We start from the raw sequence: 57671 nt of genomic DNA on the forward strand, positions 1-57671 counted from the left end.
ACAATCTGGACATCGAAAATGTTGATCACCGTGAAATCACAGCGATCCGTTTAATTGCGAAGATCCCTACTTTAGCGGCTTGGAGCTACAAGTACACAATCGGTCAACCGTTTGTTTACCCACGTAACGACTTGAACTACGCTGAAAACTTCCTTCACATGATGTTCGCGACTCCTGCTGATCGTGATTATAAAGTTGATCCGATTCTTGCAAAAGCAATGGATCGTATCTTCACGCTTCATGCTGACCATGAACAAAATGCCTCTACGTCTACAGTACGTTTAGCTGGTTCTACTGGTGCTAACCCGTATGCATGTATTGCTGCTGGTATCTCGGCACTTTGGGGCCCTGCTCATGGCGGCGCGAACGAAGCTGTTCTTAAGATGCTTGATGAAATCGGCTCTGTAGAAAACGTTGCTGGCTTCATGGAAAAAGTGAAGACTAAAGAAGTTAAACTGATGGGCTTCGGTCACCGAGTTTACAAAAACTTCGATCCACGCGCGAAAGTCATGAAAGAAACTTGTGACGAAGTTCTTGGTGCGCTTGGCATCAACGATCCACAACTTGCTTTGGCTATGGAACTTGAACGTATTGCGCTTTCTGACGAATACTTCATCAAACGTAACCTATACCCGAACGTAGACTTCTACTCAGGTATCATCCTTAAAGCGATTGGTATCCCGACAGAAATGTTTACTGTGATCTTCGCGCTTGCACGTACTGTTGGCTGGATCAGCCACTGGTTAGAAATGCACAGCGGTCCTTACAAGATCGGTCGTCCTCGTCAGCTTTATACTGGTGAAGTTCAACGCGATATCGCTCGTTAATTCGAACGGCGTTGCAAGACAGAAAACCACCCTTTGGGGTGGTTTTTTTAGTGCTGACAAAATCCTACATATAGCCTCTTTAATCCCTTTTAAAATGCATGAACCTCGACCATATTCATAGATTGAAAACTTGAACAGGATCTGTGCTTGATGTTGTTGTATGCCCTACCGTTTATTTTAAGATTCATCCGTTTTGAACAGTTTAAGTGCCGTAACTTAACGGCCGGTGAAATCAGAATCTGTCAGCAGGTATTTGGCAATCTGATTGACTATTCGGCAGTCAGAATCATGAATCACCCTTATTTACCCTGGCAATCCAGCCATGTGATTATGGCGCCCAGTGGTTATATCCATGCACGAAATTTAAATTATCGGGAAGACTATTCATGTGAAAGCTTGGCCTATCAGGCACTGTTTATTCATGAGATGACCCATATTTATCAATACCAACAGCAGATTAATGTGGTTTTAAAGGGCGCATTTCTACAAAGTGCTTATTTTTTAAGCTTAGGGAAATATAATCCTTACAAATATCAATTTAATCCCAACAAATCATTTTCACAGTATAATATTGAACAACAAGGTGATATTGCCCGAGATATTTTTCTTAAAAAAATACCCAATATTATTTTAGATAGTCAAACAATCAATTGATATATAATAATTTTTATTCAAAATATCATCTTGATTTGGCATTTTGAAAATCAAGACCATGAATAAATGATTTAAATCCTGAGATTTATTCATGTGCAGAAAATCTACATATTCTTTATTTTTGGATAATAACTTTTCATTTCAACATTCATTCTCGCAAAACAGCTCTAGCTTCTGGATTAAATTTCGATAAAATAACCCAAGTATGATATTTTAGCTCGCAGATCAAGATTTAACGATCATGTGATAAAGACGTTTTTTCTTTTGCCATTTGGCATTTTTTTTAAGTATCAAAATGCACTCAGCTGGATAATTAGAATTATAAAAATCAGTGATTTAGTGTATTAACCTATAGGAATAGGATTTAATTGGAATGAAAAGTTTTAAAATTGCGCTTGCTCAGTTCTCTCCACATGTGGGCAATTTGGATGCAAATACTCAAAAAATGATTGATCAGGCCAATCAGGCTAAAAAAGATAAGGCTGATCTGATTATCTTCCCTGAGCTTGCAATCTTGGGCTACCCTGCAGAAGATCTATTAATTCGTCCAAGTCTGGCCAAACGCACCAAAGCTGCTTTTGAAAAACTGACTGAAGTCAAAGATATTGTGATGGTCTTCGGTTTTGTAAATCAAACTGAAGATGGCCAGCGTTATAACTCAGCAGCCGTCATGAAAGATGGTGAGGTGCTGGGTATTTATAACAAACAGGTGTTGCCAAACTATGGTGTATTTGATGAAAAGCGTTATTTCGGTGAAGGTCATCAACATCTGGTATTTGAATATCTCGGACACAAATTTGGTGTGCTGATTTGTGAAGACGCATGGTCTTTAGCTACTGTACAGCAGCTGGCAAAACTCAATATCGAAACTGCTCTGGTACTGAATGCCTCTCCATATGAAGTGGGTAAACCACAACACCGTATTGAGACCATGGCAGCTCTGGTGAAACAGCTGAATATCAATCTGGTCTATTGTAACCAGGTCGGTGGTCAGGATGATCTGATCTTTGACGGTACCAGCTTTGTGTTAAATAAATCTGGCGAAGTCGCGCTACAGGCCCCAAGTTTCCAGGAAAGCCTTTCTATCGCAGAATATGATGCTGAACAGCTTCAATTTAGCAAAGGTACAATTACACCTGCGCTGGACACCATGGCTGAGATCTATCAGAGCCTGGTGATGGCAACCCGTGATTATGTACAGCGTTCTGGCTTCCCCGGCGTGATTCTGGGCCTATCGGGTGGGATCGATTCTGCCCTGACCCTTGCGATTGCTGCAGATGCCATTGGTGCAGACAAAGTTCAGGCGGTCATGATGCCTTATACCTATACCGCGCAAATCAGCGTAGAAGATGCGGCTGAACAAGCAAAAAATATGGGTGTAACTTTTGGTATTGCCGAAATCAATCCGGTAGTAAACGGCTTTATGCAGGTACTCTTCCCGTTCTTTGGAAGCGCCCCGGCAGATGCGACTGAGGAAAACCTGCAAGCACGTTCGCGTGGCACCTTATTAATGGCGCTTTCCAACAAGTTCGGCAATCTGGTGCTTGCGACCGGAAATAAATCTGAACTGGCTGTGGGTTATTGCACGCTGTATGGTGATATGGTCGGTGGCTATGCCGTCTTGAAAGATGTGTACAAAACCATTGTGTTTGAACTGGCGAAATATCGTAACAGTATTTCAGAAACACCCGTGATTCCAGAACGTGTTATTACTCGTCCACCATCAGCAGAACTGCGTCCAGATCAGGTCGATCAAGACTCTTTACCTTCGTATGACATTCTGGATGCCATCCTGTATTCATACATCGAAGAAGACATGAGTCAAGACGATATTATTGACAAAGGTTTTGATGCCGAGGTGGTGAAAAAAGTCATCCGTCTGGTCGACATGAATGAATACAAGCGCCGCCAAGGTGCAATTGGACCACGAATCAGTTCACGTTCTTATGGGCGCGAACGTCGTTATCCAATCGTCAATGGCTGGAAAGCTGGTAACTAAGCCCTTTTCTTAGTCATTTAAATCGAATCGCCTGAGTGAATACTGGGGCGATTTTTTTATATCAACGCTAAAAGTAGAAAATTAATCAACGATCACAGAAAAATTATTTTGGAGATATCTGAAAATTTACTGGATGCTTCAAATAATTTTTATCATGCGCCATACTTTTTAAAAGACAAAAAAAGAGACCAAGCTGAGAGCTTGGTCTTTTAAAATGGTGGCTATGACGAGACTTGAACTTGTGACCCCCGCATTATGAGTGCGGTGCTCTAACCAACTGAGCTACATAGCCGTAAACTGTGTGCGCATTATCGTAATTTCAGGTGCTATCGTCAAGCATTTTAAAACACAAATGTTCAGTCTTTATGCAAATGAAGAATAAACTCTTAAACTTTAAACAATATTAGATTTTTTATTTGGTATTTCACATATTCTTATGAAGAACTTTAATGCTTGGAGCTTTCACCGATGTACAAAATTAACATACTGATTCTTTTGCTCAGCACTTTAGCAATCACCGCCTGCCAAGTGATTTCTCCTATTTTTGTCAACTACAATGGAGTACGTCGCGATGTGGCACAGTGGATTAATCATCAACAATTCATGAGCATGCAACAGAAACGCACCTTGGCGCAATTAAGTCGGGCTCAACAGCAAATCAAGCGTTATCCGGAATATGATCAGACTCAACGACTGGCCATTGCCAAAGAAAATCAGATTGCATTCTATTGTGCACGTTTGCATGTGAACGAACATAAAATCCAGCAACTGCAACAACAAATTTTCGCACCTGAGACGCATTCGATTTTAAATCAATATGAACAACTGGCACCACAAATCAAATTGGACCCGGCATCCATTCAATGTGATTGACAATCAGCTTGAATATTTCTATAAATCCATATAATTCAATTATTTAAAATCAATAAACCATGAAACTTAAAACTCAGAAACCTGCGTTTAACTGTTTAATCTATTAGACATTATACCTATGTATTTACTTGGTTTTATTTTTATACAATACAGGCTATGATCAAAGTATAAACAACTATTCGTACTCGGTTTAACGCGTCATCATTTTTATAACACTTAATTCCCAACAGGAGAATTCTAATGCCTTTTGAACATATTTTAGTTCCTATTGACGGTTCGGAAACATCTTATGCTGCCGTTGATAAAGCAGTCGAAGTTGCCAAAGCATTTAACAGTAAAGTGACAGTGGTACAGGTACTGACACTCGACCCTTATATTGCTGCGGAATATATCTCTGCAGCGCAAACCAACGACCTGATTGAACGTGCCCGCACCTCGATCTTAAAAACTCTGGATGAAGCTAAAGCAAAATTCTCTGGTGCAGGTGTTGAAGTAGATACCCAGCTACTTGAAGGCCAGGTGATTTATAGCGAGATTGTCAAAGCAGCGAAAGATTTAAATTCTGACCTGATCATAATTGGTTCACATGGCCGTACTGGCTTCAAGAAACTGTTCCTGGGCAGCGTAGCTCAAAGCATTCTAGGTCAGGCCGATATTCCAGTGATGGTTATTCGCAAGTAATCCGTGCATCAAACTTAAAATCCCCACTTTCTAAAAGCGGGGATTTTTTATATCTAGACCCAACCATCCCACTGATAGCGTTTTAAATCCACACGATCACCGTCAAGTACAATCCCTTCCTGTATCAGCTTTTGTTGCTGAATATTCTGGCCAGATGAATCAAGCTTGTTCAGACTGATTTTAGCTTGTGCATTGATCACCCGATACCAGGGAATGTCGGTATTTTCTTCCAGATGGCTTAAAACCCGACCCACTAAACGTGCATGTTGAGGTAAACCGGCCAGTCTGGCAATCTGCCCATAGGTTGCAACTTTTGCATAAGGGATCTGACTGACCACAGTCAAAATCATCTCTGCCATTTCCTGACTGGCTGAACTTGTCTTGCTGCATTTCATCTGTTCAATAGTACCTTTAAATAAAAGATCACGCCCTGATCCCCCTATTAACAGCTATAGGAAAATAATCACGCCTGATTAAATGCTGATTCAAGCGATCTCATTTCACTATTAAACATAATCCAGTAGCGCTTTATCTTCTGGATTTTATCTTTAGAAATTATCTGGATTTTCCAGCCGTTTTACCTCTTGAACTTTGTCTGGATGATGTACGGTAGCAACACCATCGATATCTTTCTGATCAATCAGAATCTCTGGCTGAAAAATAGTGATGGTTTCATTTCCTTTGACATCTTCTCCGACAATATATTGAAAACCCTTACGGTTCAGCTTGTGGCACATACGCTGGTACCAGCCTTTAAAGCCCTGTGTGTCTTCCTCGGGATTATAGTAAAAAGCATTCATCACCGCAGGTAAGCCCAGACCACACACCAGACCCGACAAGAGCACCACAATAAAGGTATAGCCCACCAAGATACTGCTATAAGCCTCTAGCTGAGGAATATTGGCCACCGCCAGAATAAGCGCCAGGGAAATCCCGCCACGCACACCGCCCCAGGACAAAATCGTTAAACTGCCGTTATAGCTTTTTCGGCGTATTTTGGGGAACATGGCAAATGCCAAGTGATTGGCAGCAAAGCGGGCTAAATGTAAAATAATAAATGCCACAATCCCGCCCAAGACCAGACTGGTACTCAGGTCAAGAATAAACAACTCCAAACCAATCAGAGTAAACAGGAAGGAGTTAATAATCCCTTCAACCGTATGCCAGAAATGGTTCACATCACCAATATCGGCATCGGCCAGAATTTCTTTCCATTTATTACCGACAATTAAGCCACCAATGACACAGGCAATCGGCGCTGAAGCATGGGCCAATAAAGCAATAAGATAAGAGCCACATGCCAATAAAGCAGTGGTCAGAATCAGTGACTCCATTTCATGCTTGCCACGCAAAATTCTTAATATTGCAAAGCCAAATCCCAGACCAATCAGTACGGCCACCACAATCTCATACAATAAAGTTTGCATGACAGCCAGTACCGTAAAGTTTTCGCCTTGCAGAACATTGAGCAAGGTCATAAATAAGGCGATACACATGGCATCATTAAATAACGATTCGCCTTCCAGCTTGACAATCAGATGATGCGGTGCGCGAACTGAACTCAATACGCCTTTAATGCCGATCGGATCAGTCGCACCTAAAGCCGCACCAAGTAATAACAACACCAGTAAATCCACATGATTACCAATCAGGAACTGATAGCCATATAAAACTGCACCAAAGAACACCGCGCAAAAGACCAGCGCTAAACTTGCCAAAATACCAATCGGTCGCCAATGATTACGTAAATCTGAAACCTTAAACTTCAGTGCAGATGAGGTCAGAATAAAGCAGATCACCCCATTGATCAGAAAGTCATAAAAATCGATGTTACGAACAGCCTGCTCGATATTGTCAATATTAATACTAAAGAATGGATTACCTTGTAATAAACTGGCGCCCCATTGCAAAATAAAAACAAAGATGGCCGAAACAATCGGAACACCGATCGCTTGCGGAAAACCTAAAACACGCTTATTAAACATAGTGGTGGCAATGGAAAGTGCAAAGACCACCGTGAGTAGCTGAAGAAAAAAGAAATTTCCCATTCGGTTTCCTAAAGTCGGGCGAGATGGAGCAATATGCGCCGAGCGGCATGGTCAAAATAGAGATTTGAATAGCAGAGCATTAATAAAAAGGCATTCTAGCAAAACAAGTTTAATCCTCTTTTTATCGAATTGAGTTAAGTTTCTTTTCAGTATTTCCGAATGATGATTTAACATACAGATCAGCACTCGGCTTTTGCTTTCCCATCTTTCTATTTTGAATTTTTCTCCCATGCACCAAACTGTCAAAACCATTTTTCGTCTTTGTTTTGCGAGCGTGATTTTTCTGATCACCTTATCCTTATGTTTTACCTGCTTCGCTAAAATTCAGGAGATTCTGCAGGCAGAACAGCATTATCAGCAGGCAACCCGTATTCCCTTGAAAAGTACAACTGGCGAACAGTATGTTTTGGTATCTAATAACCAGCGACCGGACAATGCCATTTTTATTCTGATTGCAGGAAATGGTTATGTGGCCAAAATCAATTGTGAGCATTACAGTGCTTTATGTAGTGATGAGGACAATCAATCACATACCCGTCAAATCCAGAGCGTCCACCTAATTAAAGCGGGAAATCTGTTTTATATTGAAAAAATTCAATTTAGAGATAGCCGGACTGGCAAAGTCACGGCTCTCGAATATACCAACCATGATATGCAGCAGTTCTATCAAAATGACATCAACAATCTCAAATATACGGTCTTTGCCATTGCCTTGTTTGCTTTGGCCGCCTTATTTGTCAGTATCAAGATATTAAGAAATTTCCGGCGTTTTCTGCATAAATAAAAAAGGATTGCCTGCTCCACAGCTGCCCCACAATTGAATTAAGTAGATTTTGGAGATGCGAGTGTGACAAGGAGGTCACACCTTAGCCATCACGACAAGCATGTTGTGTATGGCGAACAAAAGACTTTTGCCTGCTTTTGACCTGTCAAAAGCAGGATTTCATGACGTCATAGATTCAAACTATAACCAAAGTTAAAATGATGAGAAGCAGTGGCACCTGCTCCTTTTTTATCTGGAAACAAGCTAAATATTTTGGTTAAAGGTATCGCAATTCGAAACCTGACCCGATTTCAAGCCGGTATTAAACCACTGTACGCGCTGCGCACTGCTGCCATGGGTAAAGCTGTCCGGTACCACCTGCCCGCGAGCACGTTTCTGTAAATAGTCATCACCAATTTTATGTGCGGCATCCATAGCTTCCTGCACATCTCCCTGTTCCAGAAACTGGGTGCGCTGATGATTATGGTAGGCCCAGACTCCAGCCAGACAGTCTGCCTGCAATTCTTGGCGCACTGAAAGCTGGTTACTCTGTACCTCGCTTGCCTGCTGACGTGCCTGCTGTACTTGAGAGGAAATCCCCAAAATCGTCTGGATATGATGACCTACTTCATGGGCCACCACATAAGCCTGCGCAAAATCTCCGGCCTGATCATTACGGGAGAGTTCGGTGGCATTCTGTTCTCCACCAATCCCCATCTGAGTACGCATATCTTTAAAGAATGCGGTATCGATATAAACTTTCTGGTCTGCCGGACAGTAGAAAGGCCCCATCGCCGCCTGAGCCGTACCACAACCCGAATTCACAATCCCATTGAACAAAACCAGTTTTGGGGGAACATACTGCTGATTTAACTGCTGCTGAAACACCTGAGTCCAGGTATCTTCAGTATCTGCTAGTACGGTGCCGACAAAATCAATCGACTCCTGCTGTTCCGGCGTAGGATTTTCCAGACCCCGTGTTTCCGCCGCACCCGATACGCCTTGGGTGACCTGTTTGGTGGTTTGATAAGCTTGCTGTGGATCGACGCCGAAGAATTTCCAGGCCACAAAAGCCACAATCAACCCGACAATACTGATTCCGCCAGCTTTGGCACCACCACCGCGACGGTCTTCTACATTACTACTGACACGACGACCTTTCCAACGCATAGTTTTTTCCTTTTCTTCATCTGCTCAATTTGCAGATATTTTTGCATCTTAAGCTTTTGATGATTTGGGCCAGATTTTTTTAATCAGGCTGATGACCAGCATCACCAGCAGACCCGCTAAAATTCCCACGGCGAAATTAATCAAGGTCGGTGTCAGGGCACCTACAATATTTCCGATACTGGGAATATCCTGTACATAGCTAACACTATCTTCAGTAAAGTGGTGAATAACAGGAATAGCATGATTAATAATTCCCCCACCGACCAGGAACATCGCAGCAGTTCCAACAACTGATAAAATTTTCATCAGAATCGGGGCAAATGCCAACAAGCCGCGTCCTATTTGTTGCTTAAAATCGGACTGCTGCTCGGTCAGATGCAGACCGATATCATCCAGTTTGACAATCAGGGCAACAAAACCATAGACCCCGATGGTCATCACGATCGCGATCAGGCTTAAAACGGTAACTTTGGTCAGCATAGAGGCTGCTGCCACCGTCCCCAAGGTAATCACGATAATTTCAGCCGAAAGGATAAAGTCGGTGCGAATCGCGCCTTTGACTTTTTCATTTTCAAACTGGTGCAAATCTGTTTCAGTCTGGATCAGTTGCTCACGGGCCTGTTCAGCATCCTTGGCCTTCGGTGTATACAAGGTGTGTACGATTTTTTCCACACCTTCATAACACAGAAACAAACCACCCAGCACCAATAAGGGGTTAATCAACCAGCCGGCAATAAAGCTGATTAACAAGGCCAGCGGCACTAAAATCAGCTTATTGACAAAAGAACCTTTGGCCACTTTCCAGACTACCGGCAATTCACGATCTGCCCGTACGCCTGACACTTGCTGTGCATTTAAAGCCAGATCATCACCGAGTACACCAGCTGTTTTTTTGGCTGCCATTTTACTCATCACAGCCACATCATCCAAGACCGTCGCAATATCATCTAATAATAGTAATAAACTGCTCGCCATACTTATTATCCTTATCATATTTCAGTTTATTTTAATCAAAATTCTTAAAAATATTGTATTCACTTGTTTAATTAATAAGATTTTTTTAATACAGCTTTTTTTCTGGCTGACAATCAAAAACAGAATACCGTACAATGTTGCCATTCGTTAAAATACAGCTGTAGTACTGACTACCCTTTGGAATAAATAATGAGTAATCAAGATAATCGTCCAGTGATCTTGACGGGCGACCGTCCTACCGGACAACTTCACCTCGGCCACTTTGTCGGTTCATTACGCTCTCGTGTAGGCCTGCAAGATTCTCACCATCAACACTTGTTACTTGCTGATGCTCAAGCACTCACCGATAATGCCGATAATTTTGAAAAAGTACGTCGTAACATTATTGAAGTGGCAACGGATTATCTGGCTGTCGGTATTGATCCAACTAAAACTACAATTTGTGTTCAGTCATGTTTACCTGCCTTAAACGAACTGACGATGCTTTACCTCAATTTCGTGACTGTTTCACGTCTTGAGCGTAATCCGACCATTAAATCTGAAATCCAGATGCGTGGTTTTGAGCGCGATATTCCAGCAGGTTTCTTGTGTTACCCGGTGGCTCAGGCTGCCGACATTACAGCATTCAAGGCCACTGTTGTTCCTGTGGGTGAAGATCAGATTCCAATGATCGAACAGACCAATGAAATCGTGCGTCGTCTGAACCGTCAAATCGGTCATGACCTGTTACCAGAATGTAAAGCGCTACTGTCTAATGTCGGCCGCCTCCCTGGTTTTGATGGCAAAGCGAAAATGTCAAAATCTTTGGGCAATACCATTGTGCTGGATGCGACAGATAAAGATATTAAAAAAGCCGTCAATGCCATGTATACCGATCCGAATCATCTTCGTGTGGAAGACCCAGGTCAGGTTGAAGGCAATGTAGTATTCACTTATCTGGACGCCTTTGATCCAAACAAAGAAGAACTGGAAGAGCTTAAGGCATACTACCGTCGTGGTGGTTTAGGCGATGGTACAGTGAAAAAACGTCTGGAAGGCATTCTCAAAGAATTGATTGGTCCAATCCGTGAGCGCCGTATGGAGCTTGCTAAAGACCCTGACTATATTATGGATATTTTAAAGACCGGAACAGATAAATGTCGTGATATTACCCAGGCGACTTTAGATGAGGTGAAAACCGGTTTAGGTGTATTCCGTTTCTAAACATAAAATGACCACCTAAAGCTCTTCATATGAAGGGCTTTTTTATTGCGAGGTGTTTATGCACGATAAAGCAGCAAACTCGCCCATAGAATCTCCATAGTTTTAACCTTAATTAACATCTATTAACATGAATACTGCTGAGTCAAGCCTTACCGGGTCGTATTATAGCTACATACAGTAAGGAATCAAATTTAACTCTCTCCACAGTTAAGCTTGATGTAGTTTGAAAAAACATTCCTTTTTCTACGCAATGATCACCCCAATCATTGCGTTTTTTTTGTCTTTAATTTTTTAGTATAGCGATTTAAAGCATAAAAAAACCCGCCTAAGCGGGTTTTCTAAAATTCAGCACTTATGCATTTTTATGACGCATATGCGGGAACAAGATCACATCACGGATACTTGCTGCATTAGCAAAGATCATCACCAGACGGTCAATACCAATACCTTCACCGGCTGTTGGCGGTAGGCCATATTCCAGTGCTTCTACAAAGTCTGCATCATAATGCATCGCTTCATCATCACCCGCATCTTTTTCCGCAACCTGTGCCTGGAAACGTTCCGCCTGGTCGATTGGATCATTTAATTCCGAGAAGCCATTTGCCAGTTCACGACCACCAATAAAGAATTCAAAACGGTCGGTGATGTGCGGATTATCATCATTACGACGTGCCAATGGAGAAGTTTCCGCTGGATATTCCGTAATGAATGTTGGTTGACGCAGTTTGGTTTCAACTGTTTCTTCAAACACAATCGTTTGCAGTTTACCCAGACCAAAACCTGGCTTCACTTGCTCTTTCAATTCTTCTTGAAGGAATTTTGCCAGGAACTCACGGTCATTGACATTTTCCGGAGTAAATTGCGGGTTATTTTCCAGAATTGCATCAAACATTGAAATTTTCTTGAATGGCCCTTTGAAGCTATACACTTCATCACCATAAGGTACATCGGTCGAACCCAAGATATCCAGCGCCAGTTTTTCCAGCATCTGCTCGGTCAATTCCATCAGATCTTTATAATCTGCATAGGCTTGATAGAATTCAATCATGGTGAATTCTGGGTTGTGACGCGTAGATACCCCTTCGTTACGGAAGTTACGGTTAATTTCGAACACACGTTCAAAACCACCCACCACCAAACGTTTTAAATAAAGCTCTGGCGCAATACGCAAGAACAATGGCATGTCCAGTGCATTATGATGCGTTTCAAACGGACGCGCAGAAGCACCGCCTGGGATCACATGCATCATTGGCGTTTCAACTTCCATATAGCGTTTTTCAGTCAGGAAGGCACGAATACCTGCAACCACTTTGGCACGAATTTCAAACGTTTTACGGGTTTCTTCGTTCACGATCAGATCAAGATAACGTTTACGATACTTTACTTCAGTATCATTCAGACCGTGGAACTTGTCTGGCAGCGGACGCAATGATTTGGTTAATAATTCAAAATGTTCGATGTGTACATACAGATCGCCTTTGCCTGAACGACCGATATAACCTTCGATTGCAATAATGTCGCCAAGGTCTAGACCTTTGATGGTCGCAAGTACATCTGCAGCGAGTTCTTTACGGGCGACATAAAGCTGGATACGACCTGTCATGTCCTGGATCACAATAAATGAACCACGGTTTAACATCACACGACCGGCAACTTTGACGTAGACCTTTTCGCCTGCTTCAATTTCTTCTTTAGATTTATCAGCGAACTGGTCTTGTAAATCTTGGGCATAATGCTCACGCTTAAAGGTATTTGGCCATGGGCTTTTACCAGTTTCTTGTGCCTGAGCTTCGATTTGCTTTAACTTGGCATGACGCTGTGCAATTAAATCGTTTTCGGAAATGATTTGTTCAGAAGTCGATTGAGCGTTAGTTTGCGTCATCTCTGCCTCGAATAAGATTAGTTAAAAAATAGAAGTTGCATAGAATAGCAGAAATCCTACCCAAATCGTAGCTTAAACACTCTCAGGAAGCGGCTTTTCTTTGGAAAAATCCACTATCTCGGCATTTTCCCAACCTTATCCCCTCAATCTAATCCACTCTACCAATACAATTCAGCTCGATTTGGAGCCGATTATGCGATTACTTAGATGAAAGTCCTAGTGTGTGACGAGGTAGAGCCAATCACTGCACAAAAAAATGCTGGCTTAGACCAATAGCTAACTGCCTTGGATGTCCACACGTTCTACAATGATGCTCAGATTGAAGATGATGTGCCAATCAATAAATACCAATATGGCATGCCCCATAAAAATGAGTAAGATTATGTCTAAGATTTTGTTTTTACATGGCTTAGATTCCTCCAGAGAATCCACCAAGTTTCATGCAATTAATGTCGTGCATAAATATTGTATTGATGTCGATTATCGTAATCTGAGCTATAATTCGGTCGCCAGTTTTTATCATGAGATGATTGAAACCATCAAACCGGATATTCTGGTGGGTCATAATCTTGGCGGCTATTGGGCACTGAAAATGTCGCAGGCTTATCACCTTCCCTGTGTGGTGGCGAATCCCATTTTGCAACCCAATTTCAGAGATGATTATCCGGCAATTTGTCATGGCGATTTACAGCATGATATTCCGCAGTTTGCCTATCTAGAACTGGGCGATGAAATTCTGGATATGCATGCGGTTCAGGCACAGCTTGAAGACTATATGCAAATTCAGGCAGTTGATGGCGGCCATCATCGACTAGAACATCCTGAACAGATTAATACGCTGATTCAGGAAATTGAACATCATTTTATCAGACAATAAAAAAGCCCCGATATTGAGGTAATGCTGATCAGTTAAGGAGTTTAGAAATAGACTCTTTAACTTTTTAGTCATTCACGGCGGAGTCTTAACTTTATAAATCAAATACTTGAAAATAATTTGTTACTTTGGTTTCGCCCAAAGTAACCAAAGGCATTTGTCGTCCGCAAAACTCGTCAGCCACCATCGACTAGTAAATTTGTCGCAGAAACAATCATTTTTAAATCTAGTCCTGCCTCAAACAGTTGCGGATGACTTTTCTACTTGTCAAATATGATCATGAATTTAAAAAAGAAAATGCCAGTCAATTTCTTAACTGACCGGCATTACCGATATTGAGGAGCTTTTTTTTAAATCTACAATTTAGGCAACCGCAGCTTCAGGCTGAGATTTATCATCCAGTACTGACCAGATATCCAGACCTAATTCAGCATGCAAATCAGGAAGATCAAGAAAGATACTTGCACCTAGTACTTCATGCTGACATTTGAGTGCCAATTCATTTACCGCTTTTAAAGTTCCGCCTGTTGCCAGAACATCATCAACAATGATGACTTTCTGAGACTGAACTTCCGCAGACATTTCTAAACGATCCAGACCATATTCCAGGCTATAACCGACACCCACGACTGGAGGCGGCAATTTTCCTGCTTTACGCACCAATAACAAACCTTTTCCAGTACGTTGTGCCAACAGGCTCGCCAACACAAAACCACGTGCTTCCACTGCGATAAAGCTTTCTACTTCTGCCAGTTTGTCAGCAGGAATGCTGGCAATCAGGGCATCAGTCAATGGACCAATATTGCTCATGAAAAGTGGGGTCAAATCATAAAAGCAAATTCCTGGTTTTGGAAAATCTTGGACCGTACGAATGTGAGACCACAAAGAAGTAGATAAATTGCTCATGGGAGATCTTAAAAAAAGAAAAGGAATATGCGAATTTTAAACCTATTTCCAGCCAATGAACAAGCCGAGCTGTATAATAAAAACTCAATATTTAAGCACAAGTTATTGATTTTATTAAATTCATTTATTATAAAAATATTTAATCCAGACTTTACTGATTCTAAATTATATAAAAACCTCAGTTTTTACTGCACGACTTTGGTCTATAACGCCTCATTTAAGCTAAATTTTGCCACAGCAGCCGCTTCATCACTCCACAGCATTTGCCAGCAAAGCCGATTTGACTCATTTTCAGAGAAATACTGAATCCCAAAGTCATTCTGCTGCTAATTTCGCTGATTAAGCTTTTATTCACTTTACTTTCTGAATAGAACTGCGTAAAAATTTAGCCAAATATGTTCACTGTTAAAAAGTCATATTCTTTTAGAGTCTTGCCATTTTATGGATTTTAAGCTGACGGTTACACTTGCTCAGTTTTGGAGAGTTACATGAAAAAGTATCAATGCATCGTTTGTGGATGGATTTATGACGAGGCGGAAGGTTGGCCTCAAGACGGCATCGTGGCGGGAACCAAATGGGAAGATATCCCGGATGACTGGACCTGTCCAGATTGTGGCGTGTCTAAAGTCGATTTCGAAATGATCGAAGTCTGAGCACGCCCAGTTAAAGACCATGTCGATATGGTCTTTTTTTATGTCCTTTTTATCCTCATATAAAACAGCATGGAGAGCCCTACAGCATGGAAACGACTATGCATCCTATCGTTATTATTGGTTCAGGTATAGCAGGTTATGCTGTAGCACGTGAATTTCGCAAACTTAATCCAGAGCATGAACTGCTGATGATTTGCGCGGATGATGCGATAAATTATGCCAAACCTACCCTTTCCAATGCTTTGGTTGGCAAAAAAGCGCCTGAACAGATTGCATTGGGCGATGCTGCAAAAATGTCGGCACAACTGAATATGCGGATTGAACAGCAGACTTGGGTCAAAGCCATTCATCCGGAAGATCATCAGCTGGTACTTGAGAAAGATGGTCAGGAAAGCACACAGAATTATTCCAAACTGGTCTTGGCGGTCGGTGCCAACCCGGTACGTTTAGCCATTTCCGGTGATGCCAGTGATGACATTCATGTGGTGAATAATTTAAGTGACTATAAGACGTTCCGCAGCAATCTGGCGGCACGTGAAGATAAACGCGTGGTGATTTTAGGCGCAGGCCTGATTGGTTGCGAATTTGCCAATGACCTGCAAAATACCGAGCATCAGGTCACAGTGATCGATCTGGCACCTCAACCGCTGGGCCGTTTATTACCTGAACATGTTGCAACGGCCTTCCAGAAAAACCTTGAAGAAACCGGCATTCATTTCGTCTTGGGCACCACGGTCGAGAAGGTCTCTCGTGCTGAAAATGGTGACTATTTGGTCATGCTGGCCAATGGTCAGTCTCTCGTTGCTGATGTGGTTTTGTCTGCGGTAGGTCTACAGCCGAATATTTCTTTGGCCAAACAGGCAGATGTTCATACCAGTCGTGGAATTTTAACCACGGCGCAACTGGAAACCAATCATGCCGATATTTATGCCGTAGGTGACTGTGCTGAAGTGAATGGTACCTTATTGCCTTATGTCATGCCCATCATGCAACAGGCGCGCGCGCTGGCAAAAACCCTGAATGGCGAACATACGGCTGTACATTATCCGGCTATGCCAGTGGCAGTGAAAACGCCTGCTGCACCTTTAACTGTCCTGCCTGCACCAGTCGATGTTGAGGTCACCTGGGAAACTGAAGAGCTGGAAGATGGCATGCTGGCCAAAGCCATCGACGGTAGCGGCACTTTACGTGGCTTTGTACTCTTGGGTGCAACTGCGGGCAAACAACGTCTGTCTTTGACCAAGCAGGTTCCTGACTTGATTCCTGCTGTGGTTTAGAGGTTTAATACTCAGGATATTTTTTAAACAAAATATCCTTTAATTAGGACAGCAATTATGCACAGCGCATTACAGTTTAATCTTTCTCCATATAGTTCTTTCATGCGTGAAACCAGAGTTGATCTGGGTAATGGTGTGGAATTACATGTCGAGGTGGGCGGAAATCCGGAACATCCTACGCTGCTCCTGATTATGGGACTGGGTGCGCAGGTGCTGTACTGGCCTGACTTTTTTTGTAAATCGCTGATTGATCAAGGTTTCCATCTGGTACGTTTTGATAATCGCGATATTGGCCTGTCTTCAAAAATCCATAACAAGGGTCCACGCCTGAACACCCTGAAAATGATGAGCCGTTTTGTGCTCGGTCTGGGCAATCAGGGTGCACCTTATGACCTGTATGATATGGCTGAAGATGTCAGTCTGCTGATTGAAAAAATGGGGCTGGATCAGGTTGATGTATTGGGTGCATCCATGGGTGGCATGATTGCCCAGATTCTGGCGGCACGCTATCCGGACAAAGTCAAAAAACTGGGTTTACTGTTTACCAGCAACAATCAGCCGCTGTTGCCACCGCCCTTTCCCAAGCAACTCTTTAGTTTGATTGACAAACCGGCTTCAACAGATGAAGATGGTATTGTAGATCATAGTCTAAAACTGTTTAACATCATCGGTTCGCCAGGTTATGTCAATCATCTGGAAGCGGTGCAGACCGCACGTAAATTATATAAACGAAGTTACTATCCTGCCGGTGTACTTCAACAGTTTTTAGCAATATTATGTACAGGTTCATTGCTGCAACTGAACAAGCAAATCAAGCAAGAGACCCTGGTGGTTCATGGTGCTCGTGATCGATTGCTGCCTCCTAGTCATGGCAAGGCCGTTGCAAAAGCGATTCCAGGGGCTAAATTTGAATTAATTGATGGAATGGGGCATGATATCCCACCGCATTTTATTCCATATCTTAGCGAATTATTTGCTGATCATTTTAAATCATAAACATTAGGACACTATGGCTGCACTACCCTCCTTAAGACAGCTGTCATACCTCGTAACACTGTCAGAGACGCTACATTTTACAGAAGCTGCTCGCCGCTCATTTGTCACCCAGTCAACTTTGTCTGGCGGCATTATGGAGCTGGAGCGTTTACTCGGTGGCGTACTTGTTGAACGCGACCGCCAGAATGTTCGTTTAACGCCTCTTGGTGAACAAGTGGTTGCACGCGCACGTGTTCTACTGGCTGATGCTCAGGACTTGATGCGCTTAAGTCGTGAGATGAGTGAACCCTTAACCGGTGATTTACATCTTGGCGTGATTCCTACGATTGCTCCCTTCCTGCTGTCACAGCTGCTAGAAGAAGTGCATAAACAATTACCAAAAATCCAGTTGCATCTGCATGAAGCACAAAGCGAGAAAATTGTAGAAAAACTGGAACATGGCAACCTGGATATGGTGGCCTTGGCGCTACCTTTCGATACACGTGGCCTGAAAGTGGCCGAGATTGCCAAAGAGAATCTGTATCTGGTTTATCAAAAATCAGACCAACACGCTGCACAAGCGAATTCTCTGGAAGATCTTGATCTGTCTCGCCTGATGTTACTTGAGGAAGGTCATTGCTTACGTGATCATGCCCTGAGTGCCTGCCCGATTGGTGAGCGTAAAAATGATCATCGTTTAAAAGCCAGCTCTTTGCCGACTTTAATCGAAATGGTCTCTGCAAATCTTGGTTTTACTTTATTGCCAGAAATTGCGATTTATACCAATATGATCAAAGCCAACCCTGAGATTCTGGTCAAGCCAATCAACTCTGCGCCAAGTCGCACCCTGGCATTGGTGACGCGTAAAAGTACGCCGCTACAAAGCGAGTTTGATGTGTTATTACAGATTTTCCAAAAAATCACTCAGCACAATGCTGCTTGAGCTAAAATTTTAGATGATTAAAAGGAGCACACCCGTTGCTCCTTTTTTTATATCTCAAAGTGGATATAACCAACCATCATAGACCTGCTAAAGTCTCAAGCTGACTGTTAATGTCATCGGTTTTAATCTGTAATAAATGCTATTTAAGACGAAGATGAGGTGATTATCGTTAAATCCCTATTTTTTGGGATATTCATTTTATTTTGCTTCATCCACAGTATAGCCTTCTCTTAGAATCAACAGGATTGAGCTTATTGGCTGCCCTCTTGCCTGCACCGGTTTTAGTCATCGCTTCATTTACTGACCTGAACCTGTCCAAAACTCAGACTGTACTGCAACAACTGGGCTATCAACCAGATATGCTGCTGTATGCAGACAATTTCCAATCTGCACAAGAGATGATTGCCGAACATCTGCCTAACTTGATTCTTTATCACCTGACAGAAGCCTCACAGATTCATTTCATCGGCCAGATGAAACGGCATACCCCAAGTACACCTGTAGTTGCCGTACTCAAGAGTGAATCCACAGCACTCATTTATTCAGCAATCTTATCTGGTGCAAATAGCTATATCCAACCTCAGGCTTCATTCATCCAGTTTGCTGAAAGCCTGAAAATTGTCTTGCGCGGCGGTGCCTATATCCATGCTGAACTGGCAGAACATATCCTGTACCAGCTCACTGGGAAACCCTGTCTCAAGGTAACCGAATTGCAGCTCTTACGCTTACTCAGCCAGCAAAAACCCCCAGTAGACATACAGCACCAGCTCCAGCTGACTGATTATCAAATGTATGCCCAGGTCAAACAGATCTATCGCAAAATGCTGATATCCTCTGATTAAAACCCTTGAATGCTATTTTCTGGATAGAAAAGAGGCTGAATTTTCAGCCTCTTGAGAGCATTTATTTAAACAAGTCCAATAAAATGCGTTGAGCATTATGTGGCTTTTCACCTTCTTGCAGCTGTGCCCGCAGCCAGGTTCCATCCCCTTGTAATAACCAGGATTGCTGATTATCTTTCAGATAGTTAAGTAGCCCCTGTTGATAGATGCGTTTTTTCAACGCTTCATCTTCTACTGGGAAGCAGGCTTCGACCCGGTTAAACAGGTTGCGATCCATCCAGTCTGCACTTGAACAGTAAACCCGTGCATTACCATTATTGCTGAAATAATACACGCGGGTATGTTCTAGGAAACGCCCGACAATCGAACGTACCCGAATATTTTCAGACAAACCTGGCAATCCCGGACGCAAACTACAAATCGAGCGGATAATCAGGTCAATCTGTACCCCGGCCTGAGAAGCTTCATAGAGTTTATTGATCAACTGCATCTCGGTCAGCGCATTAACTTTGACAATAATCTGCGCCGGCTTGCCTGCTTTGGCATTCACGATTTCATTATCAATATAATTAATGAGTTGGGTATGTAAGGTAAATGGCGCATGTAACAGCTTTTTCAGCTTGGCCATTTTCCCCATACCGGTCAGCTCCTGAAAGATACGGTGCACATCTTCACACAGGTCTTTATCCGTGGTGAGCAAACCATAATCAGTATAGATTCGCGCATTACCGGCATGATAGTTGCCGGTTCCCAGATGTACATAGCGCACCAGTTTATTATTTTCCCGGCGTACCACCAGAATCATTTTGGCATGGGTTTTATAGCCAACGATGCCATAGACCACCACCGCACCGGCTTCTTGCAGGACATTGGCCACTTCGATATTGGATTCTTCATCGAAACGTGCACGCAATTCAATCACGGCCGTGACTTCCTTGCCATTGCGGGCAGCTTCCGCCAGCACCTGCACGATTTCAGAATCCGGGCCACTGCGGTACAAGGTCTGTTTGATCGCCAGCACTTGTGGATCACGTGCAGCTTCACGCAACAATGAAATGACCGGTGCAAAAGACTCAAACGGATGATGCAGCAAGATATCCTGTTTTTGCATGGCACTAAAAATATTTTCAGATTTTTTTAGTACTTTGGGAATGATCGGGGTATGTGAATCATAGCGTAAATGCGGGCGCTTGAAATTAGACAATAAGCGCGCCAGATTAACTGGGCCTGCGACTTTATAAAGCTGCTCTTCTTCCAGATCAAATTCATTCAGCAGATATTCATAAATATGCTGCGGACAGTTTTCTGTCACTTCCAGACGTACAGCACGGCCAAAACGGCGTGAACTGAGTTCGCCTTTAAGCGCCTTAGCCAAATCTTCAACATCTTCATTCAGGGCCAGATCGGCATTCCGCGTGACACGGAACTGATAGCAACCGGTCGCTGTCATGCCTGGGAACAGATCCGAAACATGTTCATGAATAATCGCGGACAGCATCACATGATGCTCTTTGCCATCGGTTAATTCATCTGGCAGACGTACCACGCGTGGTAACGAACGCGGCGCTGGCACCACAGCCAGATCAATCTGACGGCCAAAGGCATCTTTACCTTCGAGAGTCACAATAAAGTTCAGTGATTTATTCACCAGACGTGGAAACGGATGTGCAGGGTCTAGGCTAATTGGCGTCAGGACGGGCGCAACCTGTTCCTGAAAATATTTTTTCACCCAGGCCGATTGTGCCGGAGTCAGTTCACCACGGCGCAAGAAACAGATATCTTCCTCACGCAGTTTTGGCAAAATTTCTTCATTTAAAATACGGTACTGGCGTTCAATCGCAGCATGTGCAGTTTTGGAAATCTGTTCCAGCACCTGCTTTGGGGTCAGGCCATCCGGACTGCGACTTTCATTGTCCAAATCTAACTGTTCCATCATTCCTGCGACCCGAATCTCAAAAAATTCGTCCAGATTACGCGAGAAAATTAACAGGAAATTCATGCGTTCAAGCAAGGGATGTAAAGGATCGACAGCCTGTTCCAGGACGCGTAAATGGAAGTCTAAAATAGACAGTTCACGATTTATATAACGATCATTATATGTATATTCGGGCTGTGCTGAAGTAGTGCTGGCTGCCGTATTCATATCAAACCTATGCGGATTTAAAATTGTGCTTATCAGTTCAAGTATGCTTCAAATTGATGACAATTTCATAAAAAAAAGCCCAAAAACTGGGCTTTTTCTTTAAATAATTATTTAAGGCAATTCTGCATAACGCATATAACGCTGAATCATGCGCTTGCGTGCATTTAAGGCAGAGGAGTTGCGATGATCCTGAAAATATTTTGGATTGGTCAGAATGGCCGCCAGAAAGATCGCTTGATCCTGAGTCAGGCTTTGCGCAGTTTTGCCAAAATAATGTTTGGCTGCGGCTTCTACGCCATAGATATTGTCACCAAATTCAATCGAGTTTAAATAGACTTCCAGAATCCGCTGTTTCGACCACATGCGTTCCATCATCCAGGTGGCCACCGCTTCCTGGCCTTTACGTACAAATGAACGCTTATTAACCAGAAATAGGTTTTTCGCCAATTGCTGGGAAATGGTAGACCCCCCAGCCACCACCCGGCCCTGATCCCGGTTTTTATTCAGCGCAGTTTGAATGCCGTCCCAGTCAAAACCATGGTGATGAATGAATTTTCCATCTTCTGCAGTGACAATGGCACGTTTCAGATTCAGGCTGATCTCATCATAGGGACGCCATTGATGTTGAATGGCTTTGGAAGGTTCCGTCCAGTAATCAATCCGCATCATCATGGTGGTATTGACCGGATTGGTTCGCCACCAGGCCAGACTGGCAAAGATCCACAATTGAATCAGTAAAATCACACTGACGATGACTAATATCGTGCGGATCAGAAAGGCTTTCATGTCAGTGCGTTACTCCTGAAAATTTGATTTTTCGTGTTAAGCTTATTCGAAATATACAATCACAGCAAAAAAAATAGCATGTCTAAATACGCTCCCCCTGTCGTACACCGCAAACTTGAAATGCAGCTCTGGTGGATCACGGCCATTTTAATCGCGATTAATGTCGGATTATTTGGCTGGCAGGCCATCAATGGTATGGATATCAGCCAGCCGAGTACCCGAGATGCGATTCTCTGGGGTGCCGATTATGCACCTTTAACCTATTTAGCGGAACCCATGCGTTTGTTTAGCAGCATGTTTTTCCATTTTGGCCTGATTCACCTGATGTTGAATATGTGGGCCTTGTATATTTTTGGTAGTGTTGCCGAACAACTGTTTGGCCGGATGTATTTTATTGGCTTATACCTGTGTGCCGGCTTAATGGGCAGTTTGCTCAGTGGCTATATGAACATTCAGGACAGCTATGATCTGATTGCAGGGGGTGTGGCCAACCCAAGTTTATTGCCGGCGGTCAGTGCCGGTGCATCCGGTGCGGTGATGGGACTCGGCGCTTCACTGACGGTATTGGCCCTGTTGCCGATGCTGCCCCAGCAACGTTTTATTCTAGATAAAAAGACCTTGGTGATGGTGATGGGTCTGAACCTGGCCATGGGCTTTATGATCAGCGGAATCAACAATGCCGCACATATTGGTGGCATGTTGATGGGCGCTTTTTTAACCTTGCTGTGGTATGCCGGACAAAAAATGCAGCGTAGCCGCCTGATCAACCTGATCGCTTTAGTGATTGGTTTTGGCCTCTGTGTGCTGCTTTATCAACATAACTTGGCCTTGATCGAAGCAATTCGCCCACTGTGGCAAGAGATTCTCGACCTGATGCGACAACAATTGCAGCTTTAAATCATTGCCGCTTTAAATACCAGCGAATTTAAAAAGCCATGGAGATGAATCTTACTGATTCATCTCGCGCAAGCTTTGTAAGGGCGGAATGTCCGACAGATAGCTCAGACGATAACGGCCAATCAGCGCACATAACACAGTCATGAAAATCGGCAGGATAATCCAGATTTCCCAGTGTGGCTGAATCATTAAATCCATACGATAACTGGCGATTGCGCTAATCACTTCGGCAAACAGACAGGAAACCACTCCGGCAAACAGTCCGATAAAACCAATTTCCAGACTCATCATGGTTTTCAGTTTTTGTTTGGAGCTGCCAAATGACCGTAGCAAGGCCACTTCACGTTTGCGTTCATCCATGAGCAGGTTCAGACAAGCCATCAGTACCAGAAAACCGGAGATACTAACCAGCACGGCCAGAATCGTCACGATCTGCACCAGTACATTCACAATACGCTTGATCTCTTCCAGAATCAGGCTGACATCAATAAATACCGTATTGGAAAATTGCTGGATCACAGACACCAGTTTGTCCTTATCTTGTTCCGGCACATAGAAACTGCCCAGATAACTTCCGGCATTGGCATCCATGCTATTCGGGGCAAAAATAAAGAAGAAATTCGGACTAAAACTTTCCCACTCGACCGTTCTTAAATTGATGACCTTCGCTTCCAGCACACCTTCAGGCAGACTGAAACTGAGCTTGTCGCCAATCTTGATACCTAATTCTTCAGCAGTATTGGCTTCGACCGATACCGTGCCGACCTGTTGCAAAACTGCGTCACCACGAATAATCACATTATCCTGTGGATAGCTGTCGGACTGGGTCAGGTTCAGCTCGCGTTTTAAAGTATTATTGCTTTTGACTAATTCTGGAGCAAAAGGCTGATCATTTTTGGCCACCAGACGCCCACGAACGTTCGGATAAAGCGGTGTACTTTTCCAGCCATTCTGCTCAATTTGAGCTTTTAGGTCTGGCATGTCAAACGGCGGCAAACCATACACAAACTGATTTGGTGTACCTTGCGGCAACTGTTGCTGCCAACGCTCTAATAGGTCTGTGCGCAATACGGCTAATACTGTAATCAGACTGAGACCCAAGGCCAAAGCGGTAATCTGTAAGGCTGTTTGAGATGGTGTTCGTACATAGGCTGACAGATTCAATTTCTGATTGCGCAGCAGTTTTAAGATCAACCATACCGTCAGATACAACACTGCACATAACACAATAATCGCGCCAATCACCCAGGCAGTCAGGAGCAGATTTTCGGTTAGAATCACGCTAAAAATAATCAGGCTCAGCGTTCCGGTCAGCAGCATCCACAGCATGGATTGCACTGATTTTTCCTGCTGGCGAATTACCCGAATTGGTGGCGTGTTCAACAGTTGCAATAGACTTGGCATGACAAAGCCCAACAGCACCACCGCACTGGTCAGCATCGCGACTGGTAATGGCCCGAGCAGCATCGCCATAGCAGAGAATTCAATTTCTAAGTTGGGAATCAGCTGCAACATCAACTGTAACAGGCCATAACCCAGACTGATCCCGACCACAGTGCCAATCAACATGGCAATTAACAGCACCATCCCGAGTAAAGCCAGATAAGCCGACAGAATCTGCTGCTTGGTGGCACCGATACAACGCATCAAGGCAATATGATCTTGATTCTGCTGCACATAACGCTGTGCAGTTAAGGCAATGGCAATCCCACATAATAGAATGGTCAGAATATTGGCCAGTTGCAGGAAAGTGTCCAGATTGGCAATTGGCTTCATCAAGCGGGTATTGCCTTCACTGGCATTGCGTAACCGGAGACTGCTTTGCTCCTCAAATTCCTGTCCCTGCACTTCTGCTGGCGTTTCAGCCGAGCCGTTTTCGGACTTGAGCTGCTGCTTAAATAAAGCTTCATATTGTTGGGTATCGTCTGGACGGCCAGCCATGAGCAAGCGATATTCTATCCGGCTACCCACCTGAATCGCATTGGTGCGTGCCACATCCGCCTGAGAAATAATCACCGTTGGCGAAAAGCCAGAAAATCCGAGCTCCTGATTGGAATCCTGTTCAATCTTGGCTGTGACTTTAAACGCCGCATCGGCAATATTCAGCTGATCGCCCAGTTTGACTTTGAGCAGGTCCATAGCCCGTGGACTGAGCCAGATTTCACCCGATTGAATCTTCGTTTTTGCAGGTTGCACCTGCAGCTCGCCACGCAAGGGAAAAGCCTGATCGATGGCTTTAACATTGACCATGACAAACTGTTCATCGGTATAGGCCATGGTGCTAAAGAAAGTGACTTCTGACTGCTGTAAATCCAGCTGTTTGGCCTGATCACGCCATTCTTTTGGTAGAGGCTCATTGTCCGAAAGTACCAGATCACCGGCCAGCATTTCTGCGGCCTGCAAGGCCACTGCATTCTGAATCTGTTCATTGCTAAACTTGAGCGCTGTTGTTGCACTAATCGCCAAAGTTAAGGCAATAATTAACAGATAAATTCCGGTACTTTTAAAACTTTGTGTGAGTAGAGGACGAAATAGAGGGTTCATCTCATCCTCCACTCGGATGTTCAATCAACTGGCCATTCAGCAGTTCAAAATGTCGCTGGCATTGCTGTGCCAGTTTACGGTCATGCGTCACCAGAACTAAAGTCGTACCCAGTTCCCGATTCAACTGAAACAAAAGCTGTTCAATTTCCTTGGCAGTTTCACCGTCGAGATTGCCTGTGGGTTCATCGGCAAAAATAATTTTCGGTTCACTGACCAGTGCCCGGGCAATCGCGACACGCTGCTGCTCCCCGCCAGACAGGACTTTCGGGGTTTGTTGTGCCTGCCGATCCAGACCAACTTTATGCAGTAGCGCCAAGGCTTTTTGTTCAGCTTCTGCATATTTGAAACTGGGCTGTAAACGCAGTGGCAGCATGACATTTTCAAGGGAAGTCAGATGTGGCAAGAGCTGAAAAGACTGAAACACAAACCCGATATTTTTCAGGCGCACCAACGCACGTTGTTCTTCATTCAAGGTAGAAACCGACTCGCCACTGACGATGAGCTGGCCTGAACTGGCCTGATCCAGCGTTGCCAGAATGCCTAGCAATGTGGATTTCCCCGAGCCGGAACGACCGGTAATTGCCACCTGCTCGCCTGCCATAATCTCCAGATCAAGATCCTCAAAAATAGTCAGCTGTTTTTGTGAAAGTTGTATCTTTTGTGTCAATTTCTGGGCAGAAATAATCGCCTGTGGCATGATGTTCGAATCGTTGCTACTTTGAATCATACGTGTCCTATATGAAAGATCTTAATCAGAAAACTCGGGTATTGTCTTACTTGTTTTTGCTCAGTCTGTGCCTGTTACCGCTCGGAGTATCAGCAAAGACGATTATGATTTTAGGTGATAGTTTAAGTGCTGGTTACGGTATTCAGCCACAACAAGGCTGGGTACATTTATTACAAAAGCGTTTAGAGCAACAGTATCCGAAACAGCATAAAGTGGTCAATGCAAGTGTCAGTGGAGAAACCACCAGTGGAGCGCTGGCCAGAATGCCGAAACTGTTGCAGACGCATCGTCCAGACCTTGTGGTCATTGAGTTGGGGGGTAATGACGGCTTGCGTGGACAGCCGCCGCAAATGATTCAAAAAAATTTAGCCAGCCTGATTCAGCAAAGCCAGAAAGCCAAGGCCAAAGTCGTGGTATTTGGTATGAAGATGCCGCCTAATTATGGACAGGCCTATAGCAAGGCCTTTGAAAATAATTATAAGGTAGTGAGCCAGCAATATAAGGTGAAATTGTTACCGTTCTTTATGCAGGGTGTGGCCGGCAATAAAACCCTGATGCAAAAGGATCTGATTCATCCAAATGCCAAGGCACAAACCATCCTGCTAAATAATGCCTATCCATACATTAAAGGCGCTTTATAAAGCGCCTTTAAGTTATTTTAGATTGTATTTAAATAAATTTTGCCTAAAAATCAAAGAACAATACTTCACCTGTTTCCAGTGAATATTCAGCACCGACCACTTTGAGTTGTCCTTGACCAATCAGATTTTCTAATACTGCTGAACCATGACGTAGTTGGTTAACCGATGCAAATACGTTAGAACGCACGGCATGCTTGGACAATTTTGCCAAGTCATTTTTCAGTTCAGTTTGCATTAAGGTTTCAACTGAAGGACGTACTCGATTCACAATCGACATCAGGTTTGCCGACGGCGGGCAATCTGGGCACATTAAGGTATCAATGGTGGCCTGGATCGCGCCACAATGACTATGACCTAATACTACAACAATAGCGCAGTCATAGCGTTCCGCCGCAAATTCAACACTCCCGACCTGTGATGGAGCGACAATATTGCCTGCAACACGAATCACAAAAAGATCACCGAGACCCTGATCAAAAACCATTTCAGCCGGGACACGCGAATCTGAACAGCCCAGTACAATTGCAAATGGGTTCTGATCCTCTGCCATTTCTGCGCGCTGTTGGTGGCTCAGTTGTTTTGGATGCGAGGTATCACCGCTGACAAAACGTTGGTTCCCTTGTTTAAGACGTTCTAAAGCTTCTTGAGCTGTGAGCATTCTTTTCTATCACCGATGTTTTAGTTGCAATATTTTACTGCCAGTTTTTTTGAATGTCACTTGCAAAAAATCTTAGCTGCTTAAATTTTTAACATTTATCTAATTTCATTTCAGCAGGGGTTTTATGTGCAGCACATCACATTTTCAAATCATTCAATGCTGTTCAGCAAAAAACTAATGGGTGACAAGCGCCAGGATTGATTTAAAATAGAATGAAGAATAATGTTTTTATTTGACTGAAATAGCAAATTTACAACATGGAAGTATTTGAGCAATTTGCTCGCTGTATATTTTTTGGGGAATGTGCCAATGAAGAAAATAATAAAGTTGCGCTCGAAAATAATCTGCTCGACCTTAGTCGCGTTTACGATGGCATTGCCGAGCTTTGCACATAGTCAATATATGTTTAGCCAGCCGAATGAAAAGCCTGCCAAAATATTACAACAACATCTGCTGCAGGAACGAACACAAGCTGGACTTCAATCCAAGACACTTAAAATCGGTGATGTGACCTGGAGCTACAGTGAAGGTGGTGCCAAGAACAAGCCTTCAATTCTGCTGATTCACGGTCTGGCAGGAACGCGAGATAACTGGAATCGGGTCGCACAGTTTCTGACTCCACATTATCATGTGATTATTCCTGACTTGCCGAGCAACGGCGATACCAAGGTTCCAGAGAGTTTCGATGTTTCTGTGCCCAATGTGACTTCTCAGATACGTTTATTCATTGAAACCTTAAATGTAGACGAGAATTTACATATTGCCGGACATTCCCTGGGGGGATCGATTGCCACGGTCTATGCCTCACAATATCCATTCGATACGCAAAGCCTGTTTTTAATCAATAGTGCCGGCCTGTATAAAATGGGCAATACGCCCTATACCAAAGACCCGCAAGCCCTAAAAGACCTGATCGTCAGCAAGCCCGGTGATCTGCAAGATGTCTCCAGACAGCTGATGCAGAACCCGCCGGTGATTCCTTATCAGCTCCAGTATGCACAGGAAAAACTGCTAATTTCACGTTCTGAGCAGACCAGTAAATCGATTGATCAGGTCGTGATGCTGAACCGGATTTATACACCAGAAACCTTTGCCCGCCTGACCCGCACAGTTGAAGCACCGACCTTGATTTTATGGGGCAGACAGGACCGGATCATCAATGTCGAAGTGGTTAAAGAACTGCATGCCCTGTTGAAACGTGCCGAAACGCCGGTGATTCTGAACAATGTCGGGCATATGCCGATTCTGGAAGCAGAAAAACAGGTGGCACAACATTATTTGCCTTTTCTGGCCAAGACCCAGACCCTAAAAAACCCGCTTGCTGATAAACTCATTCCTTTAAATTAAGTTTCAGAGCCGTTATGCAGAAACACCCGATGATTGAGCAGTTGATCGATGCTCAACTTGATTTTCTCGATCAGGCATTTTCTCAATCTGAAACGATTCAAACTGAGTTTCATGCGTTTTATCTGTGGTTGCGTAAACAGAACCTGAAAGATCTATGGAGCTGTGATCTGATTCATCAGCTTTTACAAAAACAGATTCTGGATACTGCTGCCAGCAGCTTTCTGATTGAGCAGATTGCTGAGCATATCCGTTTTTCACTGGTACATCCGGCCAACGATACGACCAAAATTGCCGATGTGATTCCAGTCCTGACCGTGGATAAAATCGCACAATATGTTGCCAGTAAAAGTGGCCATCGTCAGCGTCTGATTAAGACCGTCGTGAATAATCCGGCATTTTCGGCCATGATCACGCAACTGATCCAGCATTCCATTCAGGATTATCTGGATAATTCTGTCATCGCTAAAAGCGTGCCCGGGGTTTCCCGTTTTATGAAAATGGGCAAGTCGGTACTGGAAAATGTCACCGATACGGATCTGGACAGTACTATTGCGCGTTATCTGCAAAAGAATATTTTAAAACTGAGCCAGATGAGTGAACATGTGCTGAACCAGCACTTTGATGATGAAAAACTCTATCATTTTCAGGCCAATCTCTGGCATAAAATTAAAGATATGCCGGTATCGGTATTGAAAAATTATATTGAGCTTCAGGATTTAAATCAGACAGTCGGTTTAGGACATGAGATCTGGGATCATTTGCGTCAGACGGATTATCTAAAACAGCAAGTTCATGATGGAGTTCATACCTGGTATGTACGCAATCAGGAACATACTTTTGACAGCTTGCTGCGTGATCTGAATATTGATGAAGCCTTAATCCAGCATGAGTTACAGCAATTGTTGAACCCGATCATTCAACAGATGGTTTCACAAGGTCATTTACGTGAACGTACACGCAGATATCTGGAACAGTTTTATTATTCAGAAGATACTTTGAAGATTCTTAAAGTATAAAGCTTAAAAAGCCGCTCGAGAGCGGCTTTTTAAATTGTTTAGAAGTTATAGGTCAGTCCGACAAAGACTTCCTGACGATCCAGATAATAATCATTTGAAGCATTTACTAATTTTTTATCAAATAAATTATTGAGACCACCTCTAACAGTCACTTGATCGTTCACTTCATAATTCGCAGATAAGTTAAATACCGTATGTGGTTTTTGCATCACCACCGTATCTTCAATACTTGCCGTATATTGTTCACCGGTATATTGCGCTGCAAGTTCCAATGAAAGTGGATCAGTGGGGGTCCAGTTGAGTGCACTATAAACGGATAACTCGGGAATCGTTGAAAGATTTCTGCCAGTCACTAAGTTTTTTGATTCAAAATAATAGGTTGCATTGGTCTTCCAGCTTAAATTCTCTAAGAGTGGTAATGCCACACTTGCTTCCAAGCCCCGTACACGCGCTTTTTCAGCATTTTGATATTGTGTCCACCACACCCCATTAATTTCTCCTAAAGCACGATATTCAATTTTATTTTTAAAATCTGTGTGGAAATAAGTTAAACCGAGATCAAAATCATTTTGAGCAAAATTAAATCCAAGTTCATAGTTGGTACTTTCTTCAGGCTGCAGGTCTGCATTACCCGCCATATAACATCCGCCCGATACATAGCCTAAAGGTTTCAAGGATGTACATCCATTCCCCCCTGAACGCGTCGCTGCACCTGCAGTATTCTCTTTGAGTGAAGGAGCTCTAAAGCCCTGAGCAACACCACCTTTAATGGTCAATGCATCATTTGGTTGCACCACCAAATAAGCACGTGGACTATTATGTGTGCCAAATTTATCGTGATGATCAAAACGATTACCAAGGGTCAAATTGACTTGATCATTAAAAACAATTTTATCTTCAACGAACAATGCCCAAGTATCTCCTTCTAGCTCTGAACCATATTCTTTGCCGTCATAACTTGGAATAGCCAGCCCAATATTACGGGTATTAACCAGTTCTTCTGATTTCCATTGACCTCCCACTGTCGCAACATGCTCCACACCTAATTTAAACGGAATATTGAGATTAGCTTCTACAATGCTTTCCTTGGATTTTTGTGTGGTCGGCCCAGTCTCTGTCACCTGACTTTGATCATAATCATTGTAGTAAGCCGTAATTTTTGAATCACCGAAACCCCATTGAGCATCATGTGATAGAGACACTGAACGATGTTCTAACTCAGATGGACCCCATGCTAATAAAGCCTGTTCTTTACCATCCACCACCTGAGGCGTGGTCGAGGCATTATTCTCTTGCAAGCTATAACCCAGCTCTAAAGATAAGCTATGAATATCGTTCGGCGTATAATCAAACTTTAAGTTCGCATTCTGATCACGACTACCCGATTGTCCGGTTGCTTTACTTCCTGCCATTCCGGGAAGATTACGGTCAGAGGTTTGATAGCCTTGATCCGCTTCCTGTTCAGTGATCCCGACTGTGGCACGCATACCTAGTGTATCGGTTAAAGGGCCATATCCCACGAGTCCTGATTGAATGGTTCGCCCTAAATCCGAAGATGTCGTTGGCATGGTATGGTTTAAGGTCAATGAGCCACCCCATTCTGAAGGGATTTTTTTGGTAATGATGTTGATCACTCCACCCATCGCATCAGAGCCATATAAAGAAGACATGGGTCCACGTACAACCTCAATACGTTCAATCATTTCTGGTCTCACCCAGTTTAGATCTTGATGTCCTAGGTTTGCACGATAATTGGTATCTCGAGAAGAGCCCACACGTTTACCATCAATTAAGATCAGCGTGTAATTGTCAGGCATCCCGCGTAATTGTATTTTTGAACCTGCCCCATTTGAACTTAGGCCCCCTGTTACGCCGGGCACGCGTTTCAAGATATCGGCCAGACTTGAAACAGGCTGTTTCTGTATGTCTTCTGCCGTAATGACACTAATTGAAGCTGGCGCAGATTTAACATCAACTGCCTGTCCACTCGCAGTCACCACAATCGTTTGTAATTTGGTCGCATCAGCCTGTACGATTCCCTCTTTTTCTTCAGTAACTTGGTCTTGCGCTTGGACTGAAACAGTCATTGCTGTAAATACTGCGAAAGCTAAAGTTGTTTTTAAGAAGGGCTTATTCATACCTTGCACGTCCTAAGAGTTATGAAGAGATCATGTTTATTCGGTTGCGAAGTGTAACAGGGATTTCCACAAATGCAATTACTATTGATAATTATTATCATTAGCATTTATTGTTATTTTCATCATGATTTCTGATAGGAGCTTAAAAAGGCATAAAAAAAGCCGCTTAAGGCGGCTTTTTTATTCACGATAAATTAGAATTTGATATTCATACCAACAGTGTAACGACGTCCATCAAGTACAATATCATGGTCACCATTGGTAATTTCTTTATTGGCAATATTGTAAATACCAGCCATAAGACTTAATTTATCAGTTGCTTTAAATACGGCACCTGCATCAAAAGTACCATATCCTGGTGTTCCATTATCCATAGCAGTACGGCTTAAATAATCACTTGTTTTGCCACGATAATTATAGTCCATCCAAGTATTCCAAGTATCTGAAACCTCATAATCAAGACCGATGTTTAGCATATGTTTTGGCATTTTATTTAAAGGCTGACCTTTAAATTCACCACTTTTTTGCTCAGATTTTGTATAGGTATAACTTGTACTCGCATGAAAATTATCAAGTAAATCATAATCTAAAGTGAATTCAGCACCTTTCATTTCCGCTTCAGAAACGTTCTTCATTTGGCTTACAAATCGATATGGCTTGCCATTTGCAGAACATTTCCATAGTTCAACAGGAGAACTATTATCGGTCCCCGGTGTTTCACATAAACGATCTTCTACAATTTTGTCTTTAAAATCAGATTTAAAGACCATTAAACTGCTCGTTAAACCAAGCTCAGGGGCTGAATAGTTAAATCCAAATTCATAGCTGGTGCTTTTCTCTGGAGACAAATCAGGATTACCAATGATCACAGCACTGCCTTTTCCGGTTCTGCTACCAAATCCTTCTGAAATTTGGCTAATCGTTGGTTGTTTATAGCCTGTACTTACGCCACCTTTTAAGGTGAAAGTATCAGTTAAATGATAAACACCATAGACACGCGGTGTAATTTCACCACCAAAATATTCGTCTTTATTGTAGCGAGCGCCCACAGTTAAAGCGAAATTATCGGTAAGACTCCACTCATTTTCTGCGTATAAAGCAAATAACCATCGATCGAGAGTCGTCAGCCCTGTAATACTGGCTAATCCATTGGTGGTATCGGTAATTTTTTCTTTTTGATATTGGCCACCCACTGTTAAAGCATGATTGCCCAAGAAGAAAGAACCTTGTGTATTAAAGACTTTTAGTTCTTCATTTTTTTCGTCGGCGACAGCACCACTATAAACTTTTTTAGTCGTTTCATCTTGATAATACGAATCGAGGGTAAAATTATCGTAGCGTGCTTTATGCGTTAAGGTATATAGATTTTTTTCGTTTTCATTAATTGATGCTTGAGTTGCAACATCCACACTTTTACCCAGTGTTGTTGTGTACTGTTGACCCATATAGTCATATCTCAAACCAATGTCGTTATGTTCATCGACATTCCAAACTAGTTCAGTACCAAGCTTTCTCACTTTCTTCTCAGATTCACTTGAACCAGATTTTTGCCCTTCTCCACCAATATAGTCACTTTCATCATTGCCTTGGAAATTACCATCTAGACTTAAAGATAATTTATCTTTAATTAATGGACCTGTGACATACATGCTCACGCCATAGCTATCATTTGCGTAATCATTATCAGATTTCGTATATTCAGGAGAAATACTTCCATGCCAATGACTAGAAGATGCTTTTTTAGTGATGATGTTGATCACACCACCCATGGCATCTGAACCATAAAGTGATGACATTGGACCACGCACGACTTCTACTCGTTCAATCATGTCAATTGGTGGTAAATATGCACCAATTTTCCCGCCGTCTGTACCATTGCCATTAACTGCTCTACCCGCACTTACTGGTCTGCCATCAACAAGGTACTTTGTATAAGCTGCGCCCATACCTCGAATGGTAATTTCTTTGTTGTTTCCGCCACCTTGAACGGATACACCTGGCATATTTTTTACAGCATCAATGACATCTGTATATGATTTTTTTTGTAATTCTTCTGCCGTAATGACTGAAATTGAAGCAGGTGCATCAGCAATATTTTGTTCAAAACCGCCCGCTGTGGTCACCACAATAGTTTGTAATTTAGTAGCTTCAGATTGTATTGCTGCCTTTTGTTCTTCAACTAACTGATTTTGTGCTTGTACTGAAGCTGCCAAAGCTGAAAGTATAGCAAAAGCTAAAGTCGATTTCATAAACGGCTTGTTCATATCCGAAGGTGCCCCGCAGGTGAATTATGAAGAAATATTGCTTGAATTGTCACGCATTGTAATCAATATAATTCTAAATGCAATTGTTATCGATAATTATTATCATTAATTTTATTCATATAAAAAACCTCGAAAGTTCGAGGTTTTTTAGAATGCGATAAATGAACTATTCTATAGAACAGCTTATTTCATATACGCACCTTCAGATTGGCTATGATCCGTTTCATCAACGACATGCATCAATTCAGGAATATGCTGCTTTAGCGTGGTTTCTACCCCTTGTTTCAAGGTGATATCAATCGCTGAACAACCCTGGCAACCACCGCCAAATTTAAGCACCGCTGTTAAGCCATGCTCTGGGTCTTCTTTGACTTCAACCAGGGCACAGTTACCGCCATGGCCTGCCAGACCCGGGTTAATTTCAGACTGCAATACATAGGTAATACGCTCTTCTACCGATGCATCTGGCCCCACACGTGGCACTTTAGAGTTCGGTGCACGGAAGGTCAGCTGACCACCAAAACGGTCTTTGTTGTAGTCAATCACGGCATCAAGTAAATACGGAATAGATGGCGAGTCGATAAAAGCAGGGAACTCAGGATATTCCTGCTTATAATCTGTCGGCACAACTTCATCAGGTGCACTATAGGCCATGCAACATTCAGCGCGAGGAGTACCCGGATGTTCTACAAAAACACGCACACCAATACCCGGGGTGTTCTGTTTATCCAGTAAATCCTTTAAATACTCTTGTGCTGTTGGTGTAATCAATAAGTTGGGAATTTCACCAACAACTGGAGTGCTGCTGTTCTCAGTCGACATAACAATAATTTCCTCAAGCTCAGACGGCTATTTTAACTGAAGATCGGGGGGAATTTTTAAAAATCAACTAAAATTGTCGGATTTATTATAAAAGTACAACTTTAGTGCAATTTTAATGGCATGATAATTGGCAAATAGGCACCATTAGAATTACTTTATATGCTTGATTTACCTTTTAATCACACCGTTACCATTATTCTGATCACCTGTATTGTGTCCTTTATTGCCTTCTCTAAAGAGACGGTGATGAATCGCCTGATTTTCTGGCCACCGGCACTGCAACGTGGACAATATGACCGCTTTATTAGCCATGGTTTTATTCACGCCGATGGAACTCACCTGCTATTCAATATGATTACCCTGTTCTTTTTTGGCAGTGTGATCGAGAGCTTTTATCGTCAGTATTTATATGATCTGGGTTTTATTCTGTTCTATCTGGGCGGTCTGATTGCAGCTATTATTCCAAGTTATCTGACCCATAAAAATAATCCGCGCTGGGCCAGCCTTGGTGCATCAGGTGCAGTTTCTGCGGTGCTGTTTGCCTATATTCTGTTTGAGCCGTGGAAGCTGATTTTTGTGTTCTTTATACCGGTTCCTGCAATTATTTTTGCCGTGCTCTATGTGGCTTATAGCATCTGGTCAGGCAAAAAAGGCAATAGCAACATTAATCATAGCGCGCATTTGTGGGGAGCAGCCTACGGCGTGATCATGACCATTATTCTGGAGCCACGCCTGATTCCGCATTTCCTGAATAAACTGATGCAGGTTCCGTTTTAATCAGGGTTATTGAAGGCTAGAGAAATAAGGCTACATATAAGATAAGTCTGATATTTCCGCTAAAAATAAATAAGAGAGCCATGGCTCTCTTATTTATTTGAAACATCTCGTAATATATTAAAAAGTCATGATGTCACTTATTGCCAATCTTGGAGTGAATTTTGCAGCGATAATGTATACATCTGTATATTAATTACTGTCATTTACGAGATATTTTGCATGTCCACTACACCAGACGGTCTTCAATTTCCGCTTCAGTCCAATCAACAAAAACCAAGTAGCTCAAAAACAGGACGCGCGATCATCGCAGCAGCTTTGGCCAATGTGAATCAGCACAGTGCTGCACAGGCACAATCAGAAAAAAACTGGCGCAAACAATATACCGTGCATTTTAAGCAACTGGTCGAGCAAGGGCTAAGCTCGCCTGAAGCCAGCCTGAAAATTGCTGAAGATGGTCTGGCACAGGCGCATCAGACCTTTGAATTTTACCGTGATGGCCAGAAGCATTTACTGAAAGATGCCCTTACCTTGCCCGCCGATCAACTACATAGCTTTAAATTGACGGGAAGCAGTCAGGCTGCACCAGAATGGTATGTGCCCTACCACGGCCAGAAGCTGCAAGGCTATGCCTTATTGGAGCAGATTGAACGTTGGGAAAACCAAGGTATTATGGAAAGCAGCCATGCCAATGCCCTGCGTGAATGTGTGGCGCGCCCAGAATGGTTTGATTTGTCAGATCGAACCATGGTGCTGTTTGGTGCTGCATCTGAAGCGGGCCCTTTGACCTGGCTGGCAAAATGGAAAGCCAATATTGTGGCGATTGACCTGCCCAGCACCCGGGTCTGGGGCAAGATTGTCGATACCATCAGCCAAGGCAATGCCACGCTGTATGCACCCTGTACTGAAGCACTTGCAGAAGATACGCCTGACGATGTTCTAAAAGAAAAACTCGGTGCCAATCTTTTGACTCAGATTCCCGAGATTGCTAAATGGCTATTACAGTTTGAGCCGGATCTGGATCTGGCCGCAATTGCCTATCTGGATGGCGAGAAGCATGTCCGTGTTTCGATGGCGATGGATGCCATCATGAAATATGTCAGCGAACAAAAAGCCAATACCAGCCTGATGTATATGTGTACCCCGACCGATGTCTATGCGGTTCCAAGTGAAGTGATTGAAGCATCAAAAGTGAAATATGCGGAGCGCTCGAAAGCACAGACACTGATTTCCAAAGGTGTATCGACTGTAAGCCGCAAACACTTTTTTCAGAAAAATGCGCATGAGCTGATTCAATCTGGTGACCAGTCTTATGGGATTTGTGACTGTCTGGTGGTAGAACAAGGTCCAAACTATGCACTAGCCAAACGCATTCAACAATGGCGTGCTACTTTAGCTCGCGCTCAGGGTCAACGTGTCAGCATCAATATCGCTCCATCTACAACCACGTATTCAGTCACCAAGAATCCGCTATTAAAAGCCGCGTTCAACGGTGCCAGTCTGTTTGATGTCGAAGCTTTTGCACCTGAAACCACAAATGCACTGATGGCAGCCCTGTGGATTCATGATCTGCGTAATGCTACCTCTGTGGCCAATCCTGAAGTGAAGCTGAATCATCCACTGGAATTGATGATGCAGGGTGCGAATCATGGTGGTTTGTGGCGAGTGGCTTATCTGGCGCGAACTGCATTACCTTTTGCTGCCCTGTATGGTTTTGCGACAGAGAAGTTACCCAAGGGATTATTGAGTAAGCTTAAGAAGTAATTGATTTCCTTGACTCTACCCTTCTCCTAGAGTCAATATTATTTTTATTCAAAATTCTCCCCCCTCTCCCCAACCCTCTCCAAGGGAGAGGATTTTAAAAAACTTCATAAAAAAACGCTGCCGAAGCAGCGTTTTTTACTTATCTAATAATATTAGAAAACTTTAAGTAACAACCAGTACAAAGTACCTGATAAACAAATTGTGGCGGGTAAAGTGAAAACCCAGGCAGACAGAATGGTTTTCACCATCTGGAAGTTCAGACCTGACTTATTCGCCACCATGGTACCTGCAACCGCAGAGTTCAATACATGAGTGGTCGATACCGGCATCCCGAAACCATCCGCAGCCGCAATGGTCGACATCGCCACCAGTTCAGCAGACATACCCTGACCATAAGTCATATGCTGCTTACCAATACGCTCACCGACTGTCACCACAATACGCTTCCAGCCGACCATAGTACCCAGACCCAGCGCCAGAGCAACGGCCACTTTCACCCAGGTCGGGATGTATTGCAAGAATGAATCCAGACTGTCGCGGTATTGATCTACCGTTTTGTCCTGTTCAGCCGTCATTGCTGGTAAAGCTTCTGCTTTGTCCAAACGCTTGAAAGCTGTGGTACTTAAGTACATGTCATTCCGGAATTCTGAAACCTGTGCTTCAGGCACTTCCCTAATGCTGCTATAGCTACCGACTTTTTCACCTAAATGATCTGTGAGGCTCGCCAATGCAGGCACCACTTCAGGGGTGATTTCTTTGGTTTGGATATAAGTCGTGATGATCTGACGCGCTTTTTCATCTTCAATATCCGCATGGTCTGGATAAATCGCATTGGCCGTTTGCGCAGACAATTGACCAAAAGTCTGGATATGCTGTTGATCTAAGTTTTTGTTGAGTGAGTACGCCATTGGTACACAGCCAATTAAAATCAACATGATCAGCCCCATGCCTTTTTGACCATCATTTGAACCGTGCGCAAAGCTGACACCGGTACAGGTAAAGATCAAAATGGCACGAATTAAAGGGGGTGGCGGTTTATTACCTTCAGGTGGCTGGAACAGCTCCACCTGTTTCTTGAAGATTTTTTTCACCAGCAAGAACAGCACAGCGGCAAATGCAAAACCGATTAAAGGCGAAAATAACAGCGCCTTACCGACTTTCATCACCTGCTCCATGTCTATACCCGATGCACCGCTGCTCGCGTGCAGAATGTAGTTCATGATGCCCACCCCCAGAATCGAACCGATCAGGGTATGTGAGCTTGATGCAGGAATACCAAGAAACCATGTTCCCAGGTTCCAGACAATCGCAGCGATCAGCATGGCAAACACCATGGCAAAACCTGCTCCGGAGCCGACATTCATGATCAGCTCAACAGGTAACAGTGCAATAATACCGTAAGCCACCGCACCACTGGCCACCATAACCCCAAGGAAGTTACAGAAACCGGCCCACATTACAGCGACAGGCGCAGAAAGTGCATTGGTATAAATGACCGTGGCAACCGCATTGGCAGTATCGTGGAAGCCATTGACGAATTCAAAGCCCAGCGCAATAAACAATGCCGTCGCCAGGAGAATAATTGAATATAAACCCAGTGCAGGAACATGCGCTAAATCGGCAGACAATTGAAAACCGATATAAATAAGAGTAGAGATAATGACAGTTAGAAAAACTGGCATAAAGAATTTTGGTGTCGGCACGTGAACATTGGTCGACTTGTGCGAAGCCGACTCGTGTGCTGAATCTATGGGAGTTTGATTAGGATTCATGCAAGCAGGAATAGAGGATTCAAGAATTCCCCTATTGTTCAGTTAAATTGTGACAATTATATGACAAACTGCTGTCATATGAAGCAATAATTTAGATTTTCTTGCTGCTGTTCGTCCTGTTTAATCCCGAGTAAAACACTGCTGTTTGATTCAATAAATCATCAACTTAAGATAAAATTCCAGCTTTTCAGAACTCAAAAACGTGTCCTGTTTTTGCGCTTAAAGCTTTGAAACTCCATCTACGCTTAAGATGACCATAATTTCTATGTACAGAGCATAGTCAATAAATATGACAATTTCATGAATAAAAGCATCAGCTTAATTTTTCAAATATATTTTTGCCAGTTTTAGCCAGATCCCATTTTAAAGCTGAATACTGCATAGACCGGATAACAAAAACCTGTCTTGTTCTAACTGACTTATCAAATTTTCATATCATGTATATCCATCATTCTGAGAAAGGAGGCGCAGAATTCAAGCATTAATTCTGCTAATATGGCCGATGTTTTTTGATTTCTACTGAGAAAGTTTGAATGTCGACACTTGCCACCTTAAAAGAACTTCTTGCCAAGAAAATTTTAATTATCGATGGTGCGATGGGTACCATGATCCAGCGCCATAAACTGGAAGAAGCCGATTACCGTGGCGAGCGTTTTGCTGATTGGGCTTATGATCTGAAAGGCAATAACGACCTGCTCGTTTTGACACAACCACAAATCATTCAAGGTATTCATGAAGCTTACTTGGAAGCTGGCGCCGACATTATTGAAACCAATACCTTTAACGGTACGCGGGTTTCGATGTCTGACTATCATATGCAAGATCTGGTTCCCGAGATTAACCGTGAAGCCGCGCGTCTGGCCAAAGAAGCCTGTGCCAAATATTCAACCCCAGAAAAACCACGTTTTGTGGCAGGTGTGATTGGTCCGACATCACGTACCACGTCTATTTCTCCAAACGTCAACGATCCAGCCTTCCGCAACATCACTTTTGATGCCTTAAAAGTGGATTATATTGAATCAACCAAAGCGCTGATTGAAGGTGGTGTCGACATCATCCTGATTGAAACCGTATTCGATACTTTAAATGCCAAAGCTGCGATCTTTGCGGTGAAAGAAGTCTTTAAAGAATTGGGCTATGAACTGCCAATCATGATTTCAGGTACGATCACGGATGCATCAGGTCGTACATTGACTGGTCAAACTGCAGAAGCCTTCTGGAACTCGATGCGCCATGCAGAGCCATTATCTATCGGCTTTAACTGTGCCCTAGGTGCAGATGCGATGCGTCCACACGTGAAAACCGTGTCTGACGTTGCCGATACCTTTGTTTCAGCGCATCCAAACGCTGGTTTGCCAAATGCCTTCGGTGGATATGATGAAACGCCGGAAGAAACTGCAGCTTTCATTAAAGAATTTGCTGAAAGTGGCTTAATTAATATTACCGGTGGTTGCTGTGGTACTACGCCGGATCATATCCGCGCGATTGCAAATGCTGTTGCAGGCATTAGCCCGCGTCAAATTCCTGAGATTGCGCCAGCTTGTCGTTTAAGCGGTTTAGAACCATTTAACATCACCCAGGATTCATTGTTTGTGAACGTCGGTGAGCGTACCAACGTCACTGGTTCGAAAAAATTCCTGCGTCTGATTCGTGAAGAAAACTTCGCCGAAGCACTCGATGTTGCCCGTCAGCAGGTTGAAGCCGGTGCGCAAATTATCGATATCAACATGGATGAAGGCATGCTGGATTCACAAGGTGCCATGGTGCACTTCCTGAATCTGATTGCGTCTGAGCCGGATATTTCACGTGTGCCGATCATGCTCGATTCTTCTAAATGGGAGATTATCGAAGCAGGTTTGAAATGCGTGCAAGGTAAAGCCGTGGTGAACTCGATTTCCTTAAAAGAAGGTTATGACGAGTTTGTCGAACGTGCCCGCCTGTGCCGTCAGTACGGTGCCGCAGTGATTGTGATGGCATTTGATGAAGATGGTCAGGCCGATACAGCCGCTCGCAAAAAAGAGATCTGTAAGCGCTCTTATGATGTGCTGGTCAATGAAGTGGGCTTCCCTGCTGAAGATATTATCTTTGACCCGAACGTGTTTGCGATTGCGACAGGGATTGTAGAACATAATAACTATGCGGTTGATTTCATTGAAGCGACTGGCTGGATTAAAGAAAATCTGCCCCATGCCATGATTTCAGGTGGTGTCTCTAACGTCTCGTTCTCATTCCGTGGTAATGAGCCAGTACGTGAAGCGATTCACTCAGTATTTTTGTACCATGCCATTCAAAAAGGCATGACCATGGGGATTGTGAATGCCGGCCAAATGGCGATTTATGATGACATTGATAAAGAATTAAAAGCTGCCGTTGAAGATGTGGTTCAAAACCAGAATCAAGGCGAAAGTGGTCAGGATGCAACAGAACGGCTGCTAGCTGTCGCTGAAAAATATCGTGGTCAAAGTGGTACGCAAAAAGCCGAAGAAAATCTTGAGTGGCGTAATGAATCTGTTGAGAAACGTCTTGAATATGCACTGGTCAAAGGCATCACAACGTATATCGATCAGGATACTGAAGAAGCGCGTTTAAAATCAACCCGTCCACTGGATGTGATTGAAGGCCCATTGATGGCAGGTATGAACGTGGTTGGCGACCTGTTTGGTGCCGGTAAAATGTTCTTGCCACAAGTGGTAAAATCTGCGCGTGTGATGAAGCAGGCAGTGGCTTGGCTGAATCCGTTTATTGAAGCTGAGAAAACCCAAGCTGAAGCCAAAGGTAAAATCCTGCTCGCGACGGTAAAAGGTGACGTACACGACATCGGTAAGAACATTGTCGGCGTGGTGCTGGGCTGTAACGGTTATGACATCGTGGATCTGGGCGTGATGGTGCCGTGCGAGAAAATCCTGCAAACCGCAATTGATGAAAAAGTCGATATTATCGGTTTGTCTGGTTTGATTACGCCGTCTCTGGACGAGATGGTCTTTGTTGCCAAAGAAATGCAGCGTAAAGGCTTTAACATTCCACTAATGATTGGGGGTGCGACTACCTCTAAAGCGCATACGGCTGTGAAGATTTCACCGCAATATCAAAATGATGGTGTGTACTACACAGCTGATGCTTCACGTGCAGTCGGTGTGGCAACACAATTGCTTTCTGCCGAGATGAAACCAAAACTGGCAACGGACTATGCGGCGGATTATGAAAAAATCCGTACACGTTTAGCCAATAAGCAGCCGAAAGCCGCCAAACTGTCTTATGCAAAATCAATTGAAAATGGCTTTAAAATTGATTTTGGTGCACACACTCCAGTAAAACCTAACTTCATTGGTTCGGAAACTTTCACCAATTATCCACTTGAAACCTTGGTGGAATATTTTGACTGGACACCGTTCTTTATTTCTTGGAGTCTGGCGGGTAAATTCCCGAAAATCCTGGAAGATGACGTAGTGGGCGAAGCAGCACGTGACTTGTTTGAACAAGCACAAATTATGCTGAAAGATATCATCGAGAATAAACGTTTCGATGCGCGTGCCACCTTCAGCATTTATCCTGCCAACCGTGTGGCAAGCGACACTGTTGCTGTGGCAGATGAAAATGGCAATGTGACCCATACTTTTGAACATCTACGTCAGCAGTCGGATAAAGTGACAGGCAAAGCCAACTATTCTTTGGCGGACTTTATTGCACAGAAAGATGTGGCTCAGGATTACTTGGGTGGTTTCACAGTTTCAATCTTTGGTGCAGAAGAGCTGTCGCAAGAATACAAAGCCAAAGGCGATGATTATTCTGCAATTATGGCGCAGGCTTTAGGTGACCGTTTTGCGGAAGCATTTGCTGAACATTTGCACCAGCGTATCCGTAAAGAATTCTGGGCCTACCAAGCAGATGAACAATTGTCGAATGAAGATTTGATTAAAGAGAAGTATGTCGGTATTCGTCCTGCACCGGGCTACCCTGCGTGTCCTGAACATTCTGAAAAAGCGCCACTCTTTGACTGGTTAGGTACAACTGACAAGATTGGAACTTACTTAACCTCTAGTTTTGCAATGTGGCCACCTTCGTCAGTCAGCGGTTTCTATTATGCAAATCCTGAAACTGAATACTTTAACGTGGGTAAAATCTCTGGCGACCAGTTAGAAGATTATGCGAAGCGTAAAGGTTGGACGCTGGATGAAGCAAAACGTTGGTTAGCGCCGAATTTGGATGATTCGATTGTTTAAGAGTCATCTAGTTTAGATTAGAGAAAATTCCCTCGATTGAGGGGATTTTTTTGTTTTTAGATTTTTCATCTCCCTAAATCCCTCTTTAAGAAAGAGGGACTGTCGCGTATCAAATGAATTACGTGACAACTCCTCCCTTTTTTAAAGGGAGGTTGGGAGGGATTAAACCTTAAATTTTTTAGAATCGTAAAATGATAATAACTTCCTAAAATCAGAAGTGTTTTTATCTTCGAATTCTAATAAAAATTTCTTGAGATCATCTAAGGCTAACTTATCTAGATAAGTTAGATATGCTATAGCTTTAAGTTTATTACTAGCTACAATTTCATCTGAATCATAAATAGCCTTAATAGTCGAAATGCTATTTGGGAATTTAATCTTCCGTAAGCGTTTCATTTCATCAGCTATCTGTTTATTTAGTTGTGTGACTAATCTAGCTTTTGCCTTCAAGTTTGGAACAATCGCAACAAATCCATTGATTGGAAACCAATTACGTGAAGCAATTTTCATAGAATCAATAAGTTTGATTACATCAGTATTTTTTTCATCAATTAAATCAAAATACTCTACACATAGTTCCGTATATTCTTTAATTTCATACTTAATATTTTTAGTTGAACCTATTGCTAATACTTTATCTGAATTTTTAAGCGTTTCTATATCATCAGCCACTGTTACTTTTATTGTTCCACCCGAAATAATTTCTTTAACTACTTCTTGGACTTTACGTATATCCATTGCAGATACAGGCAGCGCTAACTCATTAATAGCTTTGTATATATCTAGGAAATTATCCGTTTTAACTTTATTAATACTTATTAAATTTCCATCTACATAAATGTCATGATCAGAGATTTCCGTACTTTTTAGGTCTTGTTCATACTCTACCAATAAGAAATTTCGTTTAATTTTCTTCGCTTGGTCTGAATTAATAGGTACATATTTAAAAATGGTATTAAGAATACTCTGTATATTTTCGTCTTGAACGCTATACCCAATAAAAATTATAGGATTATGTACAAATAATGAAATTAATTGAGCACGGATGAGATCATACCGAGCGTTGAATTGCTCATAATCTTCGCTTGTTAAAATTATAGAGTTAGGATTATTTATACAGCCATGTATTTTATAAATAGTGCCATATGGATTACTAAGCAAAATTTCGTTACCAATCAATGGTATAAAATCCACTAACTCTTCCAAAAGAAGATCATAATTTGTCGTAATTATTGATGAAATATTTTTGGACATTTGCTTAAAAAGGCTAATTTCATCTTCTATACGCTCTCTAAAAGCTATTTCTTTTAGTAATTCACATATATAAAGTTTGAAACGACTCACATTTTTGTTATTCCGACTCAATTCATAGAATTTGTCATTTATATATTCAAATTCTCCATGCCTATCATTTATTAATTGCTCATTAAATTTTCTTTCCAGTGTAGTAGCCAATTGCATTAAATTACATTGGTCTTTTTGATCATCAAAGTTAGCTTGTCTTAAATCTAAATAAAACTCATCAGAGCCTGTTAAATCAACACTAATTTTTTCCAACAAGTCAGGCCAATTGTATGAATTATTAAGATACCTAAGACTAAAACCACTGCCAATAAATAGCACAGGATGATTCTTATAACTTCCTACAAAATCAAAAATATCCATAATCGTTTTTTTGTTTCTTAATTAGCTTAAATTTATCATAACTTTATTTTTTTATAGATACTTATATATAAATATATTTTCTCCACCACATCATCAATCCGCCTCATCACCTGCCCATTATCAAATCTCAAAACTTTCAAACCAAGTTGAGCTAAAGCTTCATCTCGAATTCGATCGGCTTCTAAACCTTCATCAGTAAAATGCTGACTACCATCACATTCAATGACCAAATTGGCAGCAGGACAATAAAAGTCCACGATGTAATTCATAATTGGTTTTTGCCGATAAAACTGCAAACCTAAAATTTGTTTGCCACGGAGTTTTGACCAGAGCAGCTTTTCAGCCTCAGTCATGTTATTACGTAAATCACGAGAGACTTGTTTTAAGTTTTTATTATAGGGTTTCATTTTTATTCTCTTTTTTTGAATCTCCCCAACCCCCTCTTTTCCAAAGAGGGGGACTTCACGTAAACAAATAAATTACGTGACAGCTCCTTCCTTTTTTAAAGGGAGGTTGGGAGGAATTTAATTTATCAAATATGTGCCCCTTTTCTAACCTCTCAACCCAAAACCACCTGCTTTTACATTTTTAACTCTGCAAAAATCATTACTTTCTATAATAATAGAGCAATAAATTTATCTCCCAAATCAATCACTCTTGGTGTTCCAATGAAAAAACTCATCAACAACCCTGAAAACCTGGTTGTCGAAATGTGCAAAGGCTTTGTCCTCGCTCATCCAGAACTCGCATTTACCGAGTCACACAAAATCATTTCAAGAAAAGCAAAACATAATAATGTCGCACTGATCAGTGGTGGCGGCAGCGGTCACGAGCCGGCACATGCAGGCTTTGTCGGCGCAGGTATGTTAGACGCAGCCGTTTGTGGTGACGTATTTGCATCACCTTCACAAATTCAGGTCTACAAAGCATTGCAGCATGTTGCAACAGACAAAGGCGTGCTGATGATCATTAAAAACTATTCTGGCGATATGATGAATTTCCAGAATGGTGCAGCGCTTGCAACAGATGACGGCATTAACGTGGATTACGTCAAAGTAGCAGATGACATTGCAGTCAAAGACAGCTTATATACTGTCGGTCGTCGTGGTGTTGCCGGTACAGTATTGGTGCATAAAATTGCCGGTGCAGCTGCATCAAAAGGTTTAGAGCTTGCGGAAGTCAAAGCTGTGGCTCAAAAAGCTGCGGACAATGTCATTAGTCTTGGTTTTGCTTATAGCTCATGTACCGTTCCTGCCAAAGGCACACCAACCTTTACTCTTGCCGATGATGAAATGGAATACGGCGTGGGCATCCACGGTGAACCGGGGATTCGTCGTGAAAAAATATTGCCATCAAAAGAACTGGCACAACGTATTGTTGATGACCTGTTTCTTGACCGTCCTGACCTGACTGAAGTAGCGGTATTGGTCAATGGTTTTGGTTCAACGCCAATGCAGGAGCTGTATGTCTTTAACAACGATGTTTGCGAACATTTGGCACGTAAAGGCATCAAAATTTATCGTACTTTTGTCGGTAACTACATGACCAGTATCGACATGAACGGTGCATCAGTATCTTTACTTGCGCTGGATGCTGAACTGAAAACCTATTTAGATGCAGAAGCCAATACCCCTGCATTTAAAATGGATGGTTCACCTGCACTACCTTTTGAATTTGCAGCAAAAGATGCATCAGCTGAACGCAGCGCCAATACCGAAGTTGAAACCCAACCTGAACATGCAATAATCAGCAATGAGCAATTCACGATTGAGAATATGCGTTATGTCGTCGATGTCATGGCGGCTTGCATTATTAAAAATGAAGTGCCTTTCTGCGAGCTAGATGCCCATGCCGGCGATGGTGACTTTGGCATGAGCGTGGCCAAAGGCTTTAAACAGCTGAAACGTGAATGGCAAAGTCTGATTCAAGCGCAGCATATGGATGAATTCATGCTGAACTGCTCAATGATCATTATGGAACACTGTGGCGGTGCATCAGGTCCAATCTGGGGTTCAGCCTTCCGTGCCGCGAGTAAGGCCATTCAAGATAAAACCAGTTTAACTGTCACTGACTTTGCTGAAATGTTGCAGGCGGCAGTCAAAGGCATTCAAGTGACCGGTGAGCGTTCATTTGGTCGTGGTGCCGTGGTGGGGGATAAAACCCTGATTGATGCCCTAGTACCATGTGCAGATTCATGGTCTGCCAATACCGGCAAGACTTTTAAAGAAAACTTTGTCTTGGGTGCAGCGGCTGCGGTAAAAGGTGCAGAATCGACTCAAGAGATTGTGGCACGTATGGGGCGTGCCGGTACGGTCGGTGACCGTAGCTTAGGCTATCCGGATGCCGGTGCACATGGTTTAGGTGTGATCTTTAGCGACATTGCAGCACATATTAAATAAATCATTTATTAAAAAAGCCTCAAATCATCGGGGCTTTTTTTATTTCCGGGTATACAGCTGGTGCTCAAGCAAGACAGCAGAAAAAGCGTCTATTGAAATTTTTCTAGATACTTGTTCAGGTTTTCTTTGACCACGACTCTTTTATTGCCCTTCATCTGTGCTTCACTCAAAATTCCTTCCGAGTCAACCACCACAACAGGATGACCATCCTTTTTCAAACGCGCCACGCCTTCAAATAACATGCGGGCGCCGACATTATGAATTAGGGTCAAATTGGTCAGATCCAGTACAATTCGTTTTTTGCCTTCCGGTTCATCTTCCAAAATACGCAGCAGCATTTCCGATTCAGTAAACTGCAATACGCCACGCAGTTCATACACCACCACATGATCGCGTTTTCCAGTGAGATAACGGTTTTGTAAAATGGTTTGTGCCGACGGCGTTCCTTCCATTAAATGTAGCCCCATTTCCCGGGATATACGTTCAAAGATATCGACCCCACGCGCGCTATGCCCATGTTCATCAATTCGTGGAGAAAATACGGCGATGCCCACCTGTCCAGGCAATACGCCAATAATGCCGCCTGCGACCCCACTTTTTGCCGGAATGCCCACCGTGGTCAGCCAGTCACCGGCAGCATCATACATCCCGCAAGTAAGCATCACGCTCAGGACTTGCCGCACCACAGAACGATCCAATAATTTTTTACCGGTCTGCGGCTGAATCCCACCGTTGGCGAGTACTCCGGCAATCATCGCCAGGTCTTTGACCGTCACCTTGATTGAACACTGCTTGATATAACCATTGACAATCGCTTCTGGATCTTCTTCCAATACTCCTACTGTACGCAGCATATAACCCAAGGATCTGTTACGAAACGCTGTTTTCAGTTCAGAGGTATATACATCGGTATCAAAACTCAGTTCACGTCCAGCCAAACCGCTTAAAAAACGGCGCAACTGTTCCGCCCGGGATACTGTGCGTTTATAGGGAATCAGGGAATGGGCAGTAATGGCACCTGAATTGATCATCGGATTTTTCGGAATATTGGTGTCTTTCTCCAGTGAAATCTGGTTAAAGGCCTCGCCCGAAGGTTCCACGCCCACTTTTTCCATGACCTTGGTCAGGCCAACTTTCTGCAAGGCCAAGGCATAGGCAAAAGGCTTGGACATGGACTGCATGGTGAACTCAACCTCGTCATCACCGGTGGAATAGATCGTGCCATCTACGGTGGAGAGTGCCAAAGCAAACTTCTCTGGATCGACTGCTGCCAGCTCAGGAATATAGTCGGCCAAGGCCCCTTTATCATTGTCTTGGCAGGAGCTTAAAACATGCTTGAGATAATCTGGCACCGGTGTTTTCATCGAATGAGCGTATTCCAATTCACTATTATTTTTAACTAACATAGCGGTTTTTGACTTAAGTACCAGAGTGAAAAGGTAATTTTCTGCATATCTGTGTGATGGATTGTGCACACTTTGTGTCAGCTCCTCCAGAAATTAAATTGTAGGTTTGTTCATAATTTTCTTTTTAAGAGCGATCAAAAAAGGGCAATACTGCCCTTTTTATTGAGTCTGGATGATCTATTTCACCTTGGTTCTGCGAATCATCTTGTACAGGACTTTTGGCGAAATACGCGACACCAGTACCCCGAGTTTTTCTTTCTTGCCGCCAATCACGATATATTCTTCGCCGCTCTGCAAAGCTTGTACAGTTTGACGGGCAAAATCTTCTGCGGACAGACCATTTTCAATCGCTTCATCTGCATGCCCTTGCGGCTTCCCTTGACCATTTAAAGCGTTCAGGGACACATTGGTTTTAACAAAACCGGGGAAAATCACCGATACGCCAATCCCCTGACCTGCCACTTCAGCACGCAGGCTGTTGGCCCACATATGAATTGCTGCTTTGGCTGCGGAATAAGACGCGCGATATTGTGTACCGAGCAAACCTGCAACACTGGAAATAAACACAATACGGCCGGTTTTTTGTGCCAGAAAAGTTGGCAGTACGGTTTTGGTCAAAAATACCTGCGAGAAATAATCGACTTCCATAATGGCGCGTTCAGTCTGCATGGTGGTTTCTGCAATCAGGGCACGCTGACTGAGTCCGGCATTATTGATCAGCCAGTCAATCCGGCCTTTTTGTTGCACAACCTGCTCATAGGCATGGCGAACCCGACTTTCATCGGTGATATCAGCCGTGATGGAAATATGCTGATCCGGATTGGTGAGGCTTTGGCGCACATTTTCCAGTTGTTCATGACGGCGCGCAGTCAATACCACCTGCGCTCCCTGTGCGGCACATTGCTGTGCAATCGCCTTGCCAATCCCTGAAGATGCGCCAGTAATCCAGACCACTTTTCCATTTAAACTTTCAACTTTCGCCATGAAATCCTGTTTCCTTTGTTTTAATAAATATGGTGCGGCCTTTCATCTTCCAGAAATGCCAGTAAATGCTCGAAATAATAACGCATCGTATCAGCATCATAGATGCTACCGAGCTTGTCAAAACGTTTATAGCCGAGCTGGGTGGTTAGGTGAATCACCCCATTTAAGGTTTTATCGACCACAACATTAAACTTCAACAGGTTTTTCGGTTCACGGATCAGACAGGTCACGCCCTGATCAACGACCTGGGTAAAGGCTTTGAGTGCCGGCGAGACATACTGATGATTGCCGGTTTTCATCTGATCCACACAACCCAGTAACTCCATCACCAGCATCTTTTCCACCGGATAACGCACAAAAACATCGCCGTCATGCGTATAGGTCATACGATGCAGATAATTCACCATGGGCATGAGCCGTTCATTGCCAAATAAGGAAACCGACCAAGGCATATATTTACGTGTCGTCTCAATAATGTGCTGAATCACTTTTTCAGATTCACTGTCGGGAGATTTCGCGATCTGCACCATCTGACCAAAAATCTGGTCAATAATTTCACAGGCCATATCGGCCAGATTTTCACCGAGCGGTTTAGCCAGACTGTCTGGATCACCGACATTTAATCTAGAATGAAGGTCGATAAAGCGCTGATGGGTTTCAGGCTGGATCTTCAGGGAAATGCTATAGCTCATCTTGTTATCCTTTTTAATCTTCTGCGATGAGTCGCGTTTTTTTATCTTTGCATCATACGACGAGTTGCTCTGCATGCCAATTGTCTAAAGTTTGCATTTGGTTAAGCTGCCGCATGCACTATTTTTTTTGCTACAATAGATCCAATTTTTCATCTACTTTTGATCTGTTTAGACTATGACTGATTCAGCGCAAAATATCGCGACAACCTACGATCCGACCGAGATCGAGAAAAAATGGTACCAAACTTGGGAAGAACGCGGCTACTTCAAGCCCTCTGAAAAAGGCGAGTCATTCTGTATCATGATTCCGCCGCCAAACGTCACTGGTAACTTGCACATGGGTCATGGTTTTAACAATGCCATCATGGATGCATTGACCCGTTATAACCGTATGTCAGGTAAAAATACGCTTTGGCAACCGGGTACTGACCACGCCGGTATTGCCACCCAAATGGTGGTAGAACGTCAGCTTGGTGCAGAAGGCATTAGCCGTCATGACTTGGGCCGTGAAAAGTTCATCGAAAAAGTCTGGGAATGGAAAGAACAGTCTGGCGGTAATATTACCCGTCAAATCCGTCGTTTGGGTTCTTCTGTAGACTGGTCACGTGAACGCTTCACTATGGATGATGGTTTATCAAACGCGGTCAAAGAAGTATTTGTAAAACTGCATGAACAAGGTTTGATCTATCGTGGTAAACGCCTTGTTAACTGGGATCCAAAATTACAAACGGCGCTTTCTGACTTAGAAGTTGAGTCTGATAAAGAAGAAGCAGGTTCATTGTGGCATCTGAAATATTTCTTTGAAGATAAATCATTGCGCACGCACGATGGCAAAGATTACATCGTGGTCGCAACTACCCGTCCTGAAACCCTGCTCGGTGATACTGCCATTGCAGTTGCCCTGGATGATGAGCGTTATGCGCATCTTGTCGGCAAAAACATCATCTTGCCGATTACCGGTCGTAGCGTGGCAATTGTTAAAGATGAATATGTCGATAAAGAATTCGGTACCGGCTGTGTAAAAATCACCCCTGCACACGACTTCAATGACTATGAAGTGGGTAAACGCTGCGAATTGCCAATCATCAACATCTTCAACAAAAATGCTGAAGTGTTGGCTGAGTTTGAATACATCGCAAAAGCAGGCGAGCAAATTTCTAAAACCATCCCTGCACCTGCGGAATATGTGGGCTTAGATCGTTTTGAAGCACGTAAAAAATTAGTTGAACAAGCTGAAGCTGAAGGCTGGTTAGAGCAAATCCAACCGTATACGCTTAAACCACCTCGCGGTGACCGTTCAGGGGTCATCGTTGAGCCGTTACTGACGGATCAATGGTATGTGAAAATTGCCCCGCTTGCTGAGCCTGCAATTAAAGCGGTGAAAGATGGCGAGATTAAATTTGTACCTGAGCAATACAGCAACATGTACATGGCCTGGATGAACAACATCCAAGACTGGTGTATCTCGCGTCAATTGTGGTGGGGTCACCGTATTCCTGCTTGGTACGATGTAGATGGTAATGTTTATGTAGGTCGTGACGAAGCTGAAGTTCGTGCGAAAAACAATATCCTTGCCGATGTTCAATTAGACCAAGACGAAGACGTACTCGATACATGGTTCTCATCAGGTCTTTGGACATTCTCAACTTTAGGTTGGACTGGCGATGAAGCCAAAGATAAAGAAAACTATTTCTTAAATACTTTCCACCCGACTGATGTACTTGTGACTGGTTTTGACATCATCTTCTTTTGGGTTGCCCGTATGATCATGATGACCATGCACTTCATGAAAAATGAAGATGGTACACCGCAAGTTCCATTTAAAACTGTGTATGTACATGGTTTGGTGCGTGATGGCGAAGGTCAGAAAATGTCGAAGTCTAAGGGCAACGTGCTTGACCCATTAGACTTGATTGATGGTGTTGATCTTGAAACTTTAGTACAAAAACGTACCACTGGTTTGATGAACCCGAAACAAGCAGCGAAGATTGAAAAATCGACGCGTAAAGAATTCCCTGAAGGCATTCAATCTTACGGTACAGATGCGGTTCGTTTCACATTCTGTGCGCTTGCCAACACAGGTCGTGACATCAAGTTCGACATGAAGCGTGTTGAAGGTTACCGTAACTTCGCGAACAAAATCTGGAACGCAACCCGTTTCGTGATGATGAACTGCGAAGAACAAGTGATTGGTCAAGAAGTTCGTCAGGACCTTTGGGAATTGCCTGAACAGTGGATTGTAAGCCGTCTACAAAAAGCAGAACAAGCAGTGCAAACAGCATTTGCAACGTATCGTTTAGACTTGGCTGCACAAGCGATTTACGAGTTCATTTGGAATGAATACTGTGACTGGTATGTCGAGCTGACTAAGCCTGTTCTGAATGATGAAAATATCTCGGTAGAACGTAAAGCTGAAATCCGCCGTGTTCTTCTTGCTGTCATGGAAGCGTCTTTACGTTTGGCACATCCGTTGATGCCTTACCTAACAGAAGAAATCTGGCAAACCCTTGCGCCGAAGCTGAACATTTCTGGTGAAACGATTATGCTTGCACAGTACCCTATTGCTGACCAAGCATTGATTAACGAACAAGCTGAAGCTGATATGCAATGGCTGCAAGGTTTGATTGGTGCGGTACGTAACATCCGTGGTGAGATGGGTCTAGGTAATGCGCGTTTGTTGCCTGTTCTTCTGCAAAACACCACTGATGCTGAAAAAGCGCAGATCGCACGTATTGAACCGTTGTTTAAAGCATTGGCAAAAGTGGAAAGCATTACCTTCTTGGCTGATGGTGAACAACCACCATTGTCTTCTTCATCTGTAGTCGGTCACGTGTCTGTATACGTTCCAATGAAGGGTTTAATTGACCCTAAAGCGGAATTGGGTCGTCTACAAAAAGACTTAGACAAGGTTCAAAAGCAACATGACCAAATTGCCACTAAACTTGGCAATGAAGGTTTTGTCGCGAAAGCACCTGCTGCTGTGGTTGAAGGTGAGAAAGTTAAACTTGCTGAGTTTGCTGATCAGTTAGCGAAGATTAAAGCGAATATGGAGCAGATTGCGGCGCTTTAATGCTGTAGGTTGATTTAAAAAATCCCCTCTTAATGAGGGGATTTTTTAGTAGATATCCAAAACATTAATTAGATTTAAGAATTCTTGAGGATACTCACATTGTTCATTAATTGAACAAATAAACGCATTGAAAATTTTACTAGTAACCTCATCCAATTTCTGTTGTCTAATTGGATCTATAATTTTATTAATACCAAGATGTAACTCTAATTCCCTAACAAACTTATCAATTAAATATTTATTCATATACTGTGCACAGCTATTCGGTTTAGTGATTCGATTATCGTTCCACTCACCAACAATCGAATTAAAATCTAATGTTGTAGTACATAAATTTTGTCGATTTTGCTTTTGTCCTTCAAAGCTTTCATTCAGCTTAATGAAAGTTTCTGACCTGAAATTTGCTAACTCTGCGTCAAGCGTAGAAACCCAAGAATCAACAAAGGCACTCACATCATTTTCATAAAAATTTGATAATATCGATTTCAACTTTACTAAATCACAAAACATTGTGGATTCAATACAATATCCTGAATGACTAATCGCATTTGACGTAGTAATACCACGTGTATTCATCTTTGCCTTGAGTGCCGTCTTTGTCTCTACATCATGTATATCTCGGGTAAAATCTCTATCAAATAACGTTATCCACGTCTTATTCTTAAATAATTCACTAAGTGTTCTTTGGTTAAATTCAATTTTACTTAAGATATTATCTTTACCTCTTAGAGGGAAAAAAGATAATTTCTTGAATTTATTTTCTTTATTGAATAAATGACAATATTTTTTATATAACTTATCAATATATTTTTGATCATCATTCCCTTCAACGAAAATAATGTATTCTGCACAGCTTAATAATTCTAAAGGGATTAAAACTCCACCTAACTCATCTTTAATTCTTTTAAAAGCATCAAAATTAAGTGGTTTTAATTCTCTTGATAACAAATCCTCTTTATTCAAAAAGAAAACTTCACCTTCATTAGAGCTTGTTACAAATTGATCATTATGGCTAATAATAAAAAATTGATTAGATGTTTGATTACGAAGCTCTCTAAGAAGATTCACTTGTAATTTACTATGAATATGTGAATCTGGTTCATCTACTAATAATATTTTTAAAGGTGCATCTATATATTCTATAGTTGATAAAATTTCCAAAATTTGAAGAAATCCACTTCCCTGTAAGTATAATTCTTTAGGAATTCTGTCTCCAATTTTCACATCAATATGCACATATTCTTTTTTTTGTGCATCAACTTTTTTGGGTAGCTCTAACTCAACTGGACATTCCAAAATATTGCTTAGTGAGCTATTAAGAGCTGTTATCATATCTCTTTTTAAAATTAATTTATTACGAAGAGCTTCTTGAGAAGCACCACGCAATATTTTTCGATCCACTTGAGCTAAATTAAAATATGGTTCATTTTGGCTCACACTAGAAATAGGTCTAGTCTGGTAAATGAAAATTACTTCTGACAAATCTCTTTTTGTCGTGATATTTTTATAATCTTCTGCAAACTTATTAAATTCATCAATTTTTAAAATCTGCGTTCTTAAAAATGCATTTTCAATTTTGGTCGGTTTTTGAATTTTAAATCCTAGCTCATATTCATCTTCATTATTATTTGAAATAGTTAAAATGAGCTGTATATCCTCACTATCATTCAAGAAAATATCTGACTGGCTCTGAATTCTTAAAAAATCCAAATCTTTATAATTCAAATATCTATGATTTGCTGACTGATAAAATGAACCTTTATTTGCTTGGATGAATAAAGAATAACATTTTTCCCATAGGTGAATTGCTTCAAATAAACTTGATTTACCAATATTATTTTCCCCAATAATAATATTGAAATCAGGATTAGGATGGATAGTTACTTCTTCATATCCTTTAAAATTTTTCAGATATATTTTTGAAATTGATAAATCCATATCATACCCCTGATTATATAAATTCGAATAAAATACAGTAAATTATATAAATTACAATATCTTATTAAAAATTACCCCTAAATCCTTTCATATAAAGAGAGGATTAGGAAGAGGTATTTTTTAATTCAGTACATACTTGCTATAAATGCTCTAAAAACTTAGTTCGTTCAGCATCATATTCAATGGCATCATCCATTCCATGCTGACCACCATCCAACTCAATCACCAAACCAATTTCATGACAGTAAAAATCCACAATATACGGTTTAATCACATGCTAACGACGGAATTTAAGCCCCATAAAACGCTTGGCACGTAGCAGTTGCCACATCAGATGTTCTGCATCGGTGGCGGTGTGGCGCATGGATTTGGCGAATTGTAATAATTGGGGATCTATTTTCATTGTTATTTTCCCTCTCCCCCTTGCGAAGCAGTGCTTCTCATCCCATAGGGAGAGGGAACTTTCATTGTGACTTAATTATTGTTATTTAATTCCAATATTGAAATTCTAGCTTAAATTTATTCTGTAATAGATTTCCCCTCTCCTGAGCAAGTTTTAAAGCACTGCTTTAAAGCGAAGCGCAAGTGATGAGTATCCTCAGAATATATTCTGAGTGCGCAAGGGAGAGGTACTCCTTGTTAAGTTATAACATCCCATGCCTTAAAAACATCTCCAAGCCACTCACCTTTTTGATATACATCAACCGTTCTTTTTCCACTTTAATCTGCTGTTTGATGGCTGAAGTATCTTCATCAATTTGCTTATACAGGTCAGCAATTTGAACCTTGCCTTTCGACTTTTTCACCGCAATTCTGGTTTTATCCGACCACACCAAAGTCTCAATTAATGCATCAATTTGACCTTGTAATGTCTGACTCTGCGCATCCAGAGCCAGTTGATAAAACTTCAGTTGCTCAGCATTCAAACCTTTTTGTGAAGGATCCCGGTCTTGCTCGATCTGCAGCTGCATTTTCAATAAAGTGAATAAATCCTGCTTTTCATAAGCCGCATTGGCATGTTGCAATAACTCTGTCTTTTTTATTTTTTTTATATCGTTCGATTCACGGTCAGGATGGATGATGGCAGCAATTTTTAAATAGACCGTTTTCAATGACTGCTCTGCCAGTTTTGTAGCCTGCGCCTGTTTTTCCTGCTGACGTTTTAGTCTGGCTTGCTCACGTGCCTGTTGAAAATGTTCAGCATTCCATTCTTCAAAATCATCTGTATCAGTCGGATCTAAACCATTTTGGTCTTCAAAGAATCGTTCTAGTTCATTTGTTTTGTTTTGGCTTTTTCTGAATTGGGCATGTTCATTCAGCTGCTGATAGTAATTATAAATTTCATTGACTTTAATGGCTTGTTGCATCGACATTGCCTGTGAATCTTTTAAGTAAGCGGCAAGGGATTGAATTTTTTCATCCATTACCACGATCTCGGCCTTGGAAAATTCTGCCTCAT

General features: G+C 42.5%; 44 protein-coding genes, 1 tRNA gene and 1 pseudogene (2 of these 46 cut by a window edge). 22 read left to right on the forward strand and 24 right to left on the reverse strand.

Annotation, left to right across the window (positions count from 1 at the left end):
- The 3 genes from gltA to LOZ91_RS01500 form a co-directional block, all read left to right on the forward strand.
- A protein-coding gene (gltA, locus tag LOZ91_RS01490; RefSeq protein ID WP_005096279.1) for a citrate synthase crosses the window boundary here: on the forward strand, nucleotides 1-827 show its 3' portion. 448 nt of this gene lie to the left of the window's left edge; only the last 827 of its 1275 coding nucleotides appear in the window; the start codon falls outside the window, past its left edge; its stop codon occupies nucleotides 825-827.
- Nucleotides 828-977: 150 nt separating this feature from the next.
- Nucleotides 978-1481 carry a hypothetical protein gene (locus LOZ91_RS01495; RefSeq protein ID WP_244782543.1) on the forward strand — a complete coding sequence of 168 codons (504 nt, stop codon included), beginning with the start codon at nucleotides 978-980 and terminating at the stop codon, nucleotides 1479-1481.
- 373 nt (nucleotides 1482-1854) lie between these two features.
- Nucleotides 1855-3480, forward strand: coding sequence for an NAD+ synthase (locus tag LOZ91_RS01500; protein WP_244782544.1), 1626 nt, complete (start codon nucleotides 1855-1857; stop codon nucleotides 3478-3480).
- Nucleotides 3481-3695: 215 nt separating this feature from the next.
- On the opposite strand, the gene LOZ91_RS01505 is transcribed toward LOZ91_RS01500, so the two are convergent.
- Nucleotides 3696-3772, reverse strand: a tRNA-Met gene (locus LOZ91_RS01505).
- A gap of 176 nt (nucleotides 3773-3948) precedes the next feature.
- Between LOZ91_RS01505 and LOZ91_RS01510 the strand changes: the two genes are divergently transcribed.
- Entirely contained in the window at nucleotides 3949-4353 is a 405-nt protein-coding gene (locus LOZ91_RS01510) for a hypothetical protein (RefSeq protein WP_005096274.1), read from the forward strand.
- Nucleotides 4354-4593: 240 nt separating this feature from the next.
- Entirely contained in the window at nucleotides 4594-5034 is a 441-nt protein-coding gene (locus LOZ91_RS01515; RefSeq protein WP_005096273.1) for a universal stress protein, read from the forward strand.
- Nucleotides 5035-5087: 53 nt separating this feature from the next.
- On the opposite strand, the gene LOZ91_RS01520 is transcribed toward LOZ91_RS01515, so the two are convergent.
- On the reverse strand, nucleotides 5088-5384 hold the full coding sequence (locus LOZ91_RS01520; protein WP_005096272.1) for an MGMT family protein: 297 nt from the start codon (nucleotides 5382-5384) through the stop codon (nucleotides 5088-5090).
- A 198-nt stretch (nucleotides 5385-5582) separates the two neighbouring features.
- Nucleotides 5583-7082 (reverse strand): cation:proton antiporter, encoded by a 1500-nt coding sequence (locus LOZ91_RS01525; RefSeq protein WP_005171990.1) that lies wholly within the window; start codon nucleotides 7080-7082, stop codon nucleotides 5583-5585.
- A gap of 229 nt (nucleotides 7083-7311) precedes the next feature.
- On the opposite strand from LOZ91_RS01525, the gene LOZ91_RS01530 reads away from it, so the two are divergent.
- A complete protein-coding gene (locus LOZ91_RS01530; RefSeq protein ID WP_005171992.1) occupies nucleotides 7312-7866 on the forward strand; it encodes a hypothetical protein in 555 nt (184 codons plus the stop codon).
- A gap of 243 nt (nucleotides 7867-8109) precedes the next feature.
- Here LOZ91_RS01530 and LOZ91_RS01535 read toward each other — a convergent pair whose 3' ends face one another.
- Together LOZ91_RS01535 and LOZ91_RS01540 are read right to left on the reverse strand one after the other, a co-directional pair.
- Entirely contained in the window at nucleotides 8110-9015 is a 906-nt protein-coding gene (locus LOZ91_RS01535) for a neutral zinc metallopeptidase (protein ID WP_100328816.1), read from the reverse strand.
- A 48-nt stretch (nucleotides 9016-9063) separates the two neighbouring features.
- The gene (locus tag LOZ91_RS01540; RefSeq protein ID WP_086044017.1) at nucleotides 9064-9990 is read right to left on the reverse strand and encodes a DUF808 domain-containing protein; all 927 of its coding nucleotides are present in this window, start codon (nucleotides 9988-9990) and stop codon (nucleotides 9064-9066) included.
- 189 nt (nucleotides 9991-10179) lie between these two features.
- Here LOZ91_RS01540 and trpS point away from each other — a divergent pair, with 189 nt between their 5' ends.
- Nucleotides 10180-11193, forward strand: coding sequence for a tryptophan--tRNA ligase (gene trpS, locus LOZ91_RS01545; RefSeq protein ID WP_005172000.1), 1014 nt, complete (start codon nucleotides 10180-10182; stop codon nucleotides 11191-11193).
- Between the two features lie 352 nt (nucleotides 11194-11545).
- Here the strand turns inward: trpS and lysS are convergent, their stop codons facing one another.
- A complete protein-coding gene (gene lysS / locus LOZ91_RS01550; protein ID WP_005172002.1) occupies nucleotides 11546-13075 on the reverse strand; it encodes a lysine--tRNA ligase in 1530 nt (509 codons plus the stop codon).
- A gap of 382 nt (nucleotides 13076-13457) precedes the next feature.
- Between lysS and LOZ91_RS01555 the strand changes: the two genes are divergently transcribed.
- Nucleotides 13458-13952 carry a YqiA/YcfP family alpha/beta fold hydrolase gene (locus tag LOZ91_RS01555; protein ID WP_100534417.1) on the forward strand — a complete coding sequence of 165 codons (495 nt, stop codon included), beginning with the start codon at nucleotides 13458-13460 and terminating at the stop codon, nucleotides 13950-13952.
- Nucleotides 13953-14312: 360 nt separating this feature from the next.
- Here LOZ91_RS01555 and LOZ91_RS01560 read toward each other — a convergent pair whose 3' ends face one another.
- Nucleotides 14313-14855, reverse strand: a complete 543-nt coding sequence (locus LOZ91_RS01560; protein ID WP_005096259.1) for an adenine phosphoribosyltransferase — start codon at nucleotides 14853-14855, stop codon at nucleotides 14313-14315.
- A 488-nt stretch (nucleotides 14856-15343) separates the two neighbouring features.
- Between LOZ91_RS01560 and rubA the strand changes: the two genes are divergently transcribed.
- The 5 genes from rubA to LOZ91_RS01585 all read left to right on the forward strand — a co-directional run bounded on the left by rubA (nucleotide 15344) and on the right by LOZ91_RS01585 (nucleotide 19545).
- On the forward strand, nucleotides 15344-15508 hold the full coding sequence (rubA, locus tag LOZ91_RS01565) for a rubredoxin RubA (RefSeq protein ID WP_005096258.1): 165 nt from the start codon (nucleotides 15344-15346) through the stop codon (nucleotides 15506-15508).
- A gap of 98 nt (nucleotides 15509-15606) precedes the next feature.
- A complete protein-coding gene (gene rubB, locus LOZ91_RS01570; RefSeq protein ID WP_244782545.1) occupies nucleotides 15607-16785 on the forward strand; it encodes a rubredoxin reductase RubB in 1179 nt (392 codons plus the stop codon).
- 57 nt (nucleotides 16786-16842) lie between these two features.
- A complete protein-coding gene (gene estB / locus LOZ91_RS01575) occupies nucleotides 16843-17781 on the forward strand; it encodes an esterase EstB (RefSeq protein ID WP_100357259.1) in 939 nt (312 codons plus the stop codon).
- 13 nt (nucleotides 17782-17794) lie between these two features.
- Entirely contained in the window at nucleotides 17795-18703 is a 909-nt protein-coding gene (gene oxyR / locus LOZ91_RS01580; protein ID WP_005172010.1) for a LysR family transcriptional regulator OxyR, read from the forward strand.
- A gap of 254 nt (nucleotides 18704-18957) precedes the next feature.
- Complete coding sequence (locus LOZ91_RS01585; RefSeq protein WP_244782546.1) at nucleotides 18958-19545, forward strand: DNA-binding response regulator; 588 nt, start codon at nucleotides 18958-18960, stop codon at nucleotides 19543-19545.
- Nucleotides 19546-19606: 61 nt separating this feature from the next.
- Here the strand turns inward: LOZ91_RS01585 and ppk1 are convergent, their stop codons facing one another.
- Together ppk1 and mtgA are read right to left on the reverse strand one after the other, a co-directional pair.
- Nucleotides 19607-21688, reverse strand: coding sequence for a polyphosphate kinase 1 (ppk1, locus tag LOZ91_RS01590; protein WP_100355284.1), 2082 nt, complete (start codon nucleotides 21686-21688; stop codon nucleotides 19607-19609).
- Between the two features lie 111 nt (nucleotides 21689-21799).
- Nucleotides 21800-22474: a monofunctional biosynthetic peptidoglycan transglycosylase gene (gene mtgA / locus LOZ91_RS01595; RefSeq protein ID WP_005096252.1), complete on the reverse strand. Its 675-nt coding sequence runs from the start codon at nucleotides 22472-22474 to the stop codon at nucleotides 21800-21802.
- A 78-nt stretch (nucleotides 22475-22552) separates the two neighbouring features.
- Between mtgA and LOZ91_RS01600 the strand changes: the two genes are divergently transcribed.
- Complete coding sequence (locus LOZ91_RS01600; RefSeq protein ID WP_005096251.1) at nucleotides 22553-23371, forward strand: rhomboid family intramembrane serine protease; 819 nt, start codon at nucleotides 22553-22555, stop codon at nucleotides 23369-23371.
- Between the two features lie 51 nt (nucleotides 23372-23422).
- On the opposite strand, the gene LOZ91_RS01605 is transcribed toward LOZ91_RS01600, so the two are convergent.
- Both LOZ91_RS01605 and LOZ91_RS01610 read right to left on the reverse strand, forming a co-directional pair.
- Entirely contained in the window at nucleotides 23423-25915 is a 2493-nt protein-coding gene (locus tag LOZ91_RS01605) for an FtsX-like permease family protein (protein ID WP_244782547.1), read from the reverse strand.
- Nucleotide 25916: 1 nt separating this feature from the next.
- Complete coding sequence (locus LOZ91_RS01610) at nucleotides 25917-26642, reverse strand: ABC transporter ATP-binding protein (protein WP_244782548.1); 726 nt, start codon at nucleotides 26640-26642, stop codon at nucleotides 25917-25919.
- A gap of 11 nt (nucleotides 26643-26653) precedes the next feature.
- On the opposite strand from LOZ91_RS01610, the gene LOZ91_RS01615 reads away from it, so the two are divergent.
- A complete protein-coding gene (locus LOZ91_RS01615) occupies nucleotides 26654-27283 on the forward strand; it encodes an arylesterase (protein ID WP_005172025.1) in 630 nt (209 codons plus the stop codon).
- A gap of 43 nt (nucleotides 27284-27326) precedes the next feature.
- Here LOZ91_RS01615 and LOZ91_RS01620 read toward each other — a convergent pair whose 3' ends face one another.
- Nucleotides 27327-27941 carry a carbonic anhydrase gene (locus LOZ91_RS01620; protein WP_005096244.1) on the reverse strand — a complete coding sequence of 205 codons (615 nt, stop codon included), beginning with the start codon at nucleotides 27939-27941 and terminating at the stop codon, nucleotides 27327-27329.
- A gap of 309 nt (nucleotides 27942-28250) precedes the next feature.
- On the opposite strand from LOZ91_RS01620, the gene LOZ91_RS01625 reads away from it, so the two are divergent.
- Nucleotides 28251-29288, forward strand: coding sequence for an alpha/beta hydrolase (locus tag LOZ91_RS01625; RefSeq protein ID WP_244782549.1), 1038 nt, complete (start codon nucleotides 28251-28253; stop codon nucleotides 29286-29288).
- A 14-nt stretch (nucleotides 29289-29302) separates the two neighbouring features.
- A complete protein-coding gene (locus LOZ91_RS01630; protein WP_244782550.1) occupies nucleotides 29303-30304 on the forward strand; it encodes a hypothetical protein in 1002 nt (333 codons plus the stop codon).
- A 38-nt stretch (nucleotides 30305-30342) separates the two neighbouring features.
- Here the strand turns inward: LOZ91_RS01630 and LOZ91_RS01635 are convergent, their stop codons facing one another.
- The 3 genes from LOZ91_RS01635 to nfuA form a co-directional block, all read right to left on the reverse strand.
- The gene (locus LOZ91_RS01635) at nucleotides 30343-32442 is read right to left on the reverse strand and encodes a TonB-dependent receptor (RefSeq protein ID WP_100328826.1); all 2100 of its coding nucleotides are present in this window, start codon (nucleotides 32440-32442) and stop codon (nucleotides 30343-30345) included.
- A 194-nt stretch (nucleotides 32443-32636) separates the two neighbouring features.
- The gene (locus tag LOZ91_RS01640) at nucleotides 32637-34706 is read right to left on the reverse strand and encodes a TonB-dependent receptor (protein ID WP_244782551.1); all 2070 of its coding nucleotides are present in this window, start codon (nucleotides 34704-34706) and stop codon (nucleotides 32637-32639) included.
- 183 nt (nucleotides 34707-34889) lie between these two features.
- Nucleotides 34890-35528 carry a Fe-S biogenesis protein NfuA gene (gene nfuA, locus LOZ91_RS01645; RefSeq protein WP_005096238.1) on the reverse strand — a complete coding sequence of 213 codons (639 nt, stop codon included), beginning with the start codon at nucleotides 35526-35528 and terminating at the stop codon, nucleotides 34890-34892.
- Between the two features lie 159 nt (nucleotides 35529-35687).
- Between nfuA and LOZ91_RS01650 the strand changes: the two genes are divergently transcribed.
- Nucleotides 35688-36305, forward strand: a complete 618-nt coding sequence (locus LOZ91_RS01650) for a rhomboid family intramembrane serine protease (protein ID WP_005096237.1) — start codon at nucleotides 35688-35690, stop codon at nucleotides 36303-36305.
- A gap of 219 nt (nucleotides 36306-36524) precedes the next feature.
- Complete coding sequence (locus LOZ91_RS01655) at nucleotides 36525-38066, forward strand: hypothetical protein (RefSeq protein ID WP_180076019.1); 1542 nt, start codon at nucleotides 36525-36527, stop codon at nucleotides 38064-38066.
- A gap of 152 nt (nucleotides 38067-38218) precedes the next feature.
- On the opposite strand, the gene LOZ91_RS01660 is transcribed toward LOZ91_RS01655, so the two are convergent.
- Nucleotides 38219-39838 carry an inorganic phosphate transporter gene (locus tag LOZ91_RS01660; protein WP_005096235.1) on the reverse strand — a complete coding sequence of 540 codons (1620 nt, stop codon included), beginning with the start codon at nucleotides 39836-39838 and terminating at the stop codon, nucleotides 38219-38221.
- A 533-nt stretch (nucleotides 39839-40371) separates the two neighbouring features.
- Here LOZ91_RS01660 and metH point away from each other — a divergent pair.
- Nucleotides 40372-44058 (forward strand): methionine synthase, encoded by a 3687-nt coding sequence (metH, locus tag LOZ91_RS01665; RefSeq protein ID WP_244782552.1) that lies wholly within the window; start codon nucleotides 40372-40374, stop codon nucleotides 44056-44058.
- 162 nt (nucleotides 44059-44220) lie between these two features.
- On the opposite strand, the gene LOZ91_RS01670 is transcribed toward metH, so the two are convergent.
- Nucleotides 44221-45723 (reverse strand): SIR2 family protein, encoded by a 1503-nt coding sequence (locus LOZ91_RS01670; RefSeq protein ID WP_244782553.1) that lies wholly within the window; start codon nucleotides 45721-45723, stop codon nucleotides 44221-44223.
- A 35-nt stretch (nucleotides 45724-45758) separates the two neighbouring features.
- Nucleotides 45759-46130: a DUF559 domain-containing protein gene (locus LOZ91_RS01675; RefSeq protein WP_180076016.1), complete on the reverse strand. Its 372-nt coding sequence runs from the start codon at nucleotides 46128-46130 to the stop codon at nucleotides 45759-45761.
- Between the two features lie 261 nt (nucleotides 46131-46391).
- Between LOZ91_RS01675 and dhaK the strand changes: the two genes are divergently transcribed.
- Entirely contained in the window at nucleotides 46392-48122 is a 1731-nt protein-coding gene (gene dhaK / locus LOZ91_RS01680; RefSeq protein WP_244782554.1) for a dihydroxyacetone kinase subunit DhaK, read from the forward strand.
- Between the two features lie 89 nt (nucleotides 48123-48211).
- Here the strand turns inward: dhaK and LOZ91_RS01685 are convergent, their stop codons facing one another.
- From LOZ91_RS01685 to LOZ91_RS01695, 3 genes are all read right to left on the reverse strand, one after another.
- Complete coding sequence (locus tag LOZ91_RS01685) at nucleotides 48212-49486, reverse strand: glutaminase (protein ID WP_034608631.1); 1275 nt, start codon at nucleotides 49484-49486, stop codon at nucleotides 48212-48214.
- Nucleotides 49487-49705: 219 nt separating this feature from the next.
- A complete protein-coding gene (locus LOZ91_RS01690; protein WP_244782555.1) occupies nucleotides 49706-50512 on the reverse strand; it encodes an SDR family oxidoreductase in 807 nt (268 codons plus the stop codon).
- Nucleotides 50513-50532: 20 nt separating this feature from the next.
- Nucleotides 50533-51204 (reverse strand): hypothetical protein, encoded by a 672-nt coding sequence (locus tag LOZ91_RS01695; protein ID WP_244782556.1) that lies wholly within the window; start codon nucleotides 51202-51204, stop codon nucleotides 50533-50535.
- Nucleotides 51205-51379: 175 nt separating this feature from the next.
- Here LOZ91_RS01695 and LOZ91_RS01700 point away from each other — a divergent pair, with 175 nt between their 5' ends.
- Nucleotides 51380-54274, forward strand: coding sequence for a valine--tRNA ligase (locus tag LOZ91_RS01700; protein WP_244782557.1), 2895 nt, complete (start codon nucleotides 51380-51382; stop codon nucleotides 54272-54274).
- Between the two features lie 45 nt (nucleotides 54275-54319).
- On the opposite strand, the gene LOZ91_RS01705 is transcribed toward LOZ91_RS01700, so the two are convergent.
- From LOZ91_RS01705 to LOZ91_RS01715, 3 genes and pseudogenes are all read right to left on the reverse strand, one after another.
- The gene (locus tag LOZ91_RS01705) at nucleotides 54320-56212 is read right to left on the reverse strand and encodes an ATP-binding protein (protein WP_244782558.1); all 1893 of its coding nucleotides are present in this window, start codon (nucleotides 56210-56212) and stop codon (nucleotides 54320-54322) included.
- A gap of 139 nt (nucleotides 56213-56351) precedes the next feature.
- Nucleotides 56352-56615 (reverse strand): annotated as a pseudogene (locus LOZ91_RS01710) (DUF559 domain-containing protein).
- A 241-nt stretch (nucleotides 56616-56856) separates the two neighbouring features.
- Nucleotides 56857-57671, reverse strand: partial view of a molecular chaperone DnaJ gene (locus LOZ91_RS01715; RefSeq protein WP_244782559.1) — the 3' portion only. 229 nt of this gene lie beyond the right edge of the window; 815 of the gene's 1044 nt are visible here — the last part of the coding sequence; its start codon lies off the right edge, out of view; its stop codon occupies nucleotides 56857-56859.

It is taken from the genome of Acinetobacter sp. F-1 (assembly GCF_022869025.1).
Classification (GTDB): domain Bacteria; phylum Pseudomonadota; class Gammaproteobacteria; order Pseudomonadales; family Moraxellaceae; genus Acinetobacter; species Acinetobacter pseudolwoffii.

What these genes read in the sequence shown, in the direction of transcription:
- LOZ91_RS01690 (WP_244782555.1), bottom strand. Translation starts at nt 50,512, where the DNA reads ATGGCGAAAGTTGAAAGTTTAAATGGAAAAGTGGTCTGGATTACTGGC.
- lysS (WP_005172002.1), bottom strand. Translation starts at nt 13,075, where the DNA reads ATGACGCAAACTAACGCTCAATCGACTTCTGAACAAATCATTTCCGAA.
- LOZ91_RS01525 (WP_005171990.1), bottom strand. Translation starts at nt 7,082, where the DNA reads ATGGGAAATTTCTTTTTTCTTCAGCTACTCACGGTGGTCTTTGCACTT.
- LOZ91_RS01620 (WP_005096244.1), bottom strand. Translation starts at nt 27,941, where the DNA reads ATGCTCACAGCTCAAGAAGCTTTAGAACGTCTTAAACAAGGGAACCAA.
- rubA (WP_005096258.1), top strand. Translation starts at nt 15,344, where the DNA reads ATGAAAAAGTATCAATGCATCGTTTGTGGATGGATTTATGACGAGGCG.
- LOZ91_RS01500 (WP_244782544.1), top strand. Translation starts at nt 1,855, where the DNA reads ATGAAAAGTTTTAAAATTGCGCTTGCTCAGTTCTCTCCACATGTGGGC.
- LOZ91_RS01535 (WP_100328816.1), bottom strand. Translation starts at nt 9,015, where the DNA reads ATGCGTTGGAAAGGTCGTCGTGTCAGTAGTAATGTAGAAGACCGTCGC.
- ppk1 (WP_100355284.1), bottom strand. Translation starts at nt 21,688, where the DNA reads ATGAATACGGCAGCCAGCACTACTTCAGCACAGCCCGAATATACATAT.
- LOZ91_RS01695 (WP_244782556.1), bottom strand. Translation starts at nt 51,204, where the DNA reads ATGAGCTATAGCATTTCCCTGAAGATCCAGCCTGAAACCCATCAGCGC.
- LOZ91_RS01700 (WP_244782557.1), top strand. Translation starts at nt 51,380, where the DNA reads ATGACTGATTCAGCGCAAAATATCGCGACAACCTACGATCCGACCGAG.
- dhaK (WP_244782554.1), top strand. Translation starts at nt 46,392, where the DNA reads ATGAAAAAACTCATCAACAACCCTGAAAACCTGGTTGTCGAAATGTGC.
- LOZ91_RS01655 (WP_180076019.1), top strand. Translation starts at nt 36,525, where the DNA reads ATGTCCACTACACCAGACGGTCTTCAATTTCCGCTTCAGTCCAATCAA.
- LOZ91_RS01495 (WP_244782543.1), top strand. Translation starts at nt 978, where the DNA reads ATGTTGTTGTATGCCCTACCGTTTATTTTAAGATTCATCCGTTTTGAA.
- LOZ91_RS01630 (WP_244782550.1), top strand. Translation starts at nt 29,303, where the DNA reads ATGCAGAAACACCCGATGATTGAGCAGTTGATCGATGCTCAACTTGAT.
- LOZ91_RS01635 (WP_100328826.1), bottom strand. Translation starts at nt 32,442, where the DNA reads ATGAATAAGCCCTTCTTAAAAACAACTTTAGCTTTCGCAGTATTTACA.
- LOZ91_RS01705 (WP_244782558.1), bottom strand. Translation starts at nt 56,212, where the DNA reads ATGGATTTATCAATTTCAAAAATATATCTGAAAAATTTTAAAGGATAT.
- metH (WP_244782552.1), top strand. Translation starts at nt 40,372, where the DNA reads ATGTCGACACTTGCCACCTTAAAAGAACTTCTTGCCAAGAAAATTTTA.
- nfuA (WP_005096238.1), bottom strand. Translation starts at nt 35,528, where the DNA reads ATGTCGACTGAGAACAGCAGCACTCCAGTTGTTGGTGAAATTCCCAAC.
- LOZ91_RS01610 (WP_244782548.1), bottom strand. Translation starts at nt 26,642, where the DNA reads ATGATTCAAAGTAGCAACGATTCGAACATCATGCCACAGGCGATTATT.
- LOZ91_RS01515 (WP_005096273.1), top strand. Translation starts at nt 4,594, where the DNA reads ATGCCTTTTGAACATATTTTAGTTCCTATTGACGGTTCGGAAACATCT.
- LOZ91_RS01650 (WP_005096237.1), top strand. Translation starts at nt 35,688, where the DNA reads ATGCTTGATTTACCTTTTAATCACACCGTTACCATTATTCTGATCACC.
- LOZ91_RS01605 (WP_244782547.1), bottom strand. Translation starts at nt 25,915, where the DNA reads ATGAACCCTCTATTTCGTCCTCTACTCACACAAAGTTTTAAAAGTACC.
- LOZ91_RS01685 (WP_034608631.1), bottom strand. Translation starts at nt 49,486, where the DNA reads ATGAAAACACCGGTGCCAGATTATCTCAAGCATGTTTTAAGCTCCTGC.
- estB (WP_100357259.1), top strand. Translation starts at nt 16,843, where the DNA reads ATGCACAGCGCATTACAGTTTAATCTTTCTCCATATAGTTCTTTCATG.
- LOZ91_RS01530 (WP_005171992.1), top strand. Translation starts at nt 7,312, where the DNA reads ATGCACCAAACTGTCAAAACCATTTTTCGTCTTTGTTTTGCGAGCGTG.
- LOZ91_RS01615 (WP_005172025.1), top strand. Translation starts at nt 26,654, where the DNA reads ATGAAAGATCTTAATCAGAAAACTCGGGTATTGTCTTACTTGTTTTTG.
- LOZ91_RS01600 (WP_005096251.1), top strand. Translation starts at nt 22,553, where the DNA reads ATGTCTAAATACGCTCCCCCTGTCGTACACCGCAAACTTGAAATGCAG.
- LOZ91_RS01560 (WP_005096259.1), bottom strand. Translation starts at nt 14,855, where the DNA reads ATGAGCAATTTATCTACTTCTTTGTGGTCTCACATTCGTACGGTCCAA.
- LOZ91_RS01625 (WP_244782549.1), top strand. Translation starts at nt 28,251, where the DNA reads ATGAAGAAAATAATAAAGTTGCGCTCGAAAATAATCTGCTCGACCTTA.
- LOZ91_RS01520 (WP_005096272.1), bottom strand. Translation starts at nt 5,384, where the DNA reads ATGATTTTGACTGTGGTCAGTCAGATCCCTTATGCAAAAGTTGCAACC.
- LOZ91_RS01670 (WP_244782553.1), bottom strand. Translation starts at nt 45,723, where the DNA reads ATGGATATTTTTGATTTTGTAGGAAGTTATAAGAATCATCCTGTGCTA.
- LOZ91_RS01555 (WP_100534417.1), top strand. Translation starts at nt 13,458, where the DNA reads ATGTCTAAGATTTTGTTTTTACATGGCTTAGATTCCTCCAGAGAATCC.
- LOZ91_RS01540 (WP_086044017.1), bottom strand. Translation starts at nt 9,990, where the DNA reads ATGGCGAGCAGTTTATTACTATTATTAGATGATATTGCGACGGTCTTG.
- rubB (WP_244782545.1), top strand. Translation starts at nt 15,607, where the DNA reads ATGCATCCTATCGTTATTATTGGTTCAGGTATAGCAGGTTATGCTGTA.
- LOZ91_RS01675 (WP_180076016.1), bottom strand. Translation starts at nt 46,130, where the DNA reads ATGAAACCCTATAATAAAAACTTAAAACAAGTCTCTCGTGATTTACGT.
- LOZ91_RS01510 (WP_005096274.1), top strand. Translation starts at nt 3,949, where the DNA reads ATGTACAAAATTAACATACTGATTCTTTTGCTCAGCACTTTAGCAATC.
- oxyR (WP_005172010.1), top strand. Translation starts at nt 17,795, where the DNA reads ATGGCTGCACTACCCTCCTTAAGACAGCTGTCATACCTCGTAACACTG.
- LOZ91_RS01660 (WP_005096235.1), bottom strand. Translation starts at nt 39,838, where the DNA reads ATGAATCCTAATCAAACTCCCATAGATTCAGCACACGAGTCGGCTTCG.
- trpS (WP_005172000.1), top strand. Translation starts at nt 10,180, where the DNA reads ATGAGTAATCAAGATAATCGTCCAGTGATCTTGACGGGCGACCGTCCT.
- LOZ91_RS01640 (WP_244782551.1), bottom strand. Translation starts at nt 34,706, where the DNA reads ATGAACAAGCCGTTTATGAAATCGACTTTAGCTTTTGCTATACTTTCA.
- mtgA (WP_005096252.1), bottom strand. Translation starts at nt 22,474, where the DNA reads ATGAAAGCCTTTCTGATCCGCACGATATTAGTCATCGTCAGTGTGATT.